Origin of the sequence: Streptomyces umbrinus, assembly GCF_030817415.1 — a bacterium.
GTDB lineage: Bacteria > Actinomycetota > Actinomycetes > Streptomycetales > Streptomycetaceae > Streptomyces > Streptomyces umbrinus_A.
The window spans coordinates 451098-507648 of record NZ_JAUSZI010000002.1 but is presented as its reverse complement, the minus strand read 5'-3'; the positions used below and the strand labels follow the sequence as shown (position 1 = coordinate 507648).

Here is a 56551-nt window from a genome sequence, read left to right as displayed (position 1 = left end):
CGGGCTGACAAGGACGGATGCTGGCTGGCGGCACCGGGCTCTCATGACATCGTGCACGTCCCCGGGTTTCCCGTGGACGCGGTCGACAGCAATGGGGCCGGCGACGCACATGTCGGCGCGTTCCTGGCACTGCTGGGACGCGGAGCATCCGCCTACGATGCGGCGCGCGGGGCCAACGCGGCGGCCGCTTTGGCGGTGACACGGCGGGGTCCTGCGACCGGGCCGACCTCGGACGAACTGGCTGCGCTGCTGGGCGAGGAGAGGTCGAGTGCGTTGGGATTGAGCTGACGGTCTCAGGCTTTGACCTGAGACGGGACACGGCATGCCGCTGACTCTGAGAAGACTCGGACGCCGGCCTTCGAGACCAGTGGGCTCGCCGCTCCCGTTGCCTGCTGCATCTGGGAAGCCGCCGGCCCGCCCTTCGCACTCGGCCGGGTGGGGCGCTTGAGCCCGGGCGACCGGATGGCTGGTGTCCGGCTGCGCCCCGCCCGCGGTTTACGTCGTGCCGTTCCTGAAGTACCGCGCCAACCCGAGGACTTCCCACAGTGCCATGTCGATCGCGGCCTTCGCGGTCGGGTTGCCCACGGTCCGGTCCAGTCGCGCGACGAGGGACTCCTGAGTCCCACCGTAGGTGTACGAAGCCGAATGGGTCGTGCTCGACATCGTCCACCAGGCCGTCGCGCTGCTCGCCACCGTCAACGACGACCCGGCCCACCTGTTCGGCCACAAGGGCATGACCAGCAACAGCCTCGTCCTGTGCGGCCCGGTCAACAGGAGCCTGAACGACTTCCGTGACCACCTCAACGAGCTGTTCAGCACCTGGGACGCCCCCTGCGTGCCGCTCCACACGGCCGCACTGGCGCCGGATTGCGACACGCCCGCTCACGATGAACCGGAGGGTGAGGCAGGGGAGGAGGAGCCCATGCCGTGTCGGTTGAGTACCCGGCAGGTCCGCCGCCCCCTCGCCTGGCACATCGCGCACCAGTTGGTGGGCATCGTCGCGGGCGCCCGGCAGGACCAGGACGGCACGGGCTGGGACGTGGTGCAGCAGTGTCGGCACAAGTACGGCATGCCATCTGACAAGACCCACCTGATTCCTCCGTTTGACGCATGCCGATAACGGCATATGATGGCGCCATGGCACGAGCAGCGACGACGTCGGACGTCTTCAACGCGATCGCCGAGCCGCAGCGCCGGGAGATCCTGGTACTGCTGCGGGCGGGTGAGCGGCCGGTGACCGAGGTGGCCCAGGAGCTGGGGATGACCCAGCCGGGGGCGTCCAAACACCTGCGGGTGCTCCGGGAGGTCGGGCTGGTGCGGGACCGCAAGGCAGGCAAGCAGCGCCTGTATGGCCTGGACGCCCGCGGGCTGCGACCGGTCCACGAGTGGACCGGAGGGTTCGAGCGGTTCTGGAACGAGAGCTTCGACCGGCTGGACGAGTACGTGCAGGACCTCAAGCAGGCAACGCAGGAGGAGTGACCGATGGCAGCGACAGGACGGGGCGCGTCGGCGCAGTCAGCGACGGCCGACCGCGAGATCGTGATCTCCCGGGTCATCAATGCCACACGGGAGCTGGTGTTCGAGGCGTTCACCGAAGTCCGGCACCTGTCGCGATGGTGGGGACCGGAGGGGTTCACCACCACCACGCGGTCGTTCGAGTTCCGTGTCGGCGGGGAGTGGGACTTCGTGATGCACGGACCGGACGGGACGGACTACCAGGAGTGGATTTCCTGGACCGGGATCGCCCCGCCGGAGCGGATCGAGCTATTGCACGGTGAGTCCCGCGACGACCCGAACGCCTTCGAGACGCCTTCGAGTCGGTCCTCACCTTCGCTCCCGACGGAGCGGCGACCCGGATCGAGATGCGCACGGTGTTCCCCACCAAGGAGCTGCGCGACGAGGCGGTCGAGAAGTACCACGCGATCGAGGGTGGCCGACAGACCCTGAGCAACCTGGCTGCCTACGTCACCGAGATCGTTCGGAAGGGAGTTGAGGGCTAGATGGCCGGGAAGGTGTTCTTCAGCGTGACGATGTCGCTGGACGGGTTCATCGCGCCCGAGGAGCGCATGGACGACCCGGATCGCTGGATGGCGCAGTGGATGGAACTGCAGCAGTGGGCATTCCCGCAGCGGTTCATCCGGGAGAACCTGAAGCTCGGCGAGGGCGGCGATGAAGGGCGCGACAACGACATCGCGCGGGAGACGTTCGAGCGCACCGGCGCGAGCGTCATGGGCAAGCGCATGTTCGACCTCGGCGAACAGGCGTGGCCGGAGGAGGCACCGTTCCACACGCCGGTCTTCGTCGTGACGCACGAGAAGCGTGACCCCTGGGAGCGGCCGGGTGGGACCACCTTCCACTTCGTCAACGACGGCATCGAGATCGCACTCGACCAGGCCCGCGAGGGTGCCCGCGACCGGGACGTCCGCATCGCGGGCGGCGGCGCAACGATCCTGGAGTACGTGAACGCCGGCTTGATCGACGAGTTCTCGATCACGCTCTCACCCGTGCTGATCGGCTCCGGAATCCGCCTGTTCGAGGGCGTGGACGCGGGCCGCGTGGCCCTGGAGCCGGTCCGCGCGGAGCCGACACCGCGGGTGACTCACCTGACCTACGCAGTCCGGGAGCGGTAACTGTCGCGAACTCAGCGTTCCCCGACGAGGTCGGCAGCGCGGTGAGATCCTCGACGCTCTGAGCGTCAGGAAGGGTGAGCGTTCGGGCCGCGATCTCGGCCGCGCTCTCCTCCGGGAGGGGCCTCACGGCGTTGTCGTGGAATGACCGCCGGCGCTACAGGCACCGGGACCGTGCGCACCGTCTAAAGCGAGGCGCTGCCCGTCGGGCAGCCGCTGGACGTCACGATCCCGGTACTCGAACGCTCCCCAGCAACAACCGGTCCGTAGGGGAACGCCCTCAACAAGGGATTTGGGCCTCCTGGATCTCGGTCGGCTTCGCAACCCCGAGCGACCAAGAGGCCCTGCCTGCATGCCCAGCAGCCAGCGGCATCCACCCGATCGAGACTTCCGTTCGACGCGCAACCCTCAAGATCGGAACGACGAGAGCTACCCACAACTCACCCCACCCGGGCGGCCCTTCTCATGTCATGGGCCGATCACGGGCACCGCTGTCTCCAGGGCCGCTACGACAGCGTCGGCCAGACCAAAGCCTGGGCGATGATGACGTTCTCACCATTGAAGGTGATGGCCGGGCCTTTGTGCAGTTCATAGCCAAGGCCAATCGCCTCACTCACACGTTGGCAGAACGCGGCGTCGTCCGGGCCGGTCAGGACTCGGTAGATCGGCAATCCGTCTGGTGGTGTGTTCATAAGGAAAAGGATCTCAGGCCCGTCATTCGAGTGCCGGGCCGGCATGTCCCGAAATCAATCGTTCCCAAGGTCGTTACTGGAAGGCGGCGATGTTGCGTCGGGCCCAGTCGGCGAAGGTGCGGGGCGCTCGGCCGAGGACCTGCTCGACGTCGGGGCTGATCCGCTGCTCGGCTGGGTTGGGCTCGCCGATGGCATCGAGGGTGGTCTCGACCACGGGCTCGGGCATGAACCGCAGCATCTGCGCGCGGGCCTCCTCGCGGGTCTGCTCGATGAACCGGACCGGCTCGCCGAGCGCTTCGCCGAGTGCCTGGGCTCCTTGCCGGGGTGTGGTGAGGACGGGCCCGGTCAGTTCGTAGACCTGTCCTGTGTGGCCGTCCTCGTGCAGGGCTGCGGCGGCGACCTCCGCGATGTCGGCCGGGTCGATGGTCGGCAGACCGACGTCACCGAACGGCGCGGCGACCGTGCGATGCGCACGGACCGTCTCCGCCCAGGCGTACGCGTTGGAGTTGAAGGCACCAGGCCGCAGGATCGTCCAGTCCATGTCCGACTGCCGCACGGCGTCCTCGATGGCTCGCATCATGCCTCCGTGGGAGGCCGACTGCGGCCGGGTGGCGACTCCAATGGAGGACAGCAACACAATGCGGTCGACTCCGCCGGCTTTCGCGGTGTCGAGGATGTCCTGTGGGCTCAACAGATGGGCACTGGCACCGCCGTCGTGCAGGAACAGCGCGTCAGCGCCGTCAAGAACGGGCCGAAGGCTCTCCGGGTCGGTCAGGTCGGCCTGCCGGTGTCGCACGCCGTCCGGCACAGCCGCGTCCGAGACCCCTCGGGACACCGCGGTCACCTGCTCGCCGGCTGCCGCAAGTGCCTGCACGAGCGGCCGGCCCACGTTGCCGGTCGCCCCCGTCACTACGATCATGAACAACTCCCCTGTCACTTCATCCTGGTGGCGCGCCCGAGCGGGCGAGAACGTCGTGGCTCGGAACAACCTCGCCGCGACCCGGTGAAGCTAACACCGCCGGTATAGTAGGTACCTACAGGAAAGTGACTATCTATAGGGGGAGTCCGCATGGCCGGCGACGAGACCTGGATGGCATCCGCACTGGCAGACCCCGAACTGGCCTGTCCGATCGGCCCGGTCGTGGACATCGTGTTCAGCCGGTGGACCACACCGATCCTGTGGACCCTCAACATGCACGGTCGGCAACGGTTCGTTGAACTGGAACGCCGGATCACCGCGATCACACCGAAGGTGTTGACTCAGCGGCTTCGTCAGCTGGAACGCGACGGCCTCGTCGTGCGCACCTACCACCCAGAGGTCCCCCCTCGGGTCGAGTACGAGATCAACGAGCTCGGCCGAAGCCTCGCCCCGCTCTTCGCCCACCTCGCTGAATGGGCCACCAGCAACCTCGACAAAGTCGAGCTGGCCCGGCACGACTATGACGCCAGGCCCTGAACATCGGTCATCCGCTGATCGCTTCACAGCTGACAGCGACTCGATACGGATTTCCAGGAGGCGGCGCGCCGAGTCCGCATGGCGGATGGTGGTCTCTCATCCAGGCTGATGAACTCGGCGAAGCGGAACGGGTCGTGACCGGACCAGGGCTTCTTCGAGCCGGCGGCCGACCGTCCCGCCGAAGCTGTCGTCGGTAGTCCAGCTGTCGGAGTACTGAGTCACGTGCCCATTCAGGTGCGGAGTGACGTGCTCAGCGGCTGAGGCACCTGCCCGGAGCGATCGAGTTCAAGAAGCGGTGGTGCGGTAGCCGATCCCGCAGCGTGTGGACCAGGAGCCGGCGGGACGGAGCCGTTCACCGCTCGCTCGAGTGACGACTGGATTACCGCCCTCGAAGCCAATCCGGGCGCCGGCTGACAAGAACAGCGGGCTGTCCGGATCGAAGGTGTATCCGTCGTCGGTCTCGAGTTGGTCCACGAGCACCAAACGCGAGGCGGGCGTGGTCCCATCGGCGACAGCTCGCATGCCCGGAGGATCTCACGCTGCGGTCTCACCACGACGGGATGGTTCAGGCGACGTCGGATTCCCCATCGATGGCTCGGGTGGTTCGCGCCGGCCTCAATAGGGCGACTGTCCGACGTGCCTTGGTTATCGCAACACCCATCAGGGGCAGGTGTTGCGGCCACCTCTAGAACCCAAGCCGGAAAAGTGGGGTCATTTCAGGACTGTTAGCACCATGCCCGGCCGAACAGGCCGGGCAACTGCTCGGCAGCCTGCACGCGAAGGCTGGAGCGATGCCTCCGCGTCGGATCGGTCATCTCATCGGTCTATGAGCGTGCGAAGGAGTTCCCGGCCTGCCGGCCAGTCGCCGAGGCCGCTGTCGGCATTGATGTGCCCGTGGCCTCCGACGAGATGCTGTTGTGCCTGCCACCCATGAGCGAACGAGGCCGACGTCGTCGGGTCGCAGTAGGGGTCGTCGTTGCTGGCGACCATCATGCCCCGGCATGGCAGAGGGCGAGCGGACAGGTCGAGGAACGTTGACGCGGCCTCCCGTGGGAACGCCGGTCCCTGGGGATCGGGTGGCGCGACAAAGAACGCCGTAACTCCGTCGGGCCGCGCCCGGTCCAGCCACCGAGCCGCTGCCCAGCAGCCAAGGCTGTGAGCCACCAGCGCCACCTGACCGTCGCGCTCGGAAGCGATTTCGTAGGCAGCCTGGACTGCGGCCACCCAGTCCTGCAGGTCCGGCATGCTCCACGAGGCCGGGGTGATCCGGACCGCTGAGGCTCCCCACTGGTTCTCCCACAAGCTCTGCCAGTGCCTCTCATCCGAACCGTCGATCCCGGGGATGATGACGTACGCCGCCATCGCGCACCGCCCTTCCAATCGTGGCCCCCACCATCTGTGGACACCTCCTGGGGCGATTCTCGATGGACCAGCGGCAATTACTGGGCCCAGCAATTGATCTCAAAGAAAATGGATGCGACAACGATGGAATCACTCGACAAGATCGACCGCGCCATCCTGGAGCTTCTCCAGACGGACGGACGGCTCACCGGAGCCGAGGTCGGACGCCGAGTCGGGCTGTCCCAGCCGGCAGCCGGCGCCCGCATCCAACGCCTGGAGAAGCACGGGATCATCACCGGCTACCGCGCCGTCGTCGCCCCAGCCGCGGTGGGGCTGAACATCCATGCGGTCATCCGGCTACGCACCACCCAGTCGCAGCTGCCCCAAGCACTCTCCCTCGCCACCCAAACTCCCGAGGTCGTCTCGACTCTCCGTGTGACCGGCGAGGACTGCCTGCTGTTCGACGTGCACTGTCCTCATGCCGAACGCCTTGAGCAGGTCGTGGACTCCCTCGCCCGCTACGGACCAGTCACCACCTCCCTCGTACTGCGCAGTTACCCACCCAAGTCGCTGCCCACGGCACCGTCGACAACGTCATGACCGCAACGCCTGGCCACAGGGGCAGAGCAGCGCGCGAGACCCTGCCGGCGGAATCGGCGCCCTGATCCTGTTGCGCGCCGCGCACGGCCGTCCGTACGCAGGCCGCGTCGCCGGCGTCGGTACGGGTGGTCGGCCTTCGCGGTCGAAGACCACGACGTGGCCCTGGCGAGCGCCGATACCTCCGCAACGGCATCGTGCTGACCTGCCTGTGTACGGGCCTGCTCGTCGCCGCGGTCGGCGTGATCTGGTAGGCCCTGCCCAACGACCCGCCAGGGCTACTGATCCGACAGGGTGGGACCACTCTGTGCGGCGAGGCCGTCTCCGCGCGCCGCGGCACCGTCGTTCTGAAGGCTGATGGCGTCGAGACCACCGTGGACCTGGCCCACGTCGCACAGTACCCACCTGCCCGGGGGCGCCCCCCCGACGCCGTGAGGGGGCGTCACTCGTGCTGGCACCAGCGACCGCCTCGACATCACGGGAGCCCGCTGGTCACTGGCCGGAGCAGAAGGAGTCGTCAAGCTCAGAGAACTGATCGCCACCGGCGACCTCAACGAGCACTGGGCCGTCCACCTCAGGCAGAAACACCAGGCCCGCCGACATTGACGGGCTGTCCCGCGATTGAAGCCGAGGCGTGCCGGCCCAGGGGTTGGACTGAAGCGTGGTTCAGCAGGTGGTCGTGAATACGTGTACGAGCGAGCCCACCTCGTAGATCACCCCCAGGGCCTGGTAGATGAGTCCGGTCCGGAGGTGGACCGGCGTCGACAGCGGCCGGTCGACAAAGACCAGCCCGTACTTCGGGCCGGCCCCGGCCATTCGCCGGCGGCCACCCTCGTGACGTTCGTGCTGTTCGGACTCGCACCGCGCCTCCCGCCGCGGCCCGAGTTCGGCGACCAACTCACCCAGGTGTTGGTCCGAGATGCCGCAGAAGGCGGGATGGGACCTAGCCGCACGGGCCTGACTGGGCATCACAACCCAGACAACTCATGACCCTCCTACTGTTTCCCGCATCAGCGAGCGACGCGCGATCCGCAACGGATCCACCTACGAGGAGCAGTTCGGATGCGCCCGAGCTGTGGTCGACGGCGACCGGGTGCACGTACGACGACTGGCTTCGACTACCGCACGATGGCCATCTCGGACGACGTCGTCGACCCGGCCGAGCAGTGCCTCCGCACCATCGAATACGCGCTGAAGGAAGCGGACTGCACCTTCGTCCGGGCCTTACCTCCTGCCCAACCGCGACGACTTCGAGCCGTGCTGACCCCTGCTCCGCGGCCGCTTCGGCGACGAGCGGCCCGCCGCCACGATGATGGTCTGTGGCTCGCCGACCCCGGATGAAGATCGAGATCGACGTGTACACCTGCGGTTGAACCTCGCGGTGCGCGCCCATGTCTGGTCGCCGCACCGGCTGAGTACGATCACCTGTGCCGGTCCAAGCACGAGAGCGGTTGCCCGCCGCGCGCGGCGCCGGAAGGGTGACACATGCGCCGACTGCTGCTGCTCGCCCCGCTGTTGCTGTTCACCGCCGGCTGCGGGGTGGTGCACTCCTCCCAGGGCGAGGCGACGGACGCCGCACGGGAAGTAGCCAGGAAGGCGGGCGAGCGTCTCTACGGCCAGCGTCCGCGCACGGCGGAGGAGGTCGGGCGCTCCGCCTCCGGCATCGACGGGGTGGAAGTACTGCGGGTGACGGGTACCTCGACAAACGACGGGGACGGCATCGACGTGGTCGTCCGCACGTCCGGCTCGGCGTACAACGGATGGCTCGACCCTGAGGAAGTCGCCGTGCGGCGCTGTTTCGTGGTGCGGGTGTCGCCCAAGTCGGAGTGGCGTGAGGATCCCCGTGACGTGGACTGCCCGGATGGCCCTCCGCTGACCTTCGCCGCGCCACCCGAACCGCCCCGGCTGCCGTACGAGGAGCTCCGCGCGAAACTCCCCCGGGTTCCGGAGGGCGGCCGGGTGGACGAGGCCGAGGTGAGCCGTAGGCTCGCCGCCCTGGATCTACATCCGGCGGTTCGTACCGAGGTGAAGGCGGACGGCGGCCTGGTCGGAGTTCTCCTGTCGGTGAACGGCAACGGCTTCGACGCGCAGGACTGCCTTCTCGCCCGAGTGGGCCCCGGTGCCACCGAGGTGTGGGTGCCGCCCCGGATCCAGCGGATGCCCGGAGAGGGCGGCTGCACCGTCGGCAACGCCCTGCACCCGACGGCGTCACCGCACTGAACGGGATGCCTGGCTCCCTCGAGCCACAGGCCCGTGTGCCCCATCAGGATCGAACAGCAGACAGGGCTCGAACCTGCGGCGAAGAGCCTGGAACGCGTCTGTCTCAGCAGCTCACTCACTGCTTCGGCGTGCGGTTCCCGGCGAGCTGGCGACCTGTCAGGGCGCTTGGATCCTGGGAGAGGACTGCCAGTCGCAAGGGATGCGAGCCAAACTGGGGTTGTCTTAACTGAGGCTGCGCCAAGCTCGTTTCCGCAGTTCAGTGGGGCTGGTGTGATGCGCCGGTGAGGTACTCACGCTGACAGGTGGCGTGATCGTTAGCACGAGATCGTCTGGCGTGGGCGTTCTCGCGGGTTCTGGCGTGAGGTTCGGGGGCTGCTGCGTAGGTTCCGCGTCGGGAGGAATGTTCATGACGGACGTACTGACGTGGACGATCGAGCGGCGGCTTGAGCTGGCGAAACGCGCCGAACTGCTGCGCAAGGAGCTGGGTGAACTCGAGCTGGAGATGGCCCGGTTGGAGGCCGCCGAGGTGGTGTTCGGGCAATGGTCCGAGGCCACCGTCGGTGGACGGCGACCGCCGGGCATCGTGTCGCCGGAGCCGGAGCCGGAGCCGGTTGCTGTGACGGTGGGCCCGGGTGCGGGCGGGATGCGGGTGGTGCCCGATCGCGTCGAGGGGATGGGGCTTCAGGCCCTGACCTCGGAGTACCGCCGGATCATGGAGATCGTGGCCGGGGCGGACGGTCCGGTGATGGCCAGGAATGTCGCCCTCGCGCTGGGCCGGGAGACGACCCCGGCGAAGATCGAGCCGGTCCGGGGCCAGCTGCGCAAACTTTCCGACCGTGGCTGGCTCGTCCGCACCGCATCGGGCCGCTACCGACCACGCTGACCAGCGGTGTTGACGGCCGGACGGGCCGATTCCTGCCGTAACGCGAGGGCCCCCGGCGGGAGTTGGTAGATGTGTGAGCAAAAACCAGCCCGCCGAGGACACTCAGGAAGTTGTCTACCAGGTCCGCCTCCCGCTGTCGAAGCGGACCATCAGCCTCGTCGCCGACCTGATACGCCGGCGCCGGAACCAGATGCGCTCGCCCTGGCGCAAGGCCGAACCCGGCCGGCAGGCCGTCATCGTGCTCGCCGTCCTGCGCCACGACCAGCGTCTGGCCGACATGGCCGGCGGCAACAGTGTCGGGGAGTCCACCGTTCGCCGCTGGGTGAAGGAAGTCGTGAAGCTGCTGGCCGCCCGGTCCCCGCGCCTGGACCGGGCGTTGAAGAAGATCGCCCGCAGCGGCGGGGTCGTGGTCCTCCTCGACGGCACCCTGATCCGCACCCACCGCCGCACCGGGAAGGACGACCGGAAGAACTACTCAGGCAAGCACAAGACCCATGGCCTGCTGTTTCTCGCGCTGACCGACGAGAAGGGCAACCTGATCTGGATCTCCGCGGCCAAGCCCGGCCGGTCCAGCGAGATCACCACCGCCCGCCACAACAAGATCACCGGACACCTGCGGGAAGCCGGCCTCGGCGCCCTGGCCGACCTCGGCTTCGTCGGCCTCGACGACAAACCCGACGACGACCCGGTGATCATCACCGGCCGCAAGGCCACCCGCAACCACCAGCTGACCGCTGCCGAGAAGGAGACGAACCGCCTGGTCAGCCGCGAACGCGCCGCCAACGAACACGGCTTCGCGAACCTCAAGTCATGGCGGACCCTGACCAAGCTCCGCACCGACACCCGGCAGGCCACCACGCTCCTGCGAGCCCTGCTCGTCCTGGCGAACAGCGAAGTACAGCGGTGACGAGACGGGCGGACGATCTCGCCCCGACGATCACGCCGCCTACCAGCGTGAGGACTTCACCGGCGCATCACACCAGCCTCACTGAACTGCGGAAACGAGCTTGGCGCAGCCTCACTGAGTTTGGCGGACTCCAATCCGCCGCCAAGGGGAACTGACTGTCGCGCCCACCGGCCCAGCGGAGCGGGACGCCCTTCGGCACTATCCCGCCGCTCGTGAAGGAACGGACTGGCTTGTCCTCGGCAACGGCGAGCAAGTGGCGACTATCGCGGAACGTCTCACTGGCGGGGCCTTGCCGGTGGCGGCCCTGGATCAGCTGGACTATGAGCCGGACCCGCCGATCTTCACTCCCCGCATCAGCGTGTCGTTGGCTTGGACGGGCCTGGAACAGCTTGGTTTGGTGCAGCTCGCCGTAGCTTGAGTGGGCGGTCCGCGAGCAATCGGCTGACGGTTTCGGTGACGGAACTGGAACCGGGTGACTGCGTGCTCATGACGACCTATGTGTCAGCCGGTCGTGAGATCGTCACCGGTGCTCCATTCGTCGAAGCCCGGACTGCGGCTGGTTGCAGGGACCAATTCGTGGACGAGGTCTGGAACGCCCTCAACCCTGAACTCCGTGTGGCAGCTGCGGCCTTCGAGCCAGGACAGATCGAGGCCGTGCCATCCGGCAAGTCAACTCTGTTGCCGACGTCGATTGAGTTGATCAGATAGCTGCGGTCTGCTCAGTCAGAGCCTTGGTGTGGCGAGTCGGTAGGACTCGGTGCCGGTCTGGATGATGGCGTCGTTGAAGGTCAGCCGGTCGACGATGGCTGCGCAAAGCCGAGGCCGGGAGCCGGAGACGCTCGCCGCCTGGCTCGCCCAGCACCCGCAGAACAAGGTCTCCCGCCGTGACCGGGCCACGTGCTACGCCGAAGGCACCACGCTCGGCGCCCCGCAGGCCCTCCAGGTGGCCGACCGCTGGCATCTGTGGCACAACCTCGGCCAGGCTGCCGAGCGGTGAGTGTCCCAGCACCGCACCTGCCTGCGCGCGGCTCCGCCGACGACAGAACCAACGGAGCCGCCAGTCGAGGAGAGCCCAGCCCCCGCGGTCAGTGGCAGAACCGGCGGACGAGGTTCGAATCACTCAAGCCGTACCTTCATCAGCGGTGGGAGGAAGGCTGCACTAACGTCTGGAAGTTGTGGGAGGAGATCACCGAGCGCGGCTACAGGGGCGGCCATGGCCCCGTCCACGACTACCTGTGTCCGCTTTGGACGACCTCACGTTCCCCGGCCGTCCGGCCTCCCTTCGCCAACGGACTCGAACGCGACCTCGACGCGGTCGTCGCCGGACTCTCCACCTCGTGGAGCTCGGGCGTGGTCGAAGGCCATGTCAACCGCATCAAGATGCTCAAGCGCCAAATGTTCGGCCGAGCCGGCGTGCCCTCCTACGGAGACATGTACTCCTGCGTGACAGGCAACGTGCAACTGCGGCCCGTCCTTTCGACCCGATCATCAAGATGACTGGATGACTCACCGCCATACGATTCCTGGCATGACGCCACCCAGCTGCTACACCTGCGGCCAGGAAGAACGATTCGACGATCTGCCGCTACGCGAGCGCATCACCGCGGATCAGCATTGGCGGGTAGCTCATGCTTTCGATACGGCGCTACCCGGATGGCTGGTGCTGGTGCCCCGCCGCCACGTCACGGCCATCCACGAGCTCACCGACACGGAGGGCGAGACGCTGGGAATGTGGCAGGTGAGGTTGTCTCGGGCTCTTCACGACGTGACTGGGTGCGTCAAGACCTACGTTGCGCAGTTCGCTGAGGTCGAAGGGTTCGCCCATGTGCACTTCCACATCATCCCGCGCATGAGCGACCTTCCACAGAAACTGCGTGGCCCCAGTGTCTTCGAGTTGCTCAGGCAGCCTGAACACCGACGGGTGTCCGGTGGAGTTACAGATGAGATCGTGCAGTCCCTTCGCGCGCACCTACTTCCTGACCCTTCCGCTCCGTAACCGACCACGGAAGTTGAGCCAGAACCTCTCCAAGGACGTCGTTTCGAGATGCGTTCGGGAGTCAGTCGCGGATGCGTGCGGAGTGGAAAAAGCTGTCGTGGTGCCCTTGATCATCCTGATACGACATGGGGATGATTATTGAAGCGCTGGATCCCATGGACCGTCTGCTTGCTGAGCGAGCTTGCGAACGCCTCATCGTCGAGTTTGTCCACAGGCTCGACCTTGGTCACCCGGGAGACGTGGCCGATCTCTTCACGGACGTCGGGTTTTGGGAGTGGGCGGAAGGCGGCCGTCGGATTCAGGGCCGTGACGCACTTCGGTCGTATTTCGCTGGGCGGCCCCCGGATCGGCTCTCGCGCCGGATATGCACGAACATCCTGGTCACTGTCACATCCAAGGCAACAGCCACCGCGACCACCTACTTCACGACCTACCGTGTCGACGGTTATGCCGGTGTCTTCGTGCCCCCGCGGGCCCCGACGCAGGTCGGCCACTACGAGGACTCGTTCCTCAAGGTCGAAGGCCGTTGGCTCCTCAGTTCTCGCTCCTTGTACCTCGCATTTGCTGGGCCGACCGAGCGGCTTGAAGCAACGGCCGACGAGTGAGCCCGTTCTGGCTTGCAAACTCGGTCAGAAGGCGACTCCCGCGGTCGCCTCGTTGGCTTCATGACCCGTTCCAGCGACGGTGGAGCTGGTGCAGAGCTGCCTCGATCGTGAGCACTCCGTCTGCGATGAGGCCCATGCCGTAGTGGTAGCCGAATCCGTGCGTCGCGCCGAGCGTGGGACGCGTCGCCCGACGCGTTCGCTCCGGCTCCGGAACCCGTCGGCACGGTGGTGATGGACCAGCGCCACCGCATTCCGGTGGGCATGCGGTGTATCCGGTCCAGTTCCTCGGCTTCGGACGCGAGCTGTGGTCAGTACCACCTGGTCCCGCTGGAGGGAGAGTTGCGTCTGTGACCCGTCTCGGTTCGGTTCACCAGGCCTACGCATTACCTGCCATGCCCCGGCCAGGGCTGGACGGCGCAACCGTCGAGCCCTGCTGAACACTCGCCGGCTCGCTCGGTGCGGGGTCTCTGTCGAGATCGTGTTCCGAGTGATCGCGGGTCGTCTCAGGAGTGTCTCAGGAGTGTCATCGGGAGACCTGGGCCGTGAGGGCTGTCCGTGTTGGGGATGACGGACCGCGAATCAGCTGCGGCCGCACTACTTGAGAGGCCCCAACTGCCATGAAGAACAAGCGTCTTGGGATGATCGTCGTATCCGCCGTTGCCGGTGCGCTCGTGCTGACTGCCTGCAACAGTGAGGACGCTGCGACCGGCGCCGGGGCTAGCGCCGCGGCGGGTAGCCCCACTGCCGGCGGGCACGCGTCAGCCGGCAGCGGGCACGCTGCCGGGGGCGAGACCGTGCAGGGTGCCGGCCGCTGGGACAAGAACAAGGAGGACGCGGCCTTCTTCTCGTCGGTCCTCAACGGTGCGAACGAGGTGCCGATCGAGGGCGGGCCGGCCGTGGGTGACAAGGACGGGCACGCGCTCGCCCTCATGCGGATCCAGGGCGACCAGGTCTCCTACGCGTTCACCTTCACCGGGATCGGGACGCCGACCCTCGGTCACCTTCACAAGGGTGCCAAGGGAGTCAACGGCGATGTGAAGATCCCGTTCTTCACGAAGAAGCTGGAGGACGGCAAGAAGTTCGTCTACGGCACGGTGACCGTCGACGATGAGGACCTGCTGGAGGGCATCAAGGCCAACGCCCAGAACTGGTACTTCAACATCCACACCGCAGAGTTCCCTGGCGGTGCCGTGCGTGGTCAGGCCTACAAGCTCTCCCCGAGCGTCCACGTCCCCGACACCATGACCCCGGAGATCCTCAACTCCCTCGTCAAGAGCCCCGAGTAACCGTCACACCCACCCCGTCCGGGCGGTCCCAGTGAGTGAGTGGTTGAGGGGCGGCGCCGCCCGAGGCCGGACTCGTTTCCACGAGGCCGGTTCGTCGATGGGCGCCGCCCCATACGGGCGTTCGGTCAGGCGACCGGGAAGTTGTCGGGCGTCGCGACGCGGTCACGGATCCAGGCGCCCGCGGGCTTCAGGGACGAGGTGCCGGTCCAGGGTCCGTTTCTGTTGCAGGTTCCCGTCTTGAAGACGGCCCCGGAACGGTTGTCGTCGGAGAAGTTCCAGTTCGTCCAGCTGATCTTCTTGTTCGCCATGAGGTCGAGGTAGCGCTGGGACATGGCGAAGTCGTTGCTTCCCTCGCCGGCGTAGTTCTGGGTGCCGAACTCCGTGACGAAGACCGGGAGCCGGTCGGCGGCACGCGACAGGGTCGCCAGGTACTCGTCGCGATGCGAGTACGCGTAGAAGTGGAAGGTGTACATGATGTTGGCCGCCCGGACCGGGTTGTTCACCACTTCGGACTCGTCGGCGCCCTCGGAGACACCGAACGAGGACCATGCGCGGGTCCCGACCAGCACGGGGGCGTCGGAGTCGATGGCGCGGACGGTCGGGATGATCTGCTCCGCGTAGCTCTTGATCCGCGACCAGCTCACCCCGCTGGGTTCGTTGGCGATCTCGTAGAGGATGTTGTTCTTGTCCTTGTTGCGGTTGGCGATGTCGGTGAAGAACTGCCGCGCCTTGCTCAGGTTGGTGTTCGGGTCGCCGGGGGTGAGCATGTGCCAGTCGACGATCACGTACATGCCGCGGTCCGTCGCCTGCTGGATGAGCGAGTGGGCGAGGTTGGTGAAGTGCTGCGGGTTCGTCTCGTATCCGCCCTCCTGCACATAGGTCGAGACACGCAGGACATCGGCCTTCCAGTCCTGCGCCAAGGCATTGAGTGAACCGCTGGTCAGGCAGTGCGGGTACCACTGGGTGCCGTGTGTGCTCATGCCGCGCAGCTGGATGGGGTTTCCGCGGCTGTTGCACAGCTTGGTGCCACAGACCTTGAGCTGTCCGTTGATACCGACCGGTGTGGTTGCCGCGGGTGTCGCGGACTTCCGGTCGGTGGTTGCGGAGGCGGAGGCGGAGGTGGTGGGAAGGACGCTCACGAGCAGGAGCAGGACGCTGCCGAGCAGGGCGGCGAGCGCAGCGGGGCGCAACGACCGTGGGGGTGCCGTCATGCGAACTCCGATCACATAGCTGTCCGATAGGAAACTTTCCTATCAGTAGAGAAGCAAGGGACCGAGTCCGTATCAAGAGTCCTGACGGCATCCGCAGTTCGAGGCGTTCACATCTGGGAGTGAACGCCGGGGCGCACACGCCGACTCGAAGTTCATGCACCGGAACTCGTGGAACGGCGAAGCCGAAGTCCGCCCTCGCGGCAGCCGCTCCCGGTGACACCATCCAGCTCGCCGACGCACCTACACGGGCAACTTGAAGGCCACCAAGGCCGCCACGTCCGGTTCCAGCATCACCCTCACCGGTTCATCCAGGCCGCTCTCACGGCGGGGGTGGCGGCACGGTGTTCCGGGGCAACACGTCCGACCTGAGCGGCGCCGGCGGCTCCACGCGGCTCGCTGTACTGACTGAGCCTGAGCCCATTGGCCGAAAGCTACGGACGGCTCTTGGACGTCATCTCAGTTGGCCAGTCTGCGGTAGCAGATGAGGGCGCAGGCGATGCTGGTGAAGACCACGAAGTGTTCGGCCTCGCGCTCGTAGCGTGGGTGCACCAATCGGAGGTCAGGACCTGCTATCCCCTCTGGTTGCCCGTCGGCTTGATTTCCTCTGCGGTGTTTCGGTGAAGGCCAGCCCTTGCAGGGCGAGTCGTTGCGTTTCGTATCGACCTTCGGTCGTGGCCTCCACGTCGAGCCCGTGCGCGATCTGCGGTGGGTGGCCGATGAGTTCGAGCGCCCGGCTGGGCAGCGCCTGCTGGGACGCCTCTTCCGACTCCCACAACAGAACTGCTCCCCACCGGTTGATGTCCGGATCGGAGAGCCACATCTTGAAGCGAAGCCCGGGTACCTCGGAGAACGCGGCGACGGATTCCTCACGCAGGTACTCACGCATGGACTCGATGGTCTGTCCGGAGGCGGACAGGTCCCACCAAGCAATGTCGGGGCGCATGGCGTTCTTTCCTTTCGAGAACGGAATTGGTGTGCGGACGCTGTTCGGACGAGGCCTAGGCCCATCTGCTGAGACGGACTCGGTCCGGAGGCGGGTCCCGGTTCCGGTCCGCGTCGTTAGCCTCGGTGCTTCAGACACGATCACACGTGCCGCTCCGGGCCGAGCGTCGCCGCACGCCCGATGCACCCCTGTGAACCGGATGACGTACCACCGGCGTCATGGATGCACCCGAGCAGAGCGATGCCCGGCAGCGGCTACACGTACGTCTGCAAGCTCGACGTACTCGAGGAAGACGTCCCGCGACGCTTCGAGGTGGAGAGCGTTCCCGTCGCCCTCGCCCTCGCCCTCGTCGTCGCCGAGCAGCAGGTCTTCGCGATCCATGACGTGTGTTCGCACAGCGCCGTCCCACTGTCGGAAGGGGAGGTGGACGGCTGCACGGTCGAGTGCTGGCTGCACGCCTCCCGCTTCGACCTGCGCACCGGCCACCCCCTCGACCCACCTGCGACCCGCCCCGTCCCGGTCTATCCGGTTCTGATCGAGGACGGATCCGTGTACGTACGCGCCACATCGCGGACCGAACAGTGACACGGGCATCCGACGGCTCCAGAGGCGAGCGGGCCGACGCCGCCCGCAACCGTGCCCGGCTGCTGGAGGTGGCTGCCCGGCTGGTGGCCGAGCGGGGCGCCGAGCATGTGACGATGCACGAGGTCGCGGAGGCGGCCGGCGTCGGAAAGGGCACGCTCTTTCGCCGGTTCGGCGACCGTGACGGCCTCCTGCTCGCCCTCCTCGCCGAAGCGGAGGCCGAGTTCCAGGAGGCGTACACGTCAGGCCCCCCGCCGCTGGGGCCGGGCGCGCCCGCGAGAGATCGACTGGAGGCGTTCGGCTGCGCCCTCATCGAGCGCAACACCGCGGACGCGGACCCCGGCGCCGCCCTGGGACGCCGACTGCCGCACGCACGCCGCCACGCGTGGACACCGCCAGTGCCCTGCACCGCCATGTCTCAACGCTCCTCAGGGAAGCGGGAGTCGACGGTGACCACGACATGCTCACCCATGCCCTGCTCGCCTTTGTGAACTTCGAGACCGCCGACCACCTCCGCAACGAACACCAAGTCCCCGCCGCACGGCTCCAGTCCACCTGGGCCGACCTGGTACGACGGGTGTCCCGAGCCGACGAATCACACGGCAATTCCGAGGAGAGCTGATGTGCCCCGCGAATGTCCTGCGACGGCTCGGGGGCCATCCCGATCAGTCGACATCGTCCCGAGTGGGTCCATGGCCATCCGCTGGCCCGGATCGAGGATCTGCTCGTCCTCCGAGCGCGCCGATCGGCGGCGTACCCGTCAGCCGGTGACCGTGACCAGCACCCGGCCGCGCCCGCCCGCGTCGACCCGGTCGTGGGCCTTGGTGATGTCCTCGAGCGGGTAGACGTCACCGATGCCGACGGTGAGGGCGCCGGCTGCGGCTGCCGCGGTGAGGTCGCGGGCTGCCTGCCGTCTGGCCGTGACGGGGAAGTCGTCGCTGCCGAGCAGACGCACGGTCACGTTGTTGAACAGCAGGGGCCAGAAAGGGAGTTCGGTGCGGTCGGCGTGCGTTCCGTAGGCGGCGATGACGGCGTCGAGTGCGGTGACCGCGTTGTCCAGGTCGGCGTTGGCCGACAGGGACACCTCGATGACGCAGTTCACGCCGTCGGGCGCGTACGCGCGGATCTCGGCTGCCGGGTCGTCGGCGTCCAGGGCGACGGCGTGGGAGATGACAGCCGGGTCGACGCGGTCGAGGTCGCCGCTGCGGCGGACGGTGCCGATGACGGTGGCGCCGTCCCAGCAGGCGAGTTGGGCGGCCAGCGAGCCGACGCCGCCGAGCACCCCGTGCACGAGTACGATCCGGCCGCCGACCGGGCCGTCCGCGAACACCGCTCGGTGGGCGGTGATTCCGGGGATGCCCAGGCTCGCGCCGAGTTCGTCGCCGAGGTGGTCGGGGAGCGGGACGGCCTGCGGGTCGGGTACGACGGTGTACTGGGCCGCGGTGCCGAAGGCCCGGTAGGACTGGGCGCCGTACACCCAGACCCGCTGTCCTACGCGGCGGGTGTCGACCCTCTCGCCCACCTTGTCGATGACACCGGCGGCATCGCTGTGCGGGATCACGCGTGGGTAGGGCATCGAGGAGCCGAGCCAGCCGCGGCGCTTCTTGGTGTCGCCGGGGTTGACGCCCGACACGCTCACCCGGATCCGCACCTCACCGGGGCCGGGCTCGGGGTCGGGCAGTTCACCGACGTGCAACACGTCGGCGGCGGAGCCCTGTTCGTCGTACCAGGACGCGAGCATGGACGTACCTCCGGTGTGGTTCAGGAGTTCTTCTCGAGCGGTTCCTCGCCCAGTGCCTCGCGGAGCCAGGCGCGTTCGGCGCGGCTGGTCGCGCGGGCGGTCAGGAGAAGGCCGCGCCGGTAGGGGTCGGCGACCTCCTCGGCGCGGATCGGCCGGTCACCGTCGTAGAAGAAGCTCGCGGGCTCCTCCAGGAAGGCCAGGCGTCGGCGCAGTACCGCGTGCTGTTCGGCCACGCCGGGGAGCAGCGAGAGGAAGGACAGCACCGTGTAGAAGCGGGTGTGGTCGGTGATCTCGTGCTCGGCGGGCTTGCGCAGGCGCTGGAGCATGTCGGCGTGGCCGGCCTCGGTGAGGCTCAGCAGGTAGCGGGCGGCACCCGCGCGCGGGTCGGGTTGCCGTTCCAGCAGGCCCGCCTTGGCGAGGCGGTTGATGGCCGGGTAGAGACTGCCGTCGCTGACCGGGCGGGTGTAGCCGGTCAGATGGGAGACACGGCTGCGCAGTTCATGACCAGGCAAGGGGCCTTCGGCCAGGAAGCCCAGGATGGCGAGTTCCAGCATGGGGCCATCGTCTCACAGGTGCATCGAATCGATATTGACATCGAAACGATGTTGGGCCTTTTCCGGAGCAAGGAAACGATCAAGGTGCGGGTGCTACGACAAGAAGGGGGCCCCGTCGGTGACGGGGCCACTCTCGGTAGTGACGTCTCGCAGCCGGTCCTCGGCGTTGGAGAATCTCAGCGGTCTTCCGCGGATCGTTCGACCCCCGGGCCCGGTGGAACGTGACATCGACACTCTCGGGGCTGGTGAACGCCTCGGGCCAGCTACGGTCGGCCGCGGCTCGCGCGAGTTCAGCCTCGTACTGGGCGGCATCGAAGCGGAAGTCCGTCGGCACGGCAGTGATGTTGCTGGTGTTCTCCCAGGCGTCCCAGAGCACCTGATCGCGCTTGCGGCGCATGGTGACGTACAGGGCGCCGCAGCAGCCGGCCGTGCAGGTCGGCTCGGTGAGCATGACCTTGCGGAGTTCCTCCGTGATGGCCGACGGCCTGCTCTCGGCCGGACCTGTCCAGTGGTGGCAACTGAGTGCCGGCCCATCCCGGTGGACTTCCCTGAGGAGGTCCGAGCCGTCGATCAGAGGCCGCACCTCGGTAGTGCTTCGCTTCTGCCTCACGTGGCGAGGCAGGCTCGGAGGAACTCGAGGATCTCCGTCCGTGCGGGCTCGGCCTGCTGTGCCAGGCCCGGGACGCTGAGGAACGCGTGCCCCGCTCCGGGGTATTCGGTGAGCCGAGTGGATGTCCCGGCCGCTTGGGGTCGTTCGGCGTAGCGGCGGCCGTGGTCGGCCACCGGGTCGTGGGTCGGCACCACCACGAGCGCTGGGGGCAGCCCGTCGAGGTTGTCGGCGTACAGCGGTGAGAGCGCGCGAGGGTCGGTTCCCGGTGGCACGGCGAGCCGCTGGAACAGACGCAGTTGCGGTATGGCGAGGGTCGGGGTGCGGGTGTGTTCAGTGACGCCGTCAGTGATCCGGCCCTGCGCGAGATCCTGTCCACGCGCTTGCAGGACCCGTACCGCTCGCGCTCCAGGACGCGATCGGCGAGCCGGAGGCCCGGGTCCTGTTCTTCATCGACGTCGTTGTGGGTGCCCTGCTCCACCGGATGGGCATGACCGGCGAGCCGATGGTCGATGAGGACGTCGACGTGCTGGTCGAGATGGTCCTGCCGCACTTCACCGACCATCCCGGCCCGGCTCAGGACTCAGGACGAAAGTGCTGGGTTTGACCTGGTCGGCGGTCGGCGGTCGGTGTCGTGCCCGAGGCCACCGGGTGGCAGGACGCGGTCAGCCGCGCAGTCGCACGCGATAAATCCAGCGACGTCGGCGATCATCCCCGGGATACTGGTCGCCCATGGACGAGGTGAAAGTCGTCGTCGCTCATTCCGAGCGAGCGACCCTGCGCGTCGGCGATGTGTTCCTGAAGGTGGACGCCGATCAGGCGCGCATCGACGTCGAGGTCGAGGCGATGGCCCTGGTGCCGGTCCCGACCCCGGAGGTCCTGTGGCGCAGGCCGCCCGTGCTGGCGATCGCCGCGGTCCCGGGGACGGCTCTCGGCCGCCTCGGTGAGCCGTCGACCGCGTCCCCGGCGGCATGGGCCGCGGCGGGTGCCGCCGTCCGGAAGCTGCACGACGCGCCGTTGCCGCCCCGGCCCGGCCGGGCGGGCCGGGACCTCGACGAGCTGGCGGCGGAACTCGACGGCGAGTGCGAGCGGCTCGTGGCTGACGGCGTCCTGCCCGCCGACCTGGTCACCCGCAACCGCCAGGTCGCCGAGGCCGCGCTCCGACCCTGGCCTCCGGCGTTCACGCACGGCGACCTGCAGATCGCTCACGTGTTCGTCGACGGCGACGAGATCACGGGCATCATCGACTGGTCCGAGGCGGGCCGGGGCGATGCGCTGTACGACCTCGCCACCCTCACACTCGGACACGAGGAGCACCTCGGTGACGTCATCGCCGGCTACGGCACCGACGTCGACCTCGACGTGATCCGCGCGTGGTGGTCGTTGCGAAGCCTGCTGGCGGTTCGCTGGCTGGCCGAGCACGGCTTCGACCCGTCCGCGCCGGGCTGTGAGGTCGACGTACTGAGATCCCGGCTGTGACGCTGCGCGGGCCCGCCCCTGTGAGTGCGTGCGCGGTACCCGGCACTGCGCACCCTTCGCCGACGACCCGGTTCACCGCGCCACGGTTGCCAGGACGTCGTGGCCCAGCCGCTGGATGACGTCCGTGGCGAGCCGGTGGCGGACCAGTTTGCCGTCCCGGGTGGAGCGCACCAGGCCCGCGTCACGCAGGGTCCGCAGGGCGCGCGAGACCTGCGGTTCGCTGGAACCGAGTCGGGTGGCGAGCTCCGAGGTGGTGATGGGCTCGCCCAGCAGATGGCGGCACAGCTCCATCCGCGCGGGCGAGGTGAGCGCCATCAGCCGCTGATGCAGATCCCGTACGGTCAGCTCCGCGGTCGGGGTGGTGCCGCGCGCCGCGTACTGCACCACCACGCACGACGGGTGCTCGTGCTTGACGGTCAGATGCGGCCACACCCGGGCGGACGGCACGAGGACGAGGGGGCGCGGGGCCACCTTCACCTCGTCGATCTGCAGTTTGTCCAGCCGTACCCGTTCCCCCGGTCCGACCCGGGCCGCGGTCGGCAGCAGTTCGGTGAGCACATCCGCGGGGGAGCGGGACGCCAGCCGGCGACGTACCTCCCGGGCGTGCTCCTCCAGGGCCGGGCGCAGGATGCGCCAGTCCTCGGCGAAGAACGCGGTGTCCGCGGCCCGTAGCACCGCCAGCAGCCGGTCCCGCAGATCGAGCGGTGCCGCCACCAACTGTCGCGCCAGCTCACCGCGGGCGTAGGAACGGCGCTGGCAGCTGCGTGCGTAGTCCTCCGCGGCGGCGGTGCCGGCGCGCAACTCGCGAACCGGCGGCATGGCCTGCGCGTTGGTGCCGAGGACTCCGGGCGCCACCAGTTCGAGGAAGTCCTCGGCCCGCAGTGCCGCGATCGCCGCCAGTTCCTCGTCCAGGCTCGCCGCGAGCGGCAACGCACGGGGGAAGAACAGGCGGCAGCGGAAGCGGGCCCACAGAGGAGCGAACGTGGACAACTCGTCGCGCAGTCCGGGTGCCGAGGCGACGGCGCGGGACGCCCAGCCGGTGGCCTCCGGATGGTGCTCGGGTTCGGCGAGCACGTGCAGGCCCGCCATCAGTTCCGACAGCGGGGAGGGCCCTGCCGCGAGGTCCGCGGGGCCGAGCCCTCCGAGGTCGAGAACGATGCTCACGCCGTCAGCGTACGGCGGAGGTCACCGCACCGGCGCGCCCGGACCGAGCGGGATGCCCAGCAGATACCAGAGGAAGAACAGCAGCACCCACACCACCAGCATGATCGCGGCGACGGGCAGGGTGAAGGAGACCAGGGTGCCGATGCCGGCCTTGCGGCGCAGGGTCTGCAGATAGCCGACACAGAGCATGAACGAGGTGCTCATGGGGGTGATGGAGTTCGTACAGGAATCGGCGATGCGGTACAGAGCCATGGTGGTGGCCGGGCTGGTGCCGAGCAGCATCAGCATCGGTACCAGTGCCGGGGCGACCAGGGCCCACAGGGCGGAGCCGGAGGTGATGAGGAGGTTCATCAGCGCGACCGTGAGGATCAGCAGGGAGAACAGCACCAGAGTGGGCGCGCCCAACTGCTCCAGGAAGTCCGCGCCTTCGACCGCGACGACCGTGGCGATGTTGGTCCACTTGAACAGGGCGAGGAACTGGGACACGGCGAAGAAGAGCACCAGCAGCGGAGCGATGGAACGCACTCCCTCCGCCATGAACTCCGGTATCGCGCGGCTCCCCCTGATCCGCCCGGTGAGCCGCCCGTACACCGCGCCGATGAGCAGGAAGAAGACGGTGAGGAAGACGGCGATGGCGTTCATGAAGGTGGACTCCACGATCGCGCCGCCCTCGCCGCGGAGCGGCGACGAGGCGGGCACCATCGCGAGCACGATCAGCGCGGCGTAGCCGAGCACGGCAAGACCGGTCGTCCGCAGGGCCCGTACCTCGGTGGCGTCGTCGACCTCGGCGGCGACGACCTGCTGTGCCGCGGCCGCCTCCAGGTCCGCGTCGGGGAGCAGGTGGTGCTCGCGCTTGGCGAGGACCTTGTCCACGACCAGGGCGATCGTGCCGGCCAGCACGAACGCCGAGACGGTGGTGAAGTACATGTTGTCCGTCGCGCGGACCACCACGTCCTTGTCGACGAGCTGCGCGGCCTCGGTGGCCACGGAGGCGAACAGCGCGTCACCGGGGGCGATCAGCGGGTTGGCGTCACCCGCGGCGTTGATGGAGACGAACGCGACGATCATGCCGAGCATGGGGGAGCGGCCCACGGCGCGAAAGGCCACCGCCCCGAGCGGGATGAGGACCACGTACGCGGAGTCGGACAGGAACTTCCCCAGTACGCCGCCCAGGGCCACGCCCAGGACGACCGCGCGCGGGGAAAGGCCCGACAGCATGCGGCGGGCCAGCGCCTCGAAGAGTCCCGACCGCTCGGCGACCGCAACGCCGAGCATCACCATGAGCACGGTGCCGAGCGGGCCGAAGGTCACGAAGGACTCCTCGGCGCCGGTGATCAGATCCCGCACGGCGGCCACCGACAGGGCGCTGCGCACGCCGACCAGGTCACCCGAGGAGGGGTCCTCGACCCGCAGGCCGGAGACGTTCAGGGCCCAGCTGACGAGGGCGACCACCCCGCCCAGGATCCAGAACAGCCAGAACGGATGCGGCAGTGCGTTTCCGGCACGCTCGACCAGGTCGAGGAGGCGGGAGCCACGGCCCCCCTCGTCGGGCTCGTCGGCCTGCACCTCCTGGGTGCGGCTGTCGGGTGTGCTCATGGCGGACTCCTGTGAGGACGGTGGAACGAGGGCACGACGCGACCGCGTCGCGGGCGCTGTGTGGGAAACGGGGACCCAGGGCCGCGCACGATCCGTCGTGACGGCACGCGGGGTGTTTGCCGGGTTGCGCTGCACAGTAGGTCCCGCGTCCGGTCCCGTCACCGTTCCGCGGAACAGTTGACCTCATGACGTCAAGTGATCGCCATGACGTGGGCAACTGCCTAGCGTCACGGAGGTGATCTCGTACGACACCCCCCACGCCTGCCCGCCCGAACCCCTCCAGGACGGGGCCCTGTGGCGCCGCACCCTGCGTGTCCCCATGCGGGACGGCGTCCATCTCGCCGCCGACCTCTACTCCGCCTCACCCGAGCCGCAGGCGACCGCGCTTCCCGTGCTCCTGGAGCGCACACCGTACGGCCGACGTACGCAGCGCGGTTCGGACCAGGACCGCGGCGACGCGCCCGTCCCGCAGCCCGAGGACATCGCCCGGCACTTCACCGAGGCCCGGTACCACGTCGTGCGGCAGGACTGCCGGGGCCGCGGCGACTCCGAGGGAACCTTCGTGAAGTATCTGGGCGAGGGCCCGGACGGGGCGGACACGATCGCCTGGCTCAGGAAGCAGCCGTGGTGCGACGGCAAGGTCGTGATGACCGGGGTGTCCTACTCCGCCCACGTCCAGGCGGCCGCGGCCGCCGAGGGGGCGCAGGGGCTCGCCGCCATGTTCCAGGACTCGGGCGGCTTCTCCTGCGCGTACGACGCGGGGATGCGGATGGGCGGCGCCTTCGAGCTGAAGCAGGTGACCTGGGCACTGCGGCACGCGGTGCAGAGCCCGGAGGCGGCGGCTGATCCGGTGCTCCGCGAGGCACTGCAGCGGGTGGACGTGCCGGGCTGGTTCGGTGCGATGCCGTGGCGGCCGGGCTGTACGCCGCTGCGGCACCTGTCGGCGTACGAGGACTTCCTGCTGGAGCAGTGGCGGCAGGACACCTTCGGGGACTTCTACCGCAACCCGGCGCTCTACGGGCGGGGCTTCTACGGGCGCTTCCCGGACGCGCCGAGCCTGCACATGGGCAGTTGGTACGACCCCTACGTCCGCTCCACCATCGAGAACTTCACCGCCCTGCGGGAACTCAAGTCGGCGCCCTCCTACCTGGTCATGGGCCCCTGGACGCACGGGCACCGCTGCGAGACGCACGCCGGAGAAGTGGACTTCGGACCGCGGGCGACATTGGATGGCAACCTCGCCCCGTCGTACCTGGAATTCCGCCGTCGCTGGTTCGACCGCGCGCTGGGCCGGGAGGACGAGGGGAGTCCGGAGAGCGGGGACCTTCCCGCCGTCCAGTACTTCCTGATGGGCGGCGGTGACGGCCGACGGGATGCGGCAGGGCGGATGCGGCACGGCGGCGCATGGCGCACCGACACCCAGTGGCCGCCGACGCCGACGGCCCCCGTCGCCCTGTACCTCACCACCGACGGCGCCCTCACTCTCGACCCGCCCACCACGGCCGCCGCGTCGGTGACCTACGACTTCGACCCGCACCACCCGGTACCCACCATGGGAGGCCAGGTCACCTCGGGCGAGCCGGTGATGAGCGGCGGGGCGTACGACCAGAACGCCCCGGACGCCCGGGTGTACGGGGCGCGCGAGCCGTACCTGCCGCTGGACTCCCGCCCGGACGTGATCAGCCTGACCACACCGCCGCTCCAGCGGGACGTGGTGCTGGCCGGACCGGTGTCCGCACGGCTCCACATCTCCACCTCGGCCCCGGACACCGACTTCACCATCAAGCTGATCGACGTCCACCCGCCCAACCCCGACTATCCGCACGGCTTCGCCATGAACCTCACCGACGGCATCGTCCGCTGCCGCTTCCACCGCTCCTACGAAAAGCCGGAGCTGCTGACTCCGGGCGAGGTGTACGAGATCGAGGTCACCGCCCCCGACACGGCGAACCGCTTCGCCGCCGGCCACCAGATCCGGCTCGACATCTCCTCCAGCAACTTCCCCCGCTTCGACGTCAACACGAACACCGGCGAACCGGAGGCCGCCGCCCGCCGCACCGCCGTGGCCGCGAACACCGTGCACATGGATGCCGAACACCCCTCCCACCTGTGCGTATGGGTGGAAGGAGGAGCCGAGGCGTTCGCTCGGCCGGACGCCGCCGCCTTGACGATCTCGACGAACCTGAGGAGCCTCAAAGGTAGTTGACGATCCGTCAGTAACTGCGGATCGAGCCGTCAAGAGAGGAGTTCAAGGGTGCCGGACTACGAGTTATCCCATGACGGGACGACGTTCCCCTTCCCGCCGGGTCCCCACGGCAGCCCGCCGCGGGACTACAGCAGCAGGCGGAGTGCCTGCCCGCTGGCCCCGGTGGTCCTGCCCAGCGGGGACGAAGCGCTCCTGGTGACCACGTACGACGACGTGCGGGCAGTCCTAGGAGACCTGCGCTTCAGCCGCAATCTGCGCTACGCGGGCGCGCCGCGCATGCTGGCCGCCGCCGACTTCTCCGACGATCCGAACGCGCTGGTCAACATGGACCCGCCCGAACACACGCGGCTGCGGCGCATCGTTCAAGCGGCCTTCACCCCTCGGCGGGCCGAGAGCTGGCGCCCCCGCATCCAGACCGTCGCGGACGAACTCCTCGCGGAGATGCGCGCCGGGTCACGCCCGACAGACCTGATGACGGCCTTCGCGTTCCCGCTGCCGATCGACATCATCTGCACACTGCTCGGCGTACCGGCCCAGGACAGCCCTCACTTCCGCAACTGGTCGGACCTGTTCCTGTCCACGAGCACCGCCGACGCACCGGAACGCACCAAAGCCGGCGCGGAGTTCGCCGCGTACGTCGACGCCCTGATCGCCGCGCGCCGCCGGGCCCCGGGCCAGGATCTGCTCGACGCTCTCATCGACGCCCACGACGCGGACGACCGGCTCAACGAAGTCGAGCTGGCCCGCATGGTCCGAGGGCTGATCATCGCGGGACACGAGACCACCGGCAACGTCATCGGCCGCGGCATCCTCACGCTCCTTCGGCACCCGGACCAACTCTCCGTGATCCGCGACGATCCAGCGCTCCTGAACATCGCCGTCGAAGAGATCCTCCGCATGGAGGTCCCCGGCCACGGAGGACTGTTGCGGGTTGCCACCGAAACCTTGTCGCTCCCGTCAGGGGGCACTGTCGGGCAGGGACAGGGCGTTCTCGCCCCGGTCGTGGCCGCCAACTTCGATCCCCAACACTTCCCGGCCCCGGACACGTTCGACGTCCGGCGTGCCGACAACAAGCACATCACCTTCGGACACGGGCCCCACTTCTGTCTGGGCGCGAACCTCGCGCGCGTCGAACTGCAAGTCGCCATCGGTTCGTTGATCCGGGAATTCCCCGACCTCGCGCTCGCGAGCAGCGCCCAGGAACTCACCTGGACCAGCGGAAGCCGGGTCTGCAGCGTTTCCCAACTCCCCGTCACCTGGTAGGCAACCCCTCGAACCATCCGTCACTGACGGAGCCGCTTGCGCAGCGCGGGCGCCGAGGCGCTCTCCCACGCCGCGGGCACCTCCCGTTCCCTGGCGTGGGCGACGGCCTGCTCCGTGCCGTACAGCAGACCCCAGGTGAAGCCGGCTTCGCCCACCGCCTGGGCCGTCACGGCCTGATCCCTGATCGTGCCGCGGGCGACCACGCTGTCCTGATGATCGCCGAGGACCTTCTGCACCGCCTTGACCCGCTTGCCCAGACGCTTGGCCGGTTTGCCGAGGGCAGGACGGGCCACCTCGCCCGCGTAGCGCACCTTCTTCGCCGCCTTGCGGGCCTCGTGCAGCGCCACGTCGCGCTTCGGGCCGGGCGACAGGTCCAGAGCGGGGGCCATGCGCCCGGCCAGGCGGTCGTACTCCTTGAGGACGGCCCTGGCCATGACCTTGCCGGCCTTCTTGCGGGCCTTGGCCCGCAGCGGAGGCTGTTCCACCAGCGTGGCGAGGGAGTCGAGCAGGGTCAGGTAGCGGCGCGAGCCCAGGGCATCGAGAGTGCGCTGACGGGACTCGGTGCCACGGGCGACGTTCCACGTCTGCAGCCGCGCCACGACGGGCCCGAGAACGAGCTCATCGGGCAGGACATGGATCCGGTGGGTGAGGCGCTCCATCAGTACTTCCTGATCGCGCTCGGCGCCCAACTCGCCCGCCAGCCACTTCAGTTCGGCCCGGATCGGGTCCGTGACATCGCGGTCCAGGACCGACCGGTACGTGCGCAGACAACTGCGCAGACGGCGGCAGGCGACACGCATCTTGTGCACCGAGTCGGGCCGGTCGCGTCGTACAGCCGGGTCCAGGGCGGTGAGGATTCGGATCTGTTCGCGCACGTACGCGAGGACCTGCTCGCCGGCCGAACCGGGATTCAGGTCCAGGTCGCCGGACTGGTCGGCGCCAACGGCTCGGGCGGCGGGCGCCGTCTCGTCGAGGGCCCGGGCCAGCTTCGACGGGGACTGCGCGCGAGCGATGCCCTTCTTGCGCAGCTTCCTGTCCACGGCGTCCAGCAGAGCTGGATCGGCGCCCTCGGCCAGCTCCACCTCCACCTCGTTCCACGCGGTACGCCTGCCCTCCGCGCGCAGGGACTCCGCGCGAACCATGTCGATGTTCAGCGCGGCACGGAGAGTGCCCTCGGCGTCGACAAGATGCCGCACCTCGCGGGTCGAGCGGATACGAACCACCGGGGTCAGTCGTACCCCGCGCGTGCGGGAGACGGTCAGGTCGAGCATGGCGTCCGGGACGGCGTACGTGTCCGTGTCGGCAGCGGCGTCGGCGTCGGCGTCGGTCAGAGCCGACTGGATCTCCTCCCGACTGTCGCCCGGCAACGGCAGCTTGAGATGCCACCCGGCGTCGGAGCCGCCGGTCCTGCGGCGCAGCGTGGCCGAAGTACCGGACAGGCGAAGGTCGGCGGTGTCGTAGTAGACCGCGTCCAACTCCTCGGCGCCCCGGTCGACGACCGCCGTGACACCTTCCACACGCGCCAACCGGGACAGCCAGGAGGCATCGGACAGCCAGGACGTGTCGGAGGACGAAGGGACGGCGTACTTTCGTTCTGTCTCGCGCATCGACTGGACCATGTAGTACCGGTAGGCGCGATCCGCCGGGTGAAACACGGCCTTGGACGTGATTTCGCATTTCGGTCCGCGGGCCGCCGTCTGTTCTGTACGCGGGGCGCCGTCCGTGCGACGAGGGTCGCTGTTTGCCGACCGTGGGGCTGGATACCCGGCGCGCATGGCTGGAGCAAGCGACAAGACGACGAACGGACAGTCGCCGACCGCGAGCGCGCGTGCGGCGAAGAAGACGGTGACCGAAGGCGCCGCGGCGCCGGCGAAGGAGTCGCAGCGGGCTGCCGCCCAGGCGGCGGAGAGTGCCGGAGAAGCGGCCGCCGCCGTGGGCCACGGCAGCAAGGAAGCCGTGGTGAGTCTCGGTGGAGCGGCGTCGGAGAAGGCCAGGGAAGCGGCCAGGACAGTGCAGGGAACCGTCTCCTCGGCGGCCCAGCAGACGATCGGGAAGGCCGGCATGGCCTGGACCCTCCTGAAGGCCAGGAAGGTCGTGGTGGCAGTCGCCGGAGCGGGGACCGCCACCGTGGTCCTCTGCTCCTACACACTGGGCCGCCGTGCCGGTCTGCGTCGGCGTGGACCGCTCTCCCGCCTCAGCGGCGGCCGTCTCTGAGTAGCAGAACACCACCGAGGCGCTCCTTGGCACGGGCCCGCGAGAGCTTTCCGCTCTGGCGGGCCCGGCCGTTTGACCGGCGAGTACGGGCCCGGCCGCTCGCCCGGCTCGTACGGGAACCGAGGGCCCGTGCGGAGCGGTGTCCGCCGCCCCGCATCGCTCAGCGTTTCCCTGGCACACGCGCCGCCATGTCGGCGCCCACGACGTGCCCGAGCAGGTGGAGCGGGGCCGCCGTCACCCCGGCCCGGTCCACGGCCTGGGCGTAGGCGTGAGCCACGCCTTGGTCCACCAAGCCGTGCACGAGCGGCAGTGTCGGCAGGGCGGCGTGCAACAGGGACTCCGTACGGCAGGAAGCCAGGGTGTCCTCGATCCAGGGCTGGGCGAGGTAGCCGGCCGCTGCCGCGGCGGGCAGCCCCTCGGCAGGTTCACGGCGGGTGAGGCCGACGTGGAGCAGCCCGCCGCCCAGAACCAGTACGTCCTGCTGTTCCCGCATCCGGGCGAGAGCTCGGCCGGTGTCGAAGCAGTGCGGGAACGAGTCGTCGATCACCGTGCTGCCGGGCCTCAGCCGGTCCACGTCCAGGACCGCGGCGCTGCCGCTGATCGCTGTCACCAGCAGATCCGCCCCGTACACCGCGTCCGGCAGCGCCTGCCGGGACTCCAGCACCTCGACCTCGTCGGCCAGCCCTCGCTCACGCAGGTTCCGGGCCAGTTCCGTCAGCCGCGGTCCGCTGCCGAGTACGTCGCACAGCAGGAGCCGCCGTGGTGGACGGGTGGCTCCTGAGAGGAGCAGTTCCAGCGACGAGGAACCGATCGAACCCAGCCCCACGAACGCGACATCGAGGTCCGCGAGCTTCTGGCCGGTGGCGTCGAGGGCCGCCTGGACCGTCTTGACCACCGACACGACGGTTGCCGCGTGCCCCGTCGTCACGGCCGCCGGCCCCTCGACGCAGGACAGCACGTCGAAGCCGTAACCGGTCAGCGACGGGATCATCCCCGCCAGTGAGACGCAGCGCGCGCCGAGCGAAGAGGCCAGCGACACCCCGCGGCCGGCGTGCCGGACGAGACCGGGGTCCCGGCCGAGTTCGTCGGCGAAGAGCGGCACGCAGACGAAGCCCGATCGGCCCAGCGGCGTCTCCACCGTCTCCAGGAGGCGCGGCGCGCCGTCGGGGAACAGCATCGTGCGCAACTCGGCGCGTGGCAGCGCCCCGTCGGGCAGGCCCGCCAGCCGCGCCAGATGGTCGGGGGCGGGCAGGTATCCGACCAGCGCAGCGTCCATCGTCTCCCGAGGCACCTGCCGTCGAACCGCGGGCCCAGGGCTCGCTGCCCGCGCGAGCCGGGTGCGGATCGAGTCCGCGAAGCCGTCGAGCGCGGGTGGCGAGAAGGCCCTCGCGGATCCACGAAGCGTCACGCGCAGCCCGTCGCCGTCCGGCCGTACCGCCATGAACACGTCCGTCGCCGTCGACGGCGGAGCGAACGCGCTGTCCGCGTCCTCCCACGACACCGTCAGCGTGCCGCCGTTGGGCGCGGCCAGCGCGGAGAAGTCCAGGAAGGTGAAGAAGAACTGCGACGTCACCGGCAGCCCGTTGGCGTGCCGCGGCAGGACGTCGTCGTGGGTCCGTGCCTCCTCGGCCTCGGCGACGATCCGGCGCAGGGTGTCGCCGAAGGGGCCTTGCGCCGGCTCGTGGCCCGCTGCGGCGCCCGGCCGCACCGGTACGGCCGCAGCGAACGGGCCGAAGATCCGGTGTACGTCGGGCAGCGGACGGTCCCGCCCGCTCACCGCAAGCCCGAGGATCAGGTCCGCTTGGCCGGTCGTCTCCGCCAACTGCTGGTAGTAGGCGGTCAGTAGGGGCGCGTACAAGGTCGCCCCCGCTTCCGCCGCGAGGGCCCGCAGCGCGGCCGTACGGCTCGCGTCGAGCACGAACTCCGCCGAGTGGAACATGGGGGAGTCACTCGCAGTACTGCCGCTGCCGTCGTCGGGTGCGCGCAGCACCGGGGGCCGGTAGGGGGCACTCAGCCGGGCTCGGCGTTCCGCGGCGTCCGGCGCTGAGCCGGCCCCCGCTCCGGCTTCGGTTTCGGTTTCGGTTTCGGCGCCTGGCTCAGCCAGCAGCAGGCAGTGGTCGCGGAAGGTGGCGCGTGGTGTGGACAGTTGGGCCGCGCGGTCGGCGGTCAGCAGGTCGTACGTGTCCGTCAGTTCCTGCATGAGCAGTGCGGCGCTGTAGCCGTCGCCGATGAGGTGGTGTGCGTGTACGAGGAGGACGTGCTCGTGTGGAGCCAGGGTGAGCACGCGAAGTCGCAGCAGGGGCCAGGTCCACGGCTCGAAGCGGCGACCGGCCTCGGCGGCGGCCCGCTCGTCCACGTCACCGCGGTCGCGGAGCGTCTCGAAGACGACCGGCAACCGCAGGGAGCGCGGCAGTTCCTGCTGGACGGGCGGCCGGGCGCCGGAGGGGAAGACGGTGCGCAGCATCGCGTGGCGTTGCACCAGCAGGTCCACCGCGGCCTGGAAGACCTCCTGGTCCAGTGGGCCGGACAAGCGCAGCCGCGCCAGCCAGGAACCGCCGCCCGGTGAGAGCTCCTCGGCGAGGAGGAATCCGCGCTGGCCCGGAGTGAGGGGGAAGGGGGCCGTGTGGTCCTCCCGCGTCGGGCGAGAACTCGCGGCTGGCCTCGTCCCACACGGTTGCCCGGCAGCCGTGTCCACCGCCGTCGCGAGCGCGGCGAGAGTGCGGTGGCGGTAGACCGCGGTCGGCCTGGGCAGCGGCCCTTCCTGTTCCCCGAGCCGGGCGAACACCTGAAGGACGAGCATCGAGTCGCCGCCGAGGTCGAAGAAGTCGTCCTCCCGGCAGACCGGGTCGGCCCCCAGCAGTTCGGACCAGATCGCCGCCAGCCGCCTTTCGGTCGGGGTCTCCGGGGGAGTACCACGGCCGGCGGTCTCCGACAATGTAGCCGATGCCGTGCCCGCACAGTCCTCCGAGGCAGTTGCCTGGTCGGACAGAGCGCGGCGGTCGACCTTGCCGGTGCCGGTCAACGGCAGCGCGTCGACGACGGTGATGCGCGCCGGGATCATGTACGGCGGCACGACGTCCGACAGGTGTCGGCGCACATCGCGGGTATCAGGTCGGGCGGAACCGGGCCGGACGGTCACGAACGCCAGCAACCGCCCGTCGCGCGCTGTCACGGCGGCCTGTGCGATGCCGGGATGCGTCTGGAGGGCCGCCTCGGCCTCTCCCGGTTCCACCCGGTTCCCACGGATCTTCACCTGGTCGTCGACACGGCCCAGGAACTCCAAGGCGCCGTCCTCACCGCGGCGTACCCGGTCCCCGCTGCGATACCAGCGGCGACCGTCGCGTACGGCGAAGGCACAGGCCGTCAGGTCCGGCTCGCCCAGGTATCCGGGTGTCAACCCGGCCCCTGCGATGAGCAGTTCGCCGACCTCGCCCTGCCCGCGCGGCGTTCCGTCGGGGCCGATGACCTCCAGGTCGGTACCGGCGACGGGCCGCCCGATCGGCAGGAGTTGTACGTCGTCATCGGGGCGGACGTCGATGACATGGCAGGTGGCGTTGATGGTCGCCTCCGTGGGCCCGTACAGGTTGGCGATCCGTGTGCCGGTTCCGAACAGGTCGAACCACCTGCGTACGTGCGCGGCAGGCAGCGCCTCGCCTCCGACGTGCACCCATCGCAGTGCCGACAGGTCCGGTCGACCCGCCCCGCGTCGCACCTGCTCCTCGGCGGCGGACAGCAGTTGTTCCCAGAGCGTCGGGACGGAGCTCCATACGGTGATCCGCGCCCGCTCCACGTACGCGAGCAGCAGCTCGGGGTCGCGTCGCAGGTCCTGCGGCACGGTCACCACGGTGGCGCCGACCAGGAGGGGTGCGAGCAACTGGCGTACGGAGGCGTCGAAGCAGGGCGACGCCGTCTGGGCCAGGCGGTCCTGGGGACCGTAGCCGAAGGTGGCGACTGCCCAGTCGAGGTAGTTCTCCATCGCCCGGTGGGTGATGGGTACGGCCTTGGGGCGTCCGGTGGATCCGGAGGTGAAGATGACGTACGCGATCGCCTCGGCCTCCGCCGGGGACACGGGGACAGCCGCCCGTACGGAGTCGTCAATCATGGAGGTCGGTGAGGTCGGTGAGGTCGGCGGGTCGTCGACGGCCACGGCCCGAACTCCCGGGAGAGCGATGGCAGTTGACGATGTGGATGCATGGCACACCACGGCGGTGGCGCCCGTGCGGGCCAGTTGATCCGCCAGCCGTGTCGTGGGGTGGCTCGCATCCAGCGGAACCCAGCCGGCACCGGCCCGCAGGATGCCCACCACGCCGATCACGGTGTCCGGCCCCGGCTCGGTGAGGAGTCCGACCAGGCCGTCCGGACGCACGCCGAGGGTGCGCAGGCGCGCGGCGAGCAGAGCCGACGCGCGGTCGAGGGCCGCGTAGGTGAGCGTCGTCGCGCCGGCATCGACCGCGGTTGCCGTGGGCGTGGCACGGAACTGATCGAGCAGCCGGGCGACCAGGCTCGGGCCGCTGTCCGATCCGGCGAGCGATAGGGACGCCACGGTGGGGGAAGCGGGGGACAGGACCGTAACAGCCGCAGCCGCAGCCGCAGCCGCAGCCGCAGCCGCAGCCGCAGGCGAAGGCCGTGCGGGAACTGCACACAGCGCGGCCAGTTCCTCTCGGTACTCCCGGTCCAGACGTGCCACCGTTTCCCGCTCGAAGAGCGGCAGGGGGAAGTTCCATGACATACGCAGCACAGGGCCGTCCGCCCAGCACAGCAGGCTCAGCCGGGTCGCGGCCGAGCCGGTGCCGGCCGCGGTCGCCCGTACTTCCACGGGGCAGTCGGACGCCAGGCGGGCCGGGAAGCGGGCGAAACTGAAGCCGGCCGGGCTCGCCGTGCGGGGGCCGCCGTCGGTGCCGGACAACAGCCCGGCAAGGTCAAGGCTGCTCAGGTCGGCGTGCCGCTCGCTCTCCAGCCATGTCCGGCGCAGCCTCTCCGCCAATGCCACGAGCGACTCCTCCGCATCTGCCTCGCACAGCAGCGGAAGCGTGTCGGCGAGCGGACCGACGAGCCGGTCCACCCCGTCGAGCCGGTCCTCACGCCGGGCCCGGGCCACATTCACGGCGATGTCCCGGCGGTCAGTCCACCGCACCAGACAGCGCACGTACGCCGCGAGCAGCAGGTGGAACAGCGAAACGTCATGCGCGGCGGCCAGCCGTTCCAGGCCGGTGGTGAGGACCTCGTCGAGTTCCCCGTGGTGTTGCACGAGCGGGCCGGACGGAGGAGCGTCGGGATCGCCGTCGTACGGCAGCCGCAGCGGTTCACCGCGCCCGGCCAGGCGCTCCGCCCAGTAACGCCGCGTGTCCTCCGGGCTGTTGGAACCGGGGGAGTGGACGCGTGCTGCCGCGTACGTCGCGAAGTCCAGTGCCGGCGGGATCAGTTGGGGGCGTTCTCCACGCCAGAGTGAGGTGTACAGCGCCCACAGGTCTTCGGCCAGCACGTTCAGGCTGTACCCGTCCGCCGCCGCGTGATGGACCACCAGGAGCAGGTGCGCGAGGCTCGGTTCCTGACGGAGTACGACGGCCCGTACCGGCGGTTCGACGGCCAGGTCGAAGGGCCGGTTGCACAGGGCCGATTCGACGTCGCCCACGCTCTGGGCAGTCCCCTCGCGCACCTCGTACCAGGTCTGTAGGGGCATCGTCGGTGTCAGCCGCTGCATCGGCGTGGCTCCCGCGTCGTCGATACACAGCCGCAGCATGCCGTGCCGCTCGGCCAGAGCTGTCAACGCCAGGCCGAGGACGTGGGTGTCCAGCGGGCCACGGATCGTCAGGCGCAGATGGCCACGGGCCGGGACGTCCGGGTGCAGTCGGCTGCTGGTGTGCAGGGCCAGTTGTACGGGGGTGAGGGCGAAGGGCGTGCCGTTGTCAGCCGCGGGCGGCAGCGGGGCGAGGCGCGTGTTCCGCCCCGCCTCGACGGCATCCGCATCAGCTTCGGCGCGGGTTCCGGCTGCGGCTGCGGTCTGCGTGTCGAGGTGCGTGGCCAACTCGCGCACGGTCCGGTACTCGAAGAAGAGCGTCGTGGGCCATGGTCGTCCCGTCTTCCTCTCCAGCCGCTTGACGAGGTCGACGGCACCCAGCGAGTCCAGCCCGAGCGACAGGAACGGGGCGTCGTCGTCTACGGCCGGCGCCGGTACGCCCAGCGACTGCGCGAGCAGCTCCCGCAGCACGGCAGCGGCGCCGGAGACGGACGCCGTCCCGTCCGCGCCGGAGGGCTGACGATCCGCCGGTGAAACTGTCTGCGTCTGCGTCTGTGGCTGTGGATGTGGCATTGCCGCAGGTCGTCTCGGCGAGTCGGCAAGGGCCGGTCCCCGCACGGGCGTCAGATCGGCGATCACCAGTTGTGCCGCGCCCATGTCGCACGCCGAACGCAGCGCCGCCAGCGCGGGCGCGGTCGCCAGCGGGCGGCTTCCGGCGCGCGCAACGGCACCGACGCCGAGCGAAGAGGTGAGCGAGGAGGCGAGTCCCGTCTCGGCGAACGGCCCGAGGTTCACCGACAGCCACGGTCGTCCGGCCCGCCGCTCGGTGGCGGCGAAGGAGTCGAGGAAGGCGTTCGCGGCCGCGTAGACGCCGAGCGCTCCGGCCAGCCCGGGCAGCACCGAGGACACGGAGGAGAACGCGACACACACCCCGGGACGCTGCCCGTGCCGGTGCAGTGCCTCCGACAGCAGCATCGTCCCGAGCGTCTTCGCCTGAAGGGCATCCACCGCTTCCTGCACATCAGTTGAGCGCAGGCTCCCGGGGCGCACCACTCCGGCCGCGTGGAAGACGCCGTCCAGCGGAGGCAGTTCGGCGACGAGCTTGTCGACGTCGTCCTGTGCCGCGAGATCGGCCGGGTGGTAGCGGGCATCGGCGCCGAGCGCCGCGAGTTCCTCCACCAGGCCCTCGGGCGGCAGGGGAGAGCGGCCCGTGAGGATGACCACCGGCCGGCCACGGTCGGCCAGGTCCTGGGCCAGAGCGGAACCGATGCCCCCGCAGCCGCCTGTGATCAGGAAGGTGCCGTCGGCGGGCAGCCGCTCCCCGCCGCGGGGCGTCTCGGCCGACTGCGGGACGACGGTCCGCACCAGCCGCCGCCCGTCCCGCCAGGCGATCACCCCGGCCGCCTGGGGCGCCGCCGCCTCGGCGAGGACGGCCCGGAGCCGTTGCCCGGCGTCGTCGAGGGAGGCGAGGTCGACCCAGTTCGCCACCACTCCCGGGAACTCCTCCGGCACGGCCAGAGCGAGGGCGCCCAGCACGGCCTGTGCCGGGTCCGGCCGCTCGGAGCCGTGTCCCGTGACGTGCACGTCCTCGGTCACGACCAGCAGACGACGAGCCCCGGTCCGGTCGAACAGCGTGAGCGCCTCCCTGAACCCCGTGACCCACCGACGCTGCATCCGCTCGAACTCGGCAGCCGTGCCGTGCTCGGCCGGCCCGCCGACCAGGATCACCGTCTGCGCCACAGCGACCCCGGGGTCCGTGGTCACCTCCACGCCCCGCCCCGCGAACTGTTCCGCGAGCTCGCGCACCGCCGTCGCGTCCACGCCCGTCACCAGTACGGGCCCGGCGGGAGCGTCGTCGGCCAAAGGCGCCGTCTGCCACGTGAAGCGGTGCAGGAGCCCGTGCGCCGCGGTACCGGGCCAGTACCGGCGCCGCTGGTACGGGTAGGGCGGCAGCGGCACACGCCGACGGCCCGCGTCGAGCGCCGTACGGTCCAACGCCACGCCCCGAGCCCACAGGAGCCCGACCGTCGCCAGCAACTCCCGTGCCCCGCCCGGAGCACCGCCCTTGGCGGCCCCGGCGCGGTCCGCCTCCCCGGGCGCGGACACGACGAGCACACGACTGCCAGTGCCAGTGCCAGTGCGCGTGCCAGTGCCGGTGTTGTTGGCCGGACGCGGGGCGTCGGCAGTCGCAAGGTCCGAGCCGGTAGCCCGGCGATGGGCCGCCGCCGCACGGATCGGGCCCGCGAGGTTCTCGTCCGGCCCGAGTTCGACGAACGTGTCGTAGCCCTCGTCCAGCAGCCGTGCCACGGCCCGGCCGAACAGCACCGGCCGCAGGGCGTGTTCGCGCAAGTGGTCCGGGTCCATGCGCGGCTGCCACTCGGCGGTGAGCGTGCTCATCAAGGGCAGGTCGGCAGCCGTGACGTCCAGGACGTGTGCCGCGTCGGCCAGGGCCTGCGAGACCGGCTCCATCAACGGTGAGTGAAATGCGTGCGGCACCCGCAGCGGACGCACCACCGCTCCGAGCCCGGCGAGCTTCTCCGCCGCCCGCTCGACCACGTCGAGGCCACCGGAGACCACCAGCCGGCCGGGACCGTTGTACGCGGCCACCGCGAGCTCGCCGGGTGATGCGGCCACCAGGGCCGCCACGTCCTGCTCGTCGGCTCCCCGTACGGCCAGCATCGCGCCCGGCGCGGTCAACGTGCCCATGAGCCGCCCGCGTTCCGCCGCGAACCCCACCGCGTCGGCAAGCGACAGCACCCCGCCCACGCAGGCGGCCGCCAGCTCGCCGACGCTGTGTCCGACGAGCGCGTCGGGCCGTACGCCCCAGGCCATCAACTGCCGGGCGAGGGCCACCCCGTGGGCGACCAGCAACGGCTGCGCCACCTCGGTGGCGGCCTGCGCCTGCGCGTCCACCTCCGCGTCCACGCACCAGGACGTCAACTGCCGCCCGTGCACGGCGCCGACGCGGGCCGACGCCTCGTCGAGCGCCTCGCGGTACACCGGTGCCGTCTCGTACAGCGCACTGCCCTGGCCCGGACGCAGTGCACCCTGGCCGGGGAAGACGAAGACGGTCCGCGGCCGGTTCGCCACCGTCCCGGTGACCACTCCCGGCGCTCGGCCGTCACCCGCAGCGCTCGCCGCGGCGAGCCGTTCCCGAAGGTCCCCGTCGGCCACCACGGCCAGGCGGTGCGGTCCTTCGTCCCGTGCCGTGGCCGCCGTCAGACAGACGTCGCCCTCGTCGAGTTCCGGGTGGTCACGCAGATGGTCCGCCAGACGGGACGTCCAGGCGGCCAGACCTTCCGCACTGCGGGCGGAGAGGGTCAGCAGACGCGGACCGCCTCCCACACGCGGCGCAGGAGCTGAGGGGAGGGTCGGCGGTGCCTGTTCCAGAACCGCGTGCGCGTTCGTGCCGCCGAACCCGAAGGCGTTGACGCCCGCCCTGCGTGGCCCCTGCGACTGCCAGTCGGTGAGCTCGGTGACCAGGGCGAACCCGGACCGCTCGACCGCGGGGGAGGGCGACGTGTGGTGCAGCGAGGCCGGCAGCCGGCCTCGCCCGAGAGCCAGCACGACCTTGACCAGGGAGGGCAGGGCAGCCGAGTTGAGCAGGTGCCCGACGTTCGTCTTCACCGAGCCGAGCAGCCGCGGCCGCCCGTCCGTACGGGCCGGGAAGGCTTGCGCCAGGGAGCGGAGTTCGATCGGGTCGCCGACAGCCGTGCCCGTCCCGTGGGCCTCGACGTACGTCACCGACTGCGGATCGACGCCGCAGATCTCGTACGCCCGGCCGATCACCTCGTGCTGTCGCAGCGGATTGGGTGCCATCAGGCTCAGGGAGGTGCCGTCGTTGTTGACGGCGGTGCCGCGTACGACGGCCAGAATCTCGTCGTTGTCACGGCCGGCTTGCTCAAGTGGCCGCAGGACGAGGGCAGCTCCGCCCTCGCCGGGTACGAACCCGTCGGCCGCGGTGCTGAAGGCGCGGCTGCGGCCGGTCGGTGACAGGGCCTGCGCCGACTCCAGTGCCTGGTACCCGTCGGGCGTGAGGTGAAGGTTGACGCCGCCGACGACGGCGATGTCGCACTCGCCGTCCGCCAGGCTGCGCCGGGCCAGGTGCAGCGCCACCAGACCCGACGAGCACGCGGTGTCCACGGCGAGCGCCGGCCCGTCGAGGTCGAGGCAGTGCGCGACACGGGCGGCGACGAGGTTGGGCAGGTTCCCGGTGAGGGCCGTTGCCGAGGGTGGCGTACCGGCCGGGGTCGCGTCGGCGAGGACCTGCCGATAGCCGCTGTCTCCGACGGCGGCGAACACGCCGACGCGCAGGCCGCGGCGGCGGGTTCCGGCGTAGCCCGCCCGTTCCAGTGCCTCGTGGGCGAGTTCGAGGAAGATCCGGGCCTGCGGGTCGAGCGTGCGGGCCTCCTCGTCACCTATGCCGAAATGCCCGGCGTCGAAGGCGGCCGGGTCGTCGAGGAAGGACCCCCAGCGCCCGCCCGAGCCGGTGGACGCCTGCTCGCCCGCCTGCGCCGAGGGTGCGGCGTCCCAGCGGTCCGGCGGCACCGCGGTGACGGCGTCCCGGCCGTCGGCCAGCAGGTCCCAGAACTCCTCCGGCGTGCTCGCGCCGGGGAATCGGCAGGCCATCGAGACGACCGCCGTCGCGGGCGTGCCGGCTCGGGCGGGCACCGGCACCTGCCCATCGGTGACGTACGGCCGCCGGTCTGCCGTGTCGTCGACTGCCGCCAGCAGGTGGTCGGTGAGCGCGTCGACGGTGTCGTTGCGCATCACGGCCGGAGCGAGGGTGACATCAAGGGCGTGCTCCAGTTCGGCGAGCACTTCCATCGCCTTGAGCGAGGTACCGCCCAGATCGGTGAACCGGTCCCGGTCGGTGAAGGACGCCTCCGGTCGCGCCAGTACGCGCGCCCATACGTTGCGCACCAGCCGCCGCACGTCCCGGCGCGAACGGGGCGACGCCGATCGCTGTACGTCGACAGGCTGCACCGGCCCGCCCGCCGGTGCGTCTGACGAGGCGGCGGACGGAACGGCCGCCGAGCGGGCAGAGAGCATGGCCAGAGGGCTGGACGAGGCCCCGGGCCGGTACGACCCCTCCTCGAAGCGGGCCCGCATCCGCTGCCGCTGCAGCTTCCCGCTCGTAGTACGCGGGAAGGCCGACGGCGGGAGAGCGAGGACGTACACGTCGTCGTGGCCCAGCGCCCCACGAACCCGCCGAGCGACCTGCTCCAGCACCTCCGTCGCGGTGCCCGGCGGGCGGCTCCAGGACACGAACACCACCACTCGCTCGCTCCCGGTCACCGGGTCGGTGGAGCCGACCACGGCCGTGAGACCGGCAGGCAGCCCGGGCGTCGCGGCCGCGACCTCCTCCATGTCCGGTGCGTGGAAGGTACGGCCGTTGAGGAAGAGGACGTCCTTGTGGCGGCCACTGACACAGAGCCGGCCGTCCCGCAGGAAGCCGAGGTCCCCGGTGCGCAGCCAGCCGTCCGCGAAGGTCTGCGCGGTCGGCTCGGGAAGACGGTGGTAGCCGCGCGCGATCTGCGGGCCGCCGACCTCGATGTGACCCACCCGCCGGTCACCCAGCGGCCGGCCGGCCTCGTCGGTGATCCGCACTGAACAGCCGGGCACCGGTACGCCGACGTCCATCACTTCCACGGCCGCTTCCTCGGCGTCGCCGCCGGGCTCCCGTTCCACCGCCCGGCCACGGCTGAGCGCGGCCCGGTCCAGCACCACGGGCGCCGCCACTTCGCCGAGCGGCGGGAAGGTGACGGCCAGCGTCGCCTCGGCGAGCCCGTAGACGGGCGTGGCCGCCCGGGGGTCCAGTCCGGTCGGCCGCATCTTGGCCGCGAAGTCCCGCCACACCGTCGCGGAGATCGGTTCGGCGCCCACCAGCATCAGCCGTACCGGGCTCAGGTCCACGTCGGCGAGTACCTCGTCGGAGACCCGGCGGACGGTCAGGGTGAGCGCGAAGTTGGCGGCCGACAACACCGTGGCCCGGTGCGCGGCGGCCACGTCGAACCACAGGCGCGGCGTCTTCGCGAACGCCAGGGGACCGATCTTCACCTGCTTCGCCCGCACGGCGAGCGGCGCCAGATGGGTGCCGATGAGACCCATGTCGTGGAAGTAGGGCATCCAACTGACCACGACGTCCTGCTCGTTGAGCCCGGAGGCGGCGGCCATCTGCCGCAGGTTCGCCAGGACCGCCGCGTGTGTCAGCTCAACCCCCTTGGGCGACCCGGTACTTCCGGAGGAGAACTGCAGGAAGGCCAGATCGTGCGGACCCGGCACGACCGGCGAGACCGGTTCGGCACACTCGCGCAGCGTCTCCAGCCGCAACACCCGTACGCCGTCGGGCAGTTCGGCAGCCACCCCCGCACAGGCCGCGTCCACCACCACGGGCGGACGGCCCAGGTGCTCCCACACCGGGGCGACCCGCCGCGCGTCGGGCGCGAGCGGCACCGGCACCAGGCCGGCGGCGAGCGCGCCCCAGAACATCGGCTGGAAGTCCTCACTGCGGTCCGCGAGCAGCGGCACGCAGGTGCCGGGCTTGACACCCGCGCCGCGACAGCCACCCGCGACGCGCAGGGACTCGTCGAGCAACTCCCGGAACGTGACCGCCAGTTCGCTGCCGTCCCCACGGACATGTACGACGACCTGCTCAGGGGCCTGGCGGGCTGCGTCCAGCAGTACGTCAAACAGCGATGCAGTCTTCATGGGTCCGTTCGTTCGTGCGTGGGTGAATTGAGCCGGTACAGCGGTGGGTCAAGCCCTGTGGCGAGCCGAAGGCCCTTGACCTCGCCCTTTCGGATCAGGGCCGGGCCCCATGGATCAGGGCCAGGCGCAGGAGCCTGTCGGCCGAGGTCTGTCGATCTTGCCGAGTCGTTCATTCGGGAGCCTGCCGGAGCCTGTGTCTCGTTTCATGAGTACGCATACTCAAACGGCCTTCCGTATCGAACTGCTGCCAGGGCACGCGACGTGAACGACGGAGACATGCAGGCCGCGCGGCTGCCCCGTAGCCGAGCGCATGGGGCGTGCCTGGCTGGCACTGCATGGCGTCAGTCGGGTCGGCAATTCGCATTCCCGGCCGAAGGCGGAAAACGTGGAGTACAAGGGAGTCGGGAGCACTACACGCGAGTCGGGCGCACGCGCCATGCCGTCTGCCCGTCCCGCCCTCGACGAACGAACCGGGCATCCTCTTGACGTGCTCCCTGGCTAAAGTGCAGGGATTCCGGCCTGGGCCGTGTGGCCCTTTCGGGGGCTTCCTGTTTCAACGCGCTGTGCCGGGACTTTCGTCCTGGTCTTACCCACGCTCCACGAGGCGTTTAGCGTCTCCGCCCGTCCGGCGGCGACGATACGGCGTCCCTCGGAGAGGACGTTGAGTGCTGCGTTGCGGTCGCGGTCGTGCACGGTGCCGCACTCGCAGCACGTCCACTCCCGGACGTGCAGGAGTTTGGGGCCGTCCCGAAATCCGCAGGCCGAGCAAATCTGAGAGGACCGGAAAGTGCGGGCCCCCTTGGCGAAGGTGCGGCCGTGCTTGACCGCCTTGTACTCCGGCATGGCGACGAACTTGGACCATCCCGCGTCGTGCACGGACTTGGCGAGCCGAGTGCGGCCGAGGCCGGACACCGCGAGATCTTCCCCATAGACCGCTTGGTTGTCGCGAATGATCCGCGTGGAAGCCTTGTGGTGCCAGTCCCGGCGCCGGTCCGCCACCTTGGCGTGCTGGCGTGCGACCTTGATGCGGGCCTTGGCCCGGTTCTTTGAGCCCATGGCCTTGCGGGACAGCTCTCGCTGAAAGCGCTTGAGTTTCTTCTCCGCCCGCCGCAGGAAGCGGGGGCTGTCGCAGGACGACCGCCGACACGTCGGCGAGCCAGGCTCGTTCCTCGGTGCGCTTGGCTTGAGTGATGCGAAGCCGGGACAGCTCCGCCGACTTCACATACGGCAGCCCTGCCGCGTGTGCTTCCTTGCGGTCGCGCAGGCAGTCGTTCCACACCACGCTGAAGTTCCCCCCGCGAACTGGACAGCGGGTGTTTACGCTGCCGGGGCGAGGTTCTGCCTGAGCAGGGATCTCGTTTCGAGCGGGGTGACGTACCCGTAGTCGGGGTGCCGACGGAGTCGGCTGCGGTTGTACTCGACCTCGATGTAGCGGAAAACGTCGGCCCGGGCCGCCTCGCGGGTCTCCCACACGGTCGTCCCGATCTCCGCTTTCAGGATGGCGAACCAGCTTTCCGCGGCGGCGTTATCGTAACAAGAGCCGACGCGTCCCATCGACTGCCTCATGCGCAACTTGCCTATTTCGGTGCGGAATTCGTCACTCGTGTATTCACTGCCGCGATCCGTGTGCATGATGCAGCGGTACTCCAGGCCGCCACGCCCGGCCGCCATCCGCAGGGCAGCGACCGGCAGCTCGGCGCGGTGGTGGTCGGCCATCGCCCAGCCGACCACCTCCCGCGTCGCGAGATCGATGCAGGTCGCCAGATACAACTTGCCTTCCAGCGTGACAAGTTCGGTCATGTCTCCGACCAAGCGCATCCCGGGCCGGGGTGCGGTGAAGTCCCGGCCGATCAGGTCGAGCGCGAACACCGCCCGCTTCGCCTGCCGGGTCAGGCCCCGACGCCGGCGGCGGGTGATCCCGGCGATCCGGTGTTTGCGCATCAGCCGCTCGACCTTCTTGGAGTTCACCGCCCGCCCGGCCCGCCGCAGGGCGGCGTGGACACGCGGGGCCCCGTAGGCACCGCGAGATCCGGCATGCAGCACCCGGATCTCGCCCACCAGCACCTCCTCGGCCCGCTCCCGCACCGCCCGGGCCGGCCCTGCCGCCCTGTGCGCGTAGTAGGTGGAACGGGACACCCCCAGCACACGGCACAGAAACGCAACGCTGTGACCTGCGAGATTCCCCTCCGATGCCTTCTCCGCATCGATGAGGTGACACCGTGCCGCGGTGCCTACCTCATCTTGTCCTGAGCGAAGAAGGCGGTCGCTTTTCCCAGAACCTCGATCGTGGCCTCCTGCTCGCGGACCTTCCGCCGCAGCCGGACCAGCTCCTCACGCTCCGCAGTGGTCAAAGCCCCGGCGGGCCCCTCACCGCGGTCGATCTTCGCCTGCTTCACCCACCCGCGCAGCCCTTCCGGACTCACGCCCAGATCCCTCGCCACCTCGGTGACCGTCTTCTCCGAGGACAACGCCAAGGCGACCGCGTCCCGCTTGAACTCGGCCGTGTACCGCTTACTCATGTTGCTCTTCTGGCTCACTACCTGTGACTGCTTCCTCCGGGACCATCCGTCCCAGTATCAAGCTGTCCGACCGGCAGGGGGAACCTCACGCGGGCGCACCCGAACGCCTGGGCCAGCGCTCGGCGCTGGGTGGCATCCGGACAGACCCGGTAGTTGTAGCGGAGCTGCATACCAAGATCCTAGGCGAGGCCGGCACATTGTTTCGGCGGTGCATGTGCATTTGGTCTTCGTGACGAAGTACCGACACGGAGTCTTCGACAACCCGAGACCGACAGGCTGCGAGTGATCATGCGCAAGGTATGCGAGGACTTCGAGTCGGAGCTGAAGGACTTCAACGGGGAACGCGATCACGTCCGTATCCTCGTCAACTGCCCACCCAATGCCGCCGTCTCCAAGCTGGTCAGCAACCTCAAGTGGTCCCCGCCCGCCGGATACGCCAGGAGTTCACCGGCCGTATCAACCACGCCATCATGCACGGATACCTGTGGTCGCCCTCGTACTTCTTGGCATCTTGCGCCGGAGTACCGTTGGAGATCGTCCGTCACTACATCGAACAGCAACAACGCCCGCTCTAGAGTGCAGGTCAGAGCAGTCCTGAGATGCATTCATCCCCGGCGCAAACACCGGGGCTTCCGGCAAGAGTCCCGGTCTGGAGTTTAAGTGACCACGTACGTCATCACCGTTCCCGGCACGTTCGTCCGCAGCGTCTCCGACGCGGCGCGCTCTGAGATCGAGGACAGGCTCAGGCCTCGTGATCCGCAGAACACGGACCTGGGCGAGAGCGAGGGGCTGAGCCTGCTGACCGTCGAGGAGGGTGGCATGTTCTCGGCCAGGATCGAGGTCGTGGCGGCGGACCGCTCCAGTGCCGAGAGCGAAGCGGTGGGGCTGGTGTCGAAGGCTCTGCGCGACAGCGGATTCGCCGAGGACGACGCCCCGCTGGGGCAGGCGGTCGTGACCGGTATCGACAGCGAGTTCTGAGGAAACACAGCCTCGCAGCTGGCTCGTATCCGCGTCGAAGTCCGCTCTGAGGTGTGTGCCGAGTTGAGATCACGGGTTTGGCTGCATCGACAAGATCAAGGAGTGACGCGGGCTGGCCTCCCGCTACGACAAGACCCCGGTCAGCTACCTCGCCGTGCTCCACTTGCGCGGCGCGGTCATCTGGCTCCGCGGCTCACCTGAGGATCTCAGCTGACTCGGCACACGCCTGATGCCACACCGCAGCGGACCGATGGAGCAGCCACGTGTATCTACATGGCGTTCCTGTGTGCCCGTGCCAAGACCGTCATCAAGCGATTCTCGTCCCCTGCGGGATGTCGGCGAGCTTTGGCAGCAGGCGTGCCGCCGCGGCGATGTCGGCGGTGAGGTCACGGTCGGCCATTTCCTGCGTTAGGTTGTCAAACAGATCGTCCAACCGGGCACCACGCAGTCGCAACGCACGTACGGCGGTGACGAGTTCACATGCCAGCACAGTCCGGTAGTCGTCCGCCGCGGTCAATGCCTGCCGCGCACCGTGCGAAGCGAAACTCGCGTCTTCCTCGACGCCGCGCGACAGCGTCACGGTCTGGACTGCCGTCGGCATGGCGAGGGCTCTCAGCGAGCCGAGCGCGGAGGCCGCGACGTACTCGCAGGCCATCACACCTGACGCGCCCGCGGCCCCCGCCCCGAGGAACGGCGTCAATCCGGTGAACGCGGGCTCGGTGAGCATGGACACTCGGGCCATGGCCAGCTGCGCCGACTGGACTGCTGCCGAGACGGTCGCATCGACTGCCTGCGCCAGGTACGCGGCGTGGAAGCCACCGTGATGGGCGACACCGTGACCGGGCAAGAGTGCGGGATTCTCGGACGGGGCGTTCGCCATGCGGCAGACGACATCGTCGAGGTGGGAGAGGGCGTCGATGAACGCGCCGTGCACCTGCGGCATGCTGCGCAGTCCCAGCGGGTCCTGGATGCGCGTGGGTACTGTCACCGTGGAGACGAGCCGGCGCATCGACCGGCAGACCTCGCGTGCCCCGCTGAACGGCGTCACCCGCTCGACGACCTCGGCGAACGCCTCAGGATTGCCGTCCACCGCCGCGAACGTCAGCGCCGCCACCGTGATCGCGGACCGTGACAGCGAAGCGAGCGAGGCGTGGGCGAGCGCAGCATCTCCGATCGCGGCGGCGTTGCTGTTGATGACCGGCATGGCGTTCTTCGGGCCGCACGTGACCGGTGCCAAAGGCGCCGTGGACGTGGGGACCTCTCCGAGCAGCGCGAGGATGGTGACCGCGAGCGCCGGGAGGTCACCGGTGCCGATGCTGCCCACCTCGCGTACGGGCGGCAGTGCGTTGGCCGAGAGCATGACCACCAACCCGTCGAGGAGATCAGGCGCTGCCCCGCTGCCGCCGGCGGCGAGCTGATTGAGGCGTACGGCCAGCATCGCGCGTATGCGTTCCGGGCTCCGGAGCGGTCCCGCGGATGTGGCGTGGCTGCGCAGGAGGGCCAGGGCATGTGCGTTCGCATCGGCGATGGCGATGTCGCGATTGGCGCCCACACCTGTCGATCTGCCATACACCACGCGTTCGGCGCTGATCTGCACCGCGTGTTCGAAGGATCGCGCAGCCCGGGCTCGGGCCTCGTCGGCGAGCCGGACAGAAGCCTCCCCGTATGCGAGGGCCGCAATGTCGGAACTGTTCAGATTGATGCCGTCGACGGTGATCAACAGGCCTCCAGTCGATACGGGGAGATCAGACTTGGGACGGTGCTGTACAGGTGGCGTCGTGGGCGACTGGGCGACCGCCCCGCGAGCCCTTCCAGCCCTTCCAGCAACTCCGGATCCATCACCATTCCGACCGCATCCCAATGGGCGCGGGCCACCGTGGAGTCCACGCCGACCAGGTTCACATCCACCAGCTCCCACGCGCCGGTCTCGGCGATCATCGCCTCAGGCACGCGCCAACGGGTCTGCTGCCGGGCCACCCACTGGCGCGGGCCCTATCGCCAAACCGAGATCAGAACCGAGAACATGCCCTGGCGCTGAAGACCGAGTCGGAGATTGCCCTGCGCCGAGCGGATCAGCCTTCGCGCAGCGGCTGAAAGTGTTCGTCGGCGGTGATGAACTCACAGCAGGCAATGGTCAATTCAAGCCGTTGTCTTGTCACTTCCATGACAACCCTGTGCGAGTGGTGTCACTCTGCTGTGGAACATTCACTGTTCGTTCACATCGTCACACCTGTCACACCTCCCATGTCCCCCACTCGTACATCCCCGCACCCTCACGTCGTACGCGTCGCCGCGTCCTCGGGCGCCCTGCGCGTGTCGGCCGGTGCGGAGCTCCTTCCCGCTCCACCCCCCCCATTCCGGACCGGCTGCACCCAGTCGGTCCGCTCGCCGTCGGCCCTCACCAGGGGCCGGCTGTCGCAGGAGGAGAAGACCTTGTCCGGGTATCACCGTTCCACCCACCGGCGCAGACGCGCCGCGGCCCTGGCCCTCACGACCGCGAGCTCGCTGCTCGTCCTTGGTGTCCAGGCCGGACCCGTGTCCGCCGCACCCGCGGATCCCGGTTCCTCGAAGATCACCGCCACGCCGCGTGCCGGTGCGGCCCAGACCGAGCTGTCACCCGCCAAGCGCACCGTGCTCCTCAAGAGCGCGACCGCCAACGCCGGCGACACGGCCGATCAGCTCGGCCTCGGCTCGCGGGAGAAGCTCGTCGTCAAGGACGTCATCAAGGACGCCGACGGCACGACCCACACCCGGTACGAGCGCACCTACGCGGGACTCCCGGTCCTCGGCGGTGACCTGGTGCTGCACGTGAAGAACGGCCGGACCACCACGTCCAAGGCCACCGGCGCCACCATCACGGTGCCCACCACCACGCCGAAGATCTCCGCGGCCCGCGCCGCCACCAAGGCGCTCGCGATCGGCAAGGCGGCCGACGTGGAGCGCTCCGAGGTCGAGGGCAAGCCTCGGCTCGTCGTCTGGGCCGCCGCCGGGTCCAAGCCGGTCCTGGCCTGGGAATCCGTCGTCGAGGGGGTCCAGGAGGACGGCACGCCCAGCGAACTGCACGTCGTCACCGACGCGGCCTCCGGCAAGGTCGCCTCGAAGTACGAGAGCGTGCACACCGGCACGGGCACGGGCCAGTACAACGGCTCGGTCGCGGTCGGCACCACGGCGTCCGGTTCGTCGTACCAGATGGTCGACGGCGATCGCGCGGGCCAGCGCACGTACGACCTGAACCAGGGAACCTCCGGCACCGGCACACTCTTTACGGATGACAACGATGTCTGGGGCGACGGCACCCCGGGCAACCGGCAGACCGCCGGTGTGGACGTCGCCTTCGGCGCGGCCGCGACCTGGGACTACTACAAGAACGTTTACGGCCGCAACGGCATCCGCAACGACGGTGTCGCCGCCTACAGCCGCGCCCACTACGGCAACAACTACGTCAACGCCTTCTGGCAGGACTCCTGCTTCTGCATGACGTACGGCGACGGGTCGGGCAACGCCAAGCCGCTGACCTCGCTTGACGTGGCGGCCCACGAGATGACCCACGGCGTCACCAGCGCCACCGCCAACCTGACGTACTCGGGGGAGTCGGGCGGCCTGAACGAGGCGACCTCCGACATCTTCGCCGCGGCGGTGGAGTTCAACGCCGGACTGGACGCCGACGTCCCCGACTACCTGGTCGGCGAGAAGATCGACATCAACGGCAACGGCACCCCGCTGCGGTACATGGACAAGCCCTCCAAGGACGGCCAGTCCCGCGACAACTGGGACGCCTCGCTGGGCGGCATCGACGTCCACTACTCCTCCGGTCCCGCGAACCACTTCTTCTACCTGCTGTCCGAGGGCAGCGGAGCGAAGACCGTCAACGGGGTGAACTACGACAGCCCCACCGCCGACGGCGTCCCGGTCGCGGGCATCGGCATCGAGAACGCGGCCGCGATCTGGTACCGGGCGCTGACGACGTACATGACGTCGTCGACCAACTACGCGGGTGCCAGGGTCGCGACCCTGCGGGCCGCGGGTGACCTCTTCGGTGCCTACAGCGACACCTACCTCGCCGTCGCCGCCGCCTGGGCGGGCATCAACGTCGGCGACCGCATAGCGCTGGGCGTCAACGTCTCCCCGATCGACGACCAGACCTCCGGTGTCGGCCAGGAGGTGTCCCTGCAGATCGACGCCTACACGACCAACGCGGACGCGACGCTGACCTATGAGGCCACCGGCCTGCCCGACGGCCTGACCGTCAGCGACAGCGGGCTGATCTCCGGGGTCCCGACCACGACGGGCACCAGTGACGTCACCGTGACGGTGACCGACAGCACGGGTGTCGCCGTGTCGGACACCTTCGAGTGGCGGGTGGCGTACGTCTACGGCAACTCGACCCGGGTCGACATCCCCGACGTCGGTGCCGTGGTCGAGTCGCCCGTCACCATCACGGGCCGTCCGGGCAACGCCTCGGCGGCCACGGAGGTGTACGTCAACATCGTGCACACCTACCGGGGTGACCTGACGGTCGATCTGGTCGGACCCAACGGGACCGTGTACTCGCTGCTGAACCGCAGCGGCGGCGCGGCCGACAACGTGGACCAGACCTTCGTCGTGGACGCCTCGGCGCAGCCCGTCGAGGGCACCTGGAAGCTGCGGGTGCGTGACGTGGCGTCGATCGACGTGGGCTACATCCAGCAGTGGAGGATCACTCCCTGACGCATGCCCGCTCTCACGCCCGCCCGGACCGAGCCAAGGTCCGGGCGGGTGTTCGCGTCGCACCTTCCAGTCGTACGTTCCGGTCGCCCGTTATCGCTGTGGCGTGTCCGGTATCGCCTCTAGCCTCGGTGGTAGAGATGTCCCTCGGGGCTCCGGCCACGGAGGCAGCACAGGAGAGGCGGACCGATGGACTACTTCGATCTCGGCACCCACAACCGGCCCGTGACGACATCGTCCGCCGAGGCCCAGAAGTGGTTCGACCGCGGCCTGGTCTGGTCGTACGCCTTCCATCACGAGGAAGCCGTCTCCTGCTTCGAGGCGGCCGTGGCGGCCGATCCCGACTGCGCCATGGCCCACTGGGGCATCGCCTACGCCCTGGGCCCCAACTACAACAAGCCCTGGGAGTTCTTCGACGGCGAGGACCTGGCCCGTACCGTCGACCGCACCCACGCCGCCGTCGAGCTCGCACAGCAGAGGGCGGCCGGCGCCACCCCCGTCGAACAGGCGCTGATCGACGCGCTGCGGGCCCGCTATCCGCAGGCGGAGGCGGTCGAGGACTGCTCGGTGTGGAACGAGCCCTACGCCGACAGCATGCGCGCCGTGTACGAACTCGCCCCCGACGACCTCGACATCGCCACGCTCTACGCCGACGCGCTGATGAACCTCACCCCGTGGCAGCTGTGGGACCTGCGCACCGGAGAGCCCCCCGAGGGCGCGCGAACGCTTGACGCGAAGGCGGTCCTGGAACGGGCGATCGCCACCGAGGCCGGGGCACGCCACCCGGGCATCCTGCACATGTACATCCACCTGATGGAGATGTCCTCGGCCCCAGAAACCGCGCTGCCCGTCGCGGACCGGCTGCGCGGACTGGTCCCCGACGCCGGCCACCTGCAGCACATGCCCACACACCTGGACGTGCTCTGCGGCGACTACCGGCGCGTGGTGTCCGACAACAGCACGGCGATCGTCGCCGACGAGAAGTACCGCGCGCGGGCCGGCGCGATGAACTTCTACACGCTGTACCGGTCGCACAACTACCACTTCAAGATCTACGGCGCGATGTTCCTCGGCCAGTCGCAGACCGCCCTGGAGACCGCCGCCCAGCTCGAAGCCTCCATCCCGGAGGACCTGTTGAGGGTGCAGTCCCCGCCCATGGCGGACTGGCTTGAGGCATTCCTCGCCATGCGGGTCCATGCGCTGATCCGGTTCGGCCGCTGGTCCGACATCGTCGAACTGCCGCTGCCCGCCGACCCGAAACTCTACTGCGCGACGACCGCGATGCTCCACTACGCCCGCGGTGTCGCGTTCTCGGCCACCGGCCGGATCGAGGAGGCCGAGGCCGAACGCGAACTGTTCCGCGAGGCGGTCACCCGGGTTCCGGAGACGCGGATGCTGTTCAACAACACCTGCGCCGACATCCTCGCGATCGCGTCGGCGATGCTCGACGGCGAACTGGAGTACCGCAAGGGCAACCACGAGGCCGCCTTCGCCGCCCTGGAACGGTCCATCGAACTGGACGACAACCTCCCCTACGACGAACCGTGGGGCTGGATGCAGCCCACCAGGCACGCCTACGGCGCCCTGCTCCTCGAACAGGGCCGCGTCGAGGAGGCCGAAGCCGTCTACCGGGCCGACCTGGGCCTGGACGACACGCTGCCTCGCGCGTTGCAGCACCCCGGCAACGTCTGGGCGCTGCACGGCTTCCACGAATGTCTCGTCCGTCTGGGCAAGACGGGGGAGGCGGAGATCGTGGCCCAGCAACTGAAGATCGCCACGGCGTTGGCGGACGTACCGGTCGAGGCGTCCTGCTTCTGCCGCCTCGAAGCGGTCAACGGCGGTGCCGACGGCGGGTGTTGCTGAAGGGGTGAGGCAACGTCCTGGCCACCCCCGGAAGTGTTCGGTGCGGTCACTCCTGCGTGACAGTGAGGGCGATGAGTGAGGCAGGGCGCGCGGCCGATGTCATGACCCGTAGTGCCACGTAGCGGGCGGTGCGGTCGGTACGCAGGACGCCACGCGCCGACAGCCGCGCGGCGCCACTGTACGTACGGCCGTCGAGGCTGAACTCGACCTGGGACGCCGGGGCATGGCCTCCTCGCCACTGGGTCCGGATCTCGGTGATGTGCTGTTCGGCACCCAGGTCGACGACCATGCGACCGTCGGGACCGGGCTTCCATGCGGTGCCCGCGTCGCCGTCTACCGCGGCCTTGGGGTCCGTCATACCGGGTGGCAGCGGCGCGGTCGGGAAGGTGGTGCGGCCGAGTGCCAGGTCGGCGAGGGGGTAGGCCGTGGCGCGTGGCACGGTGACGGTGGTCGTGCGGCCCGCCCGGACCGTGGCATCGATGCTCTTGCCCTGTGCCGAGACGGTGACGTGGCAGGAGGGGCCGGTGAGTCGTACGGTCCGGCCGTCGCGCACCTCGGCGCGGAGTCCGACAGGAATGCGGCCGCCGGAGAGGACCAGGCGCGCAGGCGCCAGGGCGGCAGAGGCGGCGGCCAGTTCGGCGTGGAAGGCCGTGCCCGATTCGGTGACGGTCTGAACGCCTTGGTAGAGGCGGATTCCCGCGGCAGGCGAACCCGGGACCGTCACGGTGGTGCTCACGGAGTCCGAGGAAAGGTTGAACAGGGTCAGGTAGTGGTCGGTGAGGGCTGCCTTCACCTCTGCGGACTGCGTCGAGGGGGCCTTGCGGGCGGCCGCGGTACGCAGTTCCTCGGGCGTCGCGCGGGGGAGTGCCTCGATGAGCACGCTGTCGGCCGGTCCGTCGGAGAGGACGACCGTGTCTCCGTACACCGAGATCGGGTTGGTGCCGCCTCGTACGAGGAGACCCGCGCGGCCGTCGATGTCCAGCCATCCGCCGCGGCTGGTGAGGTCCGGTCGCGGCCAGGCGCCCAGTTCGGTCCACTGCTGCCCGTCGACCGATCCCTGTATCCGGTACGCGCGGCCCGCCGCGGCCTCCCAGCGAAGCGTCACCCGGTCCACGTCCCGGGACACGCCCAGGTCGACCGCGATCCAGCTGTCCGCCCGCGGACGGTCCGCGCGCGAGACCGCCCAGCGGCTGGTGGCGTTGCCGTCGACGGCGAGCCTGGGCTCCTTGCCCGGGTCGAAGGAGGAGGCGGAGGCTGTCGAACCGGTCTCGCGCGCCAGGTCGGGGCCCGAGGCTCCGTCGCGTATCTCGAAGGCGTACAGCGAATAGCCGTACGACGGGTCGGGGCGCACCCCGAGCATGCGCAGATGACGGAACCGGGCGCGAGGAAAGGTGAGTTCGTCGACGCGTGGGCCGGCGGACGTGCCACCGCTCCGGGCCACGACCGTTGTGCTTCCCTCGGCCGCCCGATAGGTGCGCTTCCCGTCCAGCCCCGGCATGCCGGGCATGGTCAGGTTGCGCACCTGCAAGTGGCCCTCGCCGTACGCCGTCCCGGAGCTTGCGTACACGACGGCGCCGGACGGCAGCGTGGTGAACCCCGCGTACCCCCGGTCCAGCGTGAGCAGGCTCGCGCTGCCGTCGAACCCGTCCCGCGTCCGCGAGTAGGTGACGACCGAACGCCCGGTGACCTTGGCGCCGGTGCTCGGCAGGAACATCGGCGTCGGACCGCTGAGTGCGAACAGCCAGTCGTCATGGGCCGGTTGCCAGGCGAACTTCACGAAGCCGGATTTGCTGACCGCACCGGACCACGCGCCCGGTGACTGATGGGAGACGAGGCCGGGCCCCGGGCCGTAGTCCGTGACGCCGCTGGCCCGCTCGAACAGCTCGCGCTGTGACAGGGGACGTACGGGTGCCTGCCCCGACCGGGCCCGCCACTCGTGCAGCAGGTAGCTGATGGCCAGTTCGGCCCGGGCCTCCGGCTCGTACTTGGACTCGCCCGAGAACTTCGCGAGGCGGTACTGCGGCGGGTACTGCTGATACGCCTCCAGGCGCTCGGCCAGGGCCACTTCACAGCGGGCCGCCGCCCGGTCGCCGACGACCTGGGCCAGGAAGGCGAGCGGAATGACGTCCCGTCCGTAGAGGTGCTCGCGATCGGCGACCATCGGCATCAGGGGCTCTCCGGCGTCGCTCATCACGCCGAGCAGGGTGCGCCACAACGGCCCGGCGTTCGGCTGTGCCGTGAACACCTCGGGCAGAGCGCGGGCCGCGGCGAGGAAGTGGGCACTGTTGCGTCCCGAAGTACGCCAGAGCTCTTCCTGATAGTGCGGGCCGAACGAACCGTGGTTCTCGACGATGAACGTGTCATAGAGGTTCTGAGCGGTGTTCGCGCTGACGGCGACCCCGTCCACGCGGGCCGGGTTGGCCAGGTCGGCGGCCGGCAGCCCCGCCTCGTTGCGGCTCCACCGGCCGAACGCGGCGCGCCAAGTCTCGTACCGCGGATCGTCGCTCGCCCACGCCAGACCGGGAGCCAGCGACTGGGTATAGACCCCCATCTCCTCCAACTTGGTGTCGCCCTCGAATCCCCCGGTCAGGCCGTGCGGCGTCCAGCCACCGGAGTCGGGATCGTCCCCCGTGCCCAACTGCGTGGTGAACTGCGCCTGTTCGCGGGCGATGGTGTCGACGTTGCGGCGCGTCACCTCATCGAGGTCGTCCCACAACAGGCGGGCCGCGAGCACGAAGTACGACTGGAACGTGGTGTCCCAGAACAGCCGCCGCCCCCACTTGGTGCCGCCGGTCAGCCGGTTGGACGCCGCGAAGTGCTTCACGGTGGCGACGGTCCTGGCGCGCAGGGTGTCCTTGTCGACTCCGGCACGCTCGGCGTCGTACGGGCCCCGGGTCAGCAGGACGGCGTTGCCGAGTACGACGGCGAAGCCGAAGTCCTTGTCGGTGTAGTGGCCCTGGGCCGGATCCCATTGCTGCTCCGACCACCGGGTGTGGGAGAGCAGGACGCGGTAGTACGTGTCGGAGACAGGGTCCACTCCTGGGGCGGCCGCGGTTGTCGCTGCCGAGGCCCGGCCCGAACCCATGGCGAGGGGGAGGCCGGTCACGATGCCCGAAGCGCCGAGGAGTTGCATGGTTTGACGGCGGGTGAACCCCACGGCGCGCTGCGACATGGACGCGACCTTTCGACAACGTTGTCAGAGTGTGCGGTCATTCTGTGGTCGCCCCGTCCGCACGTCAAGACTCTCGGAGTTCCCTGCGGCACTCACCGCGTTCGGGCACCTGCCGACGGGGCGACGTACATGAACGGCGGCAAGCTGACCGGCCGCATGGAGGAGTGCTGCTCCTGCATGGCCATCCGCGCGGTCAAGTTCGGCCTGGACCCCGGCGACGCGAACAAATGGCCCGAGGGGGTAGGGCGCCTGGCCTGGGTGGAACAATTGTCCGGTGGGGGTCCGTGATCTCTCAGAATCGCTCATTCCTGCGAGTGTGAAGCGTGACGCCTTCAGGACCGGGACGCGGAGGAGGCGGTGGTGCCGGCACGGGAACGGTTGGCGCGGATCTCGTCGTGGTGGTCGGCCGCCCAGCCGATCAGCTGCTTGACGATCTCGTTCAGGCCGCCGCCGAGCGGGACGAGCGCGTACTCGACGCGCGGTGGCACCTCGGCGTAGGCGGTACGGCTGATCAACCCGTCCTCTGTGAGTTGGTGAAGGGTGTGGGTCAGCATGCGCTGGGAGATGCCCGGGATCTGGCGCTGCAAGTCGGTGTAGCGCGTCGGGCCGCCCTCCAGGACGGCGATGATCAACATGCTCCACTTGTCGCCCACCCGGTCGAGCACCTGGCGGATGAAGTCCATGTGATCGGCGGGGA

The 56551-nt window shown here is 69.5% G+C and carries 48 protein-coding genes and 8 pseudogenes (2 of these 56 only partly in view); 32 read left to right on the top strand and 24 right to left on the bottom strand.

Annotation, left to right across the window (positions count from 1 at the left end; translation table 11 throughout):
• Positions 1 to 288, top strand: partial view of a PfkB family carbohydrate kinase gene (locus QF035_RS02970; RefSeq protein WP_307517930.1) — the final stretch only. Its footprint begins 678 nt before the window's first position; 288 of the gene's 966 nt are visible here — the last part of the coding sequence; its start codon lies off the left edge, out of view; the stop codon is at positions 286 to 288.
• A 132-nt stretch (positions 289 to 420) separates the two neighbouring features.
• Positions 421 to 532: pseudogene (locus tag QF035_RS56205) on the top strand (CbtA family protein); the annotation flags it as partial.
• Here QF035_RS56205 and QF035_RS02965 read toward each other — a convergent pair.
• A complete protein-coding gene (locus QF035_RS02965; protein ID WP_307517929.1) occupies positions 496 to 663 on the bottom strand; it encodes a hypothetical protein in 168 nt (55 codons plus the stop codon). The pseudogene QF035_RS56205 and the gene QF035_RS02965 sit on opposite strands and share 37 nt — an antisense overlap.
• Between QF035_RS02965 and QF035_RS02960 the strand changes: the two genes are divergently transcribed.
• The 5 genes and pseudogenes from QF035_RS02960 (at position 653) to QF035_RS02940 (ending at position 2630) form a co-directional block, all read left to right on the top strand.
• Positions 653 to 1120 carry a hypothetical protein gene (locus QF035_RS02960; protein ID WP_307517928.1) on the top strand — a complete coding sequence of 156 codons (468 nt, stop codon included), beginning with the start codon at positions 653 to 655 and terminating at the stop codon, positions 1118 to 1120. The genes QF035_RS02965 and QF035_RS02960 overlap by 11 nt on opposite strands.
• Positions 1121 to 1137: 17 nt before the next feature.
• Positions 1138 to 1479 (top strand): ArsR/SmtB family transcription factor, encoded by a 342-nt coding sequence (locus QF035_RS02955; protein ID WP_307517927.1) that lies wholly within the window; start codon positions 1138 to 1140, stop codon positions 1477 to 1479.
• Between the two features lie 3 nt (positions 1480 to 1482).
• A pseudogene (locus QF035_RS02950) lies at positions 1483 to 1737 on the top strand (SRPBCC domain-containing protein); the annotation flags it as partial.
• A 125-nt stretch (positions 1738 to 1862) separates the two neighbouring features.
• Positions 1863 to 2000 carry a hypothetical protein gene (locus tag QF035_RS02945; protein WP_307532038.1) on the top strand — a complete coding sequence of 46 codons (138 nt, stop codon included), beginning with the start codon at positions 1863 to 1865 and terminating at the stop codon, positions 1998 to 2000.
• On the top strand, positions 2001 to 2630 hold the full coding sequence (locus tag QF035_RS02940; protein WP_307517926.1) for a dihydrofolate reductase family protein: 630 nt from the start codon (positions 2001 to 2003) through the stop codon (positions 2628 to 2630). It abuts the gene before it with no gap.
• A 503-nt stretch (positions 2631 to 3133) separates the two neighbouring features.
• Here QF035_RS02940 and QF035_RS02935 read toward each other — a convergent pair.
• Both QF035_RS02935 and QF035_RS02930 read right to left on the bottom strand, forming a co-directional pair.
• Complete coding sequence (locus QF035_RS02935; RefSeq protein ID WP_307517925.1) at positions 3134 to 3319, bottom strand: DUF1737 domain-containing protein; 186 nt, start codon at positions 3317 to 3319, stop codon at positions 3134 to 3136.
• A gap of 73 nt (positions 3320 to 3392) precedes the next feature.
• The gene (locus QF035_RS02930) at positions 3393 to 4238 is read right to left on the bottom strand and encodes an NAD(P)H-binding protein (protein ID WP_307517924.1); all 846 of its coding nucleotides are present in this window, start codon (positions 4236 to 4238) and stop codon (positions 3393 to 3395) included.
• A 150-nt stretch (positions 4239 to 4388) separates the two neighbouring features.
• On the opposite strand from QF035_RS02930, the gene QF035_RS02925 reads away from it, so the two are divergent.
• Positions 4389 to 4775, top strand: coding sequence for a winged helix-turn-helix transcriptional regulator (locus QF035_RS02925; protein ID WP_307517923.1), 387 nt, complete (start codon positions 4389 to 4391; stop codon positions 4773 to 4775).
• Between the two features lie 816 nt (positions 4776 to 5591).
• Here the strand turns inward: QF035_RS02925 and QF035_RS02920 are convergent.
• Positions 5592 to 6137, bottom strand: a complete 546-nt coding sequence (locus tag QF035_RS02920; protein ID WP_307517922.1) for an RBBP9/YdeN family alpha/beta hydrolase — start codon at positions 6135 to 6137, stop codon at positions 5592 to 5594.
• 123 nt (positions 6138 to 6260) lie between these two features.
• Here QF035_RS02920 and QF035_RS02915 point away from each other — a divergent pair, with 123 nt between their 5' ends.
• Entirely contained in the window at positions 6261 to 6716 is a 456-nt protein-coding gene (locus QF035_RS02915; protein WP_307517921.1) for an Lrp/AsnC family transcriptional regulator, read from the top strand.
• Between the two features lie 663 nt (positions 6717 to 7379).
• On the opposite strand, the gene QF035_RS02910 is transcribed toward QF035_RS02915, so the two are convergent.
• Entirely contained in the window at positions 7380 to 7529 is a 150-nt protein-coding gene (locus QF035_RS02910) for a hypothetical protein (RefSeq protein ID WP_307517920.1), read from the bottom strand.
• A 312-nt stretch (positions 7530 to 7841) separates the two neighbouring features.
• Between QF035_RS02910 and QF035_RS02905 the strand changes: the two genes are divergently transcribed.
• From QF035_RS02905 to QF035_RS02885, 5 genes are all read left to right on the top strand, one after another.
• Positions 7842 to 8054: a hypothetical protein gene (locus QF035_RS02905; RefSeq protein ID WP_307517919.1), complete on the top strand. Its 213-nt coding sequence runs from the start codon at positions 7842 to 7844 to the stop codon at positions 8052 to 8054.
• A 144-nt stretch (positions 8055 to 8198) separates the two neighbouring features.
• Complete coding sequence (locus QF035_RS02900) at positions 8199 to 8933, top strand: translation initiation factor IF-2 (protein ID WP_307517918.1); 735 nt, start codon at positions 8199 to 8201, stop codon at positions 8931 to 8933.
• Between the two features lie 406 nt (positions 8934 to 9339).
• Complete coding sequence (locus QF035_RS02895) at positions 9340 to 9816, top strand: hypothetical protein (RefSeq protein WP_307517917.1); 477 nt, start codon at positions 9340 to 9342, stop codon at positions 9814 to 9816.
• 73 nt (positions 9817 to 9889) lie between these two features.
• Complete coding sequence (locus QF035_RS02890) at positions 9890 to 10723, top strand: transposase family protein (RefSeq protein ID WP_307517916.1); 834 nt, start codon at positions 9890 to 9892, stop codon at positions 10721 to 10723.
• A gap of 133 nt (positions 10724 to 10856) precedes the next feature.
• Positions 10857 to 11141, top strand: coding sequence for an IMP cyclohydrolase (locus QF035_RS02885; protein ID WP_307530858.1), 285 nt, complete (start codon positions 10857 to 10859; stop codon positions 11139 to 11141).
• Positions 11142 to 11446: 305 nt separating this feature from the next.
• Here QF035_RS02885 and QF035_RS55630 read toward each other — a convergent pair.
• A pseudogene (locus QF035_RS55630) lies at positions 11447 to 11545 on the bottom strand (IS21-like element helper ATPase IstB); the annotation flags it as partial.
• Here QF035_RS55630 and QF035_RS02880 point away from each other — a divergent pair.
• The 5 genes and pseudogenes from QF035_RS02880 (at position 11526) to QF035_RS02860 (ending at position 14610) form a co-directional block, all read left to right on the top strand.
• Positions 11526 to 11720, top strand: coding sequence for a hypothetical protein (locus QF035_RS02880; RefSeq protein ID WP_307532037.1), 195 nt, complete (start codon positions 11526 to 11528; stop codon positions 11718 to 11720). The pseudogene QF035_RS55630 and the gene QF035_RS02880 overlap by 20 nt on opposite strands.
• A gap of 287 nt (positions 11721 to 12007) precedes the next feature.
• Positions 12008 to 12228: pseudogene (locus QF035_RS02875) on the top strand (hypothetical protein); the annotation flags it as partial.
• Positions 12229 to 12251: 23 nt separating this feature from the next.
• Positions 12252 to 12719, top strand: a complete 468-nt coding sequence (locus QF035_RS02870) for an HIT family protein (protein ID WP_307517915.1) — start codon at positions 12252 to 12254, stop codon at positions 12717 to 12719.
• Between the two features lie 131 nt (positions 12720 to 12850).
• Positions 12851 to 13324 carry a nuclear transport factor 2 family protein gene (locus tag QF035_RS02865; RefSeq protein ID WP_307517914.1) on the top strand — a complete coding sequence of 158 codons (474 nt, stop codon included), beginning with the start codon at positions 12851 to 12853 and terminating at the stop codon, positions 13322 to 13324.
• 638 nt (positions 13325 to 13962) lie between these two features.
• Complete coding sequence (locus QF035_RS02860; RefSeq protein WP_307517913.1) at positions 13963 to 14610, top strand: CHRD domain-containing protein; 648 nt, start codon at positions 13963 to 13965, stop codon at positions 14608 to 14610.
• A gap of 125 nt (positions 14611 to 14735) precedes the next feature.
• Here QF035_RS02860 and QF035_RS02855 read toward each other — a convergent pair whose 3' ends face one another.
• Both QF035_RS02855 and QF035_RS02845 read right to left on the bottom strand, forming a co-directional pair.
• Positions 14736 to 15821 carry a glycoside hydrolase family 5 protein gene (locus QF035_RS02855; RefSeq protein ID WP_307517912.1) on the bottom strand — a complete coding sequence of 362 codons (1086 nt, stop codon included), beginning with the start codon at positions 15819 to 15821 and terminating at the stop codon, positions 14736 to 14738.
• Positions 15822 to 16380: 559 nt separating this feature from the next.
• Entirely contained in the window at positions 16381 to 16764 is a 384-nt protein-coding gene (locus QF035_RS02845) for a hypothetical protein (RefSeq protein WP_307517911.1), read from the bottom strand.
• 222 nt (positions 16765 to 16986) lie between these two features.
• On the opposite strand from QF035_RS02845, the gene QF035_RS02840 reads away from it, so the two are divergent.
• From QF035_RS02840 to QF035_RS02830, 3 genes are read left to right on the top strand one after another with little or no spacing between them, the layout of a single operon-like run.
• On the top strand, positions 16987 to 17349 hold the full coding sequence (locus tag QF035_RS02840) for a non-heme iron oxygenase ferredoxin subunit (protein WP_307517909.1): 363 nt from the start codon (positions 16987 to 16989) through the stop codon (positions 17347 to 17349).
• On the top strand, positions 17346 to 17837 hold the full coding sequence (locus QF035_RS02835) for a helix-turn-helix domain-containing protein (RefSeq protein WP_307517907.1): 492 nt from the start codon (positions 17346 to 17348) through the stop codon (positions 17835 to 17837). Before QF035_RS02840 ends, QF035_RS02835 begins: the two co-directional genes overlap by 4 nt.
• Positions 17807 to 17968 (top strand): hypothetical protein, encoded by a 162-nt coding sequence (locus QF035_RS02830; RefSeq protein ID WP_307517906.1) that lies wholly within the window; start codon positions 17807 to 17809, stop codon positions 17966 to 17968. Before QF035_RS02835 ends, QF035_RS02830 begins: the two co-directional genes overlap by 31 nt.
• Before the next feature lie 138 nt (positions 17969 to 18106).
• Here QF035_RS02830 and QF035_RS02825 read toward each other — a convergent pair whose 3' ends face one another.
• The 4 genes and pseudogenes from QF035_RS02825 to QF035_RS02810 all read right to left on the bottom strand — a co-directional run.
• Positions 18107 to 19087, bottom strand: a complete 981-nt coding sequence (locus tag QF035_RS02825; RefSeq protein ID WP_307517905.1) for an NADPH:quinone reductase — start codon at positions 19085 to 19087, stop codon at positions 18107 to 18109.
• 20 nt (positions 19088 to 19107) lie between these two features.
• Positions 19108 to 19641 (bottom strand): PadR family transcriptional regulator, encoded by a 534-nt coding sequence (locus QF035_RS02820; protein WP_307517904.1) that lies wholly within the window; start codon positions 19639 to 19641, stop codon positions 19108 to 19110.
• A 253-nt stretch (positions 19642 to 19894) separates the two neighbouring features.
• Positions 19895 to 20227, bottom strand: a pseudogene (locus QF035_RS02815) (hypothetical protein); the annotation flags it as partial.
• A gap of 20 nt (positions 20228 to 20247) precedes the next feature.
• Positions 20248 to 20568: pseudogene (locus QF035_RS02810) on the bottom strand (alpha/beta hydrolase); the annotation flags it as partial.
• A 143-nt stretch (positions 20569 to 20711) separates the two neighbouring features.
• Here QF035_RS02810 and QF035_RS02805 point away from each other — a divergent pair.
• Both QF035_RS02805 and QF035_RS02800 read left to right on the top strand, forming a co-directional pair.
• On the top strand, positions 20712 to 20855 hold the full coding sequence (locus QF035_RS02805) for a hypothetical protein (protein ID WP_307517902.1): 144 nt from the start codon (positions 20712 to 20714) through the stop codon (positions 20853 to 20855).
• A 125-nt stretch (positions 20856 to 20980) separates the two neighbouring features.
• Positions 20981 to 21727 carry a phosphotransferase family protein gene (locus QF035_RS02800; RefSeq protein ID WP_307517901.1) on the top strand — a complete coding sequence of 249 codons (747 nt, stop codon included), beginning with the start codon at positions 20981 to 20983 and terminating at the stop codon, positions 21725 to 21727.
• 72 nt (positions 21728 to 21799) lie between these two features.
• Here the strand turns inward: QF035_RS02800 and QF035_RS02795 are convergent, their stop codons facing one another.
• Both QF035_RS02795 and QF035_RS02790 read right to left on the bottom strand, forming a co-directional pair.
• Positions 21800 to 22891, bottom strand: a complete 1092-nt coding sequence (locus tag QF035_RS02795; protein WP_307517900.1) for an ArsR/SmtB family transcription factor — start codon at positions 22889 to 22891, stop codon at positions 21800 to 21802.
• Positions 22892 to 22912: 21 nt separating this feature from the next.
• Positions 22913 to 24487 carry an AbgT family transporter gene (locus tag QF035_RS02790; protein ID WP_307517899.1) on the bottom strand — a complete coding sequence of 525 codons (1575 nt, stop codon included), beginning with the start codon at positions 24485 to 24487 and terminating at the stop codon, positions 22913 to 22915.
• Positions 24488 to 24722: 235 nt separating this feature from the next.
• Here QF035_RS02790 and QF035_RS02785 point away from each other — a divergent pair, with 235 nt between their 5' ends.
• Positions 24723 to 26693, top strand: coding sequence for a CocE/NonD family hydrolase (locus QF035_RS02785; RefSeq protein WP_307517897.1), 1971 nt, complete (start codon positions 24723 to 24725; stop codon positions 26691 to 26693).
• A 48-nt stretch (positions 26694 to 26741) separates the two neighbouring features.
• A complete protein-coding gene (locus QF035_RS02780; RefSeq protein ID WP_307517895.1) occupies positions 26742 to 27956 on the top strand; it encodes a cytochrome P450 in 1215 nt (404 codons plus the stop codon).
• 20 nt (positions 27957 to 27976) lie between these two features.
• Here QF035_RS02780 and QF035_RS02775 read toward each other — a convergent pair whose 3' ends face one another.
• Positions 27977 to 29575: a CYTH and CHAD domain-containing protein gene (locus tag QF035_RS02775; protein WP_307517893.1), complete on the bottom strand. Its 1599-nt coding sequence runs from the start codon at positions 29573 to 29575 to the stop codon at positions 27977 to 27979.
• Between the two features lie 154 nt (positions 29576 to 29729).
• Between QF035_RS02775 and QF035_RS02770 the strand changes: the two genes are divergently transcribed.
• The gene (locus tag QF035_RS02770; protein WP_307517892.1) at positions 29730 to 30170 is read left to right on the top strand and encodes a hypothetical protein; all 441 of its coding nucleotides are present in this window, start codon (positions 29730 to 29732) and stop codon (positions 30168 to 30170) included.
• 160 nt (positions 30171 to 30330) lie between these two features.
• Here QF035_RS02770 and QF035_RS02765 read toward each other — a convergent pair whose 3' ends face one another.
• The 5 genes and pseudogenes from QF035_RS02765 to QF035_RS02745 form a co-directional block, all read right to left on the bottom strand.
• Positions 30331 to 42618: a non-ribosomal peptide synthetase/type I polyketide synthase gene (locus QF035_RS02765; RefSeq protein WP_307517891.1), complete on the bottom strand. Its 12288-nt coding sequence runs from the start codon at positions 42616 to 42618 to the stop codon at positions 30331 to 30333.
• Positions 42619 to 43116: 498 nt separating this feature from the next.
• A complete protein-coding gene (locus QF035_RS02760) occupies positions 43117 to 43689 on the bottom strand; it encodes an RNA-guided endonuclease TnpB family protein (protein WP_373466916.1) in 573 nt (190 codons plus the stop codon).
• Positions 43690 to 43935: 246 nt separating this feature from the next.
• Positions 43936 to 44835 (bottom strand): annotated as a pseudogene (locus tag QF035_RS02755) (IS3 family transposase); the annotation flags it as partial.
• A gap of 14 nt (positions 44836 to 44849) precedes the next feature.
• Entirely contained in the window at positions 44850 to 45137 is a 288-nt protein-coding gene (locus QF035_RS02750) for a transposase (protein WP_123471932.1), read from the bottom strand.
• A gap of 17 nt (positions 45138 to 45154) precedes the next feature.
• On the bottom strand, positions 45155 to 45307 hold the full coding sequence (locus tag QF035_RS02745; protein WP_307517890.1) for a helix-turn-helix domain-containing protein: 153 nt from the start codon (positions 45305 to 45307) through the stop codon (positions 45155 to 45157).
• A 26-nt stretch (positions 45308 to 45333) separates the two neighbouring features.
• On the opposite strand from QF035_RS02745, the pseudogene tnpA reads away from it, so the two are divergent.
• Positions 45334 to 45712, top strand: a pseudogene (tnpA, locus tag QF035_RS02740) (IS200/IS605 family transposase).
• Positions 45713 to 45797: 85 nt separating this feature from the next.
• Positions 45798 to 46115, top strand: coding sequence for a hypothetical protein (locus QF035_RS02735; RefSeq protein WP_307517889.1), 318 nt, complete (start codon positions 45798 to 45800; stop codon positions 46113 to 46115).
• 307 nt (positions 46116 to 46422) lie between these two features.
• On the opposite strand, the gene QF035_RS02730 is transcribed toward QF035_RS02735, so the two are convergent.
• A complete protein-coding gene (locus tag QF035_RS02730) occupies positions 46423 to 47835 on the bottom strand; it encodes an aromatic amino acid lyase (protein WP_307517888.1) in 1413 nt (470 codons plus the stop codon).
• Complete coding sequence (locus tag QF035_RS02725) at positions 47832 to 48053, bottom strand: hypothetical protein (RefSeq protein WP_307517886.1); 222 nt, start codon at positions 48051 to 48053, stop codon at positions 47832 to 47834. The genes QF035_RS02730 and QF035_RS02725 overlap by 4 nt, the downstream gene beginning before the upstream one ends.
• Before the next feature lie 495 nt (positions 48054 to 48548).
• On the opposite strand from QF035_RS02725, the gene QF035_RS02720 reads away from it, so the two are divergent.
• On the top strand, positions 48549 to 50822 hold the full coding sequence (locus QF035_RS02720; RefSeq protein WP_307517884.1) for a M4 family metallopeptidase: 2274 nt from the start codon (positions 48549 to 48551) through the stop codon (positions 50820 to 50822).
• A 186-nt stretch (positions 50823 to 51008) separates the two neighbouring features.
• Entirely contained in the window at positions 51009 to 52682 is a 1674-nt protein-coding gene (locus QF035_RS02715) for a hypothetical protein (protein WP_307517883.1), read from the top strand.
• A gap of 46 nt (positions 52683 to 52728) precedes the next feature.
• Here the strand turns inward: QF035_RS02715 and QF035_RS02710 are convergent, their stop codons facing one another.
• Positions 52729 to 55854 carry a discoidin domain-containing protein gene (locus QF035_RS02710; protein ID WP_307517882.1) on the bottom strand — a complete coding sequence of 1042 codons (3126 nt, stop codon included), beginning with the start codon at positions 55852 to 55854 and terminating at the stop codon, positions 52729 to 52731.
• Between the two features lie 129 nt (positions 55855 to 55983).
• Between QF035_RS02710 and QF035_RS02705 the strand changes: the two genes are divergently transcribed.
• A complete protein-coding gene (locus tag QF035_RS02705; RefSeq protein WP_307517880.1) occupies positions 55984 to 56142 on the top strand; it encodes a hypothetical protein in 159 nt (52 codons plus the stop codon).
• A gap of 44 nt (positions 56143 to 56186) precedes the next feature.
• On the opposite strand, the gene QF035_RS02700 is transcribed toward QF035_RS02705, so the two are convergent.
• Positions 56187 to 56551, bottom strand: the 3' portion of a protein-coding gene (locus QF035_RS02700; RefSeq protein WP_307517879.1) for a winged helix-turn-helix transcriptional regulator. 55 nt of this gene lie beyond the right edge of the window; 365 of the gene's 420 nt are visible here — the last part of the coding sequence; its start codon lies off the right edge, out of view — the gene reads right to left on this strand; its stop codon occupies positions 56187 to 56189.

What these genes read in the sequence shown, in the direction of transcription:
- QF035_RS02965 (WP_307517929.1), bottom strand. Translation starts at nt 663, where the DNA reads ATGTCGAGCACGACCCATTCGGCTTCGTACACCTACGGTGGGACTCAG.
- QF035_RS02955 (WP_307517927.1), top strand. Translation starts at nt 1,138, where the DNA reads ATGGCACGAGCAGCGACGACGTCGGACGTCTTCAACGCGATCGCCGAG.
- QF035_RS02945 (WP_307532038.1), top strand. Translation starts at nt 1,863, where the DNA reads ATGCGCACGGTGTTCCCCACCAAGGAGCTGCGCGACGAGGCGGTCGAG.
- QF035_RS02940 (WP_307517926.1), top strand. Translation starts at nt 2,001, where the DNA reads ATGGCCGGGAAGGTGTTCTTCAGCGTGACGATGTCGCTGGACGGGTTC.
- QF035_RS02935 (WP_307517925.1), bottom strand. Translation starts at nt 3,319, where the DNA reads ATGAACACACCACCAGACGGATTGCCGATCTACCGAGTCCTGACCGGC.
- QF035_RS02930 (WP_307517924.1), bottom strand. Translation starts at nt 4,238, where the DNA reads ATGATCGTAGTGACGGGGGCGACCGGCAACGTGGGCCGGCCGCTCGTG.
- QF035_RS02925 (WP_307517923.1), top strand. Translation starts at nt 4,389, where the DNA reads ATGGCCGGCGACGAGACCTGGATGGCATCCGCACTGGCAGACCCCGAA.
- QF035_RS02920 (WP_307517922.1), bottom strand. Translation starts at nt 6,137, where the DNA reads ATGGCGGCGTACGTCATCATCCCCGGGATCGACGGTTCGGATGAGAGG.
- QF035_RS02915 (WP_307517921.1), top strand. Translation starts at nt 6,261, where the DNA reads ATGGAATCACTCGACAAGATCGACCGCGCCATCCTGGAGCTTCTCCAG.
- QF035_RS02910 (WP_307517920.1), bottom strand. Translation starts at nt 7,529, where the DNA reads ATGGCCGGGGCCGGCCCGAAGTACGGGCTGGTCTTTGTCGACCGGCCG.
- QF035_RS02905 (WP_307517919.1), top strand. Translation starts at nt 7,842, where the DNA reads ATGGCCATCTCGGACGACGTCGTCGACCCGGCCGAGCAGTGCCTCCGC.
- QF035_RS02900 (WP_307517918.1), top strand. Translation starts at nt 8,199, where the DNA reads ATGCGCCGACTGCTGCTGCTCGCCCCGCTGTTGCTGTTCACCGCCGGC.
- QF035_RS02895 (WP_307517917.1), top strand. Translation starts at nt 9,340, where the DNA reads ATGACGGACGTACTGACGTGGACGATCGAGCGGCGGCTTGAGCTGGCG.
- QF035_RS02880 (WP_307532037.1), top strand. Translation starts at nt 11,526, where the DNA reads ATGGCTGCGCAAAGCCGAGGCCGGGAGCCGGAGACGCTCGCCGCCTGG.
- QF035_RS02870 (WP_307517915.1), top strand. Translation starts at nt 12,252, where the DNA reads ATGACGCCACCCAGCTGCTACACCTGCGGCCAGGAAGAACGATTCGAC.
- QF035_RS02865 (WP_307517914.1), top strand. Translation starts at nt 12,851, where the DNA reads ATGATTATTGAAGCGCTGGATCCCATGGACCGTCTGCTTGCTGAGCGA.
- QF035_RS02860 (WP_307517913.1), top strand. Translation starts at nt 13,963, where the DNA reads ATGATCGTCGTATCCGCCGTTGCCGGTGCGCTCGTGCTGACTGCCTGC.
- QF035_RS02855 (WP_307517912.1), bottom strand. Translation starts at nt 15,821, where the DNA reads ATGACGGCACCCCCACGGTCGTTGCGCCCCGCTGCGCTCGCCGCCCTG.
- QF035_RS02845 (WP_307517911.1), bottom strand. Translation starts at nt 16,764, where the DNA reads ATGCGCCCCGACATTGCTTGGTGGGACCTGTCCGCCTCCGGACAGACC.
- QF035_RS02840 (WP_307517909.1), top strand. Translation starts at nt 16,987, where the DNA reads ATGCACCCGAGCAGAGCGATGCCCGGCAGCGGCTACACGTACGTCTGC.
- QF035_RS02830 (WP_307517906.1), top strand. Translation starts at nt 17,807, where the DNA reads ATGCTCACCCATGCCCTGCTCGCCTTTGTGAACTTCGAGACCGCCGAC.
- QF035_RS02825 (WP_307517905.1), bottom strand. Translation starts at nt 19,087, where the DNA reads ATGCTCGCGTCCTGGTACGACGAACAGGGCTCCGCCGCCGACGTGTTG.
- QF035_RS02820 (WP_307517904.1), bottom strand. Translation starts at nt 19,641, where the DNA reads ATGCTGGAACTCGCCATCCTGGGCTTCCTGGCCGAAGGCCCCTTGCCT.
- QF035_RS02800 (WP_307517901.1), top strand. Translation starts at nt 20,981, where the DNA reads ATGGACGAGGTGAAAGTCGTCGTCGCTCATTCCGAGCGAGCGACCCTG.
- QF035_RS02790 (WP_307517899.1), bottom strand. Translation starts at nt 24,487, where the DNA reads ATGAGCACACCCGACAGCCGCACCCAGGAGGTGCAGGCCGACGAGCCC.
- QF035_RS02775 (WP_307517893.1), bottom strand. Translation starts at nt 29,575, where the DNA reads ATGGTCCAGTCGATGCGCGAGACAGAACGAAAGTACGCCGTCCCTTCG.
- QF035_RS02770 (WP_307517892.1), top strand. Translation starts at nt 29,730, where the DNA reads ATGGCTGGAGCAAGCGACAAGACGACGAACGGACAGTCGCCGACCGCG.
- QF035_RS02765 (WP_307517891.1), bottom strand. Translation starts at nt 42,618, where the DNA reads ATGAAGACTGCATCGCTGTTTGACGTACTGCTGGACGCAGCCCGCCAG.
- QF035_RS02750 (WP_123471932.1), bottom strand. Translation starts at nt 45,137, where the DNA reads ATGAGTAAGCGGTACACGGCCGAGTTCAAGCGGGACGCGGTCGCCTTG.
- QF035_RS02745 (WP_307517890.1), bottom strand. Translation starts at nt 45,307, where the DNA reads ATGCAGCTCCGCTACAACTACCGGGTCTGTCCGGATGCCACCCAGCGC.
- QF035_RS02725 (WP_307517886.1), bottom strand. Translation starts at nt 48,053, where the DNA reads ATGATCGCCGAGACCGGCGCGTGGGAGCTGGTGGATGTGAACCTGGTC.
- QF035_RS02715 (WP_307517883.1), top strand. Translation starts at nt 51,009, where the DNA reads ATGGACTACTTCGATCTCGGCACCCACAACCGGCCCGTGACGACATCG.
- QF035_RS02710 (WP_307517882.1), bottom strand. Translation starts at nt 55,854, where the DNA reads ATGTCGCAGCGCGCCGTGGGGTTCACCCGCCGTCAAACCATGCAACTC.
- QF035_RS02705 (WP_307517880.1), top strand. Translation starts at nt 55,984, where the DNA reads ATGAACGGCGGCAAGCTGACCGGCCGCATGGAGGAGTGCTGCTCCTGC.